The 56,834-nt window shown below is 58.3% G+C and carries 57 protein-coding genes and 1 pseudogene (2 of these 58 only partly in view); 28 read left to right on the top strand and 30 right to left on the bottom strand.

Annotation, left to right across the window (positions count from 1 at the left end):
* The 12 genes from LOY55_RS18465 to rfaH form a co-directional block, all read right to left on the bottom strand.
* Positions 1-534: the beginning of an oligosaccharide flippase family protein gene (locus LOY55_RS18465; protein WP_258666158.1), read on the bottom strand. Its footprint begins 885 nt before the window's first position; the window shows 534 of its 1,419 coding nt (coding positions 1-534); its start codon is at positions 532-534; its stop codon lies beyond the left edge, outside the window.
* Between the two features lie 13 nt (positions 535-547).
* Positions 548-1,501 carry a glycosyltransferase family 2 protein gene (locus LOY55_RS18460; RefSeq protein WP_046030298.1) on the bottom strand — a complete coding sequence of 318 codons (954 nt, stop codon included), beginning with the start codon at positions 1,499-1,501 and terminating at the stop codon, positions 548-550.
* Between the two features lie 15 nt (positions 1,502-1,516).
* A complete protein-coding gene (locus LOY55_RS18455; RefSeq protein WP_109786245.1) occupies positions 1,517-2,830 on the bottom strand; it encodes an O-antigen ligase in 1,314 nt (437 codons plus the stop codon).
* On the bottom strand, positions 2,827-3,939 hold the full coding sequence (locus LOY55_RS18450; RefSeq protein WP_046030296.1) for a glycosyltransferase: 1,113 nt from the start codon (positions 3,937-3,939) through the stop codon (positions 2,827-2,829). The genes LOY55_RS18455 and LOY55_RS18450 overlap by 4 nt, the downstream gene beginning before the upstream one ends.
* On the bottom strand, positions 3,936-5,018 hold the full coding sequence (locus LOY55_RS18445) for a glycosyltransferase (RefSeq protein WP_109786244.1): 1,083 nt from the start codon (positions 5,016-5,018) through the stop codon (positions 3,936-3,938). The genes LOY55_RS18450 and LOY55_RS18445 overlap by 4 nt, the downstream gene beginning before the upstream one ends.
* 2 nt (positions 5,019-5,020) lie before the next feature.
* The gene (locus LOY55_RS18440) at positions 5,021-5,725 is read right to left on the bottom strand and encodes a WecB/TagA/CpsF family glycosyltransferase (RefSeq protein WP_109786243.1); all 705 of its coding nucleotides are present in this window, start codon (positions 5,723-5,725) and stop codon (positions 5,021-5,023) included.
* A gap of 13 nt (positions 5,726-5,738) precedes the next feature.
* The gene (locus LOY55_RS18435) at positions 5,739-7,079 is read right to left on the bottom strand and encodes a UDP-glucose/GDP-mannose dehydrogenase family protein (protein ID WP_258666153.1); all 1,341 of its coding nucleotides are present in this window, start codon (positions 7,077-7,079) and stop codon (positions 5,739-5,741) included.
* 30 nt (positions 7,080-7,109) lie between these two features.
* On the bottom strand, positions 7,110-8,501 hold the full coding sequence (locus LOY55_RS18430) for an undecaprenyl-phosphate glucose phosphotransferase (RefSeq protein WP_046030291.1): 1,392 nt from the start codon (positions 8,499-8,501) through the stop codon (positions 7,110-7,112).
* Positions 8,502-8,682: 181 nt separating this feature from the next.
* Positions 8,683-10,995 carry a polysaccharide biosynthesis tyrosine autokinase gene (locus LOY55_RS18425; protein WP_046030289.1) on the bottom strand — a complete coding sequence of 771 codons (2,313 nt, stop codon included), beginning with the start codon at positions 10,993-10,995 and terminating at the stop codon, positions 8,683-8,685.
* Positions 10,996-10,997: 2 nt separating this feature from the next.
* Complete coding sequence (locus LOY55_RS18420; RefSeq protein ID WP_109786241.1) at positions 10,998-11,531, bottom strand: polysaccharide biosynthesis/export family protein; 534 nt, start codon at positions 11,529-11,531, stop codon at positions 10,998-11,000.
* Positions 11,532-11,543: 12 nt separating this feature from the next.
* The gene (locus tag LOY55_RS18415) at positions 11,544-12,704 is read right to left on the bottom strand and encodes an outer membrane beta-barrel protein (protein WP_258666150.1); all 1,161 of its coding nucleotides are present in this window, start codon (positions 12,702-12,704) and stop codon (positions 11,544-11,546) included.
* A 38-nt stretch (positions 12,705-12,742) separates the two neighbouring features.
* Positions 12,743-13,279, bottom strand: a complete 537-nt coding sequence (gene rfaH, locus LOY55_RS18410) for a transcription/translation regulatory transformer protein RfaH (RefSeq protein ID WP_109786239.1) — start codon at positions 13,277-13,279, stop codon at positions 12,743-12,745.
* Positions 13,280-13,887: 608 nt separating this feature from the next.
* Between rfaH and LOY55_RS18405 the strand changes: the two genes are divergently transcribed.
* A complete protein-coding gene (locus tag LOY55_RS18405; protein ID WP_046030279.1) occupies positions 13,888-14,865 on the top strand; it encodes an NAD-dependent epimerase in 978 nt (325 codons plus the stop codon).
* 2 nt (positions 14,866-14,867) lie between these two features.
* Here LOY55_RS18405 and LOY55_RS18400 read toward each other — a convergent pair whose 3' ends face one another.
* Positions 14,868-15,767 (bottom strand): bestrophin family protein, encoded by a 900-nt coding sequence (locus LOY55_RS18400; protein WP_077431962.1) that lies wholly within the window; start codon positions 15,765-15,767, stop codon positions 14,868-14,870.
* A gap of 113 nt (positions 15,768-15,880) precedes the next feature.
* The gene (locus tag LOY55_RS18395) at positions 15,881-16,669 is read right to left on the bottom strand and encodes an alpha/beta hydrolase (RefSeq protein WP_258668355.1); all 789 of its coding nucleotides are present in this window, start codon (positions 16,667-16,669) and stop codon (positions 15,881-15,883) included.
* A gap of 142 nt (positions 16,670-16,811) precedes the next feature.
* Here LOY55_RS18395 and LOY55_RS18390 point away from each other — a divergent pair, with 142 nt between their 5' ends.
* A complete protein-coding gene (locus LOY55_RS18390; RefSeq protein WP_109786237.1) occupies positions 16,812-17,756 on the top strand; it encodes an aldo/keto reductase in 945 nt (314 codons plus the stop codon).
* On the opposite strand, the gene LOY55_RS18385 is transcribed toward LOY55_RS18390, so the two are convergent.
* Positions 17,753-18,421, bottom strand: coding sequence for a glutathione S-transferase family protein (locus LOY55_RS18385; RefSeq protein WP_258666146.1), 669 nt, complete (start codon positions 18,419-18,421; stop codon positions 17,753-17,755). The genes LOY55_RS18390 and LOY55_RS18385 overlap by 4 nt on opposite strands.
* A gap of 137 nt (positions 18,422-18,558) precedes the next feature.
* Here LOY55_RS18385 and LOY55_RS18380 point away from each other — a divergent pair, with 137 nt between their 5' ends.
* Positions 18,559-18,930, top strand: coding sequence for a nuclear transport factor 2 family protein (locus LOY55_RS18380; RefSeq protein ID WP_258666144.1), 372 nt, complete (start codon positions 18,559-18,561; stop codon positions 18,928-18,930).
* A 36-nt stretch (positions 18,931-18,966) separates the two neighbouring features.
* On the opposite strand, the gene LOY55_RS18375 is transcribed toward LOY55_RS18380, so the two are convergent.
* A complete protein-coding gene (locus tag LOY55_RS18375) occupies positions 18,967-20,358 on the bottom strand; it encodes an aldehyde dehydrogenase family protein (protein WP_258666142.1) in 1,392 nt (463 codons plus the stop codon).
* Between the two features lie 100 nt (positions 20,359-20,458).
* Between LOY55_RS18375 and ptrR the strand changes: the two genes are divergently transcribed.
* Positions 20,459-21,337, top strand: coding sequence for a putrescine utilization regulator PtrR (gene ptrR / locus LOY55_RS18370; RefSeq protein ID WP_046030266.1), 879 nt, complete (start codon positions 20,459-20,461; stop codon positions 21,335-21,337).
* 22 nt (positions 21,338-21,359) lie between these two features.
* Here ptrR and LOY55_RS18365 read toward each other — a convergent pair whose 3' ends face one another.
* A complete protein-coding gene (locus tag LOY55_RS18365) occupies positions 21,360-22,271 on the bottom strand; it encodes a LysR family transcriptional regulator (protein WP_077431966.1) in 912 nt (303 codons plus the stop codon).
* Positions 22,272-22,417: 146 nt separating this feature from the next.
* On the opposite strand from LOY55_RS18365, the gene LOY55_RS18360 reads away from it, so the two are divergent.
* Positions 22,418-23,719 (top strand): FAD-binding oxidoreductase, encoded by a 1,302-nt coding sequence (locus LOY55_RS18360; protein WP_258666141.1) that lies wholly within the window; start codon positions 22,418-22,420, stop codon positions 23,717-23,719.
* A 39-nt stretch (positions 23,720-23,758) separates the two neighbouring features.
* Positions 23,759-24,847: a polyamine ABC transporter substrate-binding protein gene (locus LOY55_RS18355; RefSeq protein WP_046030261.1), complete on the top strand. Its 1,089-nt coding sequence runs from the start codon at positions 23,759-23,761 to the stop codon at positions 24,845-24,847.
* Positions 24,848-24,886: 39 nt separating this feature from the next.
* Here the strand turns inward: LOY55_RS18355 and msrA are convergent, their stop codons facing one another.
* From msrA to LOY55_RS18325, 6 genes are all read right to left on the bottom strand, one after another.
* Positions 24,887-25,396, bottom strand: coding sequence for a peptide-methionine (S)-S-oxide reductase MsrA (gene msrA, locus LOY55_RS18350; RefSeq protein WP_258666138.1), 510 nt, complete (start codon positions 25,394-25,396; stop codon positions 24,887-24,889).
* A gap of 39 nt (positions 25,397-25,435) precedes the next feature.
* Entirely contained in the window at positions 25,436-25,888 is a 453-nt protein-coding gene (locus LOY55_RS18345; protein WP_046030257.1) for an Ohr family peroxiredoxin, read from the bottom strand.
* Positions 25,889-25,972: 84 nt separating this feature from the next.
* Positions 25,973-26,425, bottom strand: coding sequence for an Ohr family peroxiredoxin (locus LOY55_RS18340; RefSeq protein WP_046030255.1), 453 nt, complete (start codon positions 26,423-26,425; stop codon positions 25,973-25,975).
* Between the two features lie 526 nt (positions 26,426-26,951).
* Positions 26,952-27,371: an organic hydroperoxide resistance protein gene (locus LOY55_RS18335; protein WP_077431970.1), complete on the bottom strand. Its 420-nt coding sequence runs from the start codon at positions 27,369-27,371 to the stop codon at positions 26,952-26,954.
* A gap of 214 nt (positions 27,372-27,585) precedes the next feature.
* Positions 27,586-27,978: a DUF6124 family protein gene (locus LOY55_RS18330; protein ID WP_223525100.1), complete on the bottom strand. Its 393-nt coding sequence runs from the start codon at positions 27,976-27,978 to the stop codon at positions 27,586-27,588.
* A 536-nt stretch (positions 27,979-28,514) separates the two neighbouring features.
* Positions 28,515-28,859 carry a hypothetical protein gene (locus LOY55_RS18325; protein WP_258666134.1) on the bottom strand — a complete coding sequence of 115 codons (345 nt, stop codon included), beginning with the start codon at positions 28,857-28,859 and terminating at the stop codon, positions 28,515-28,517.
* A gap of 325 nt (positions 28,860-29,184) precedes the next feature.
* Here LOY55_RS18325 and LOY55_RS18320 point away from each other — a divergent pair, with 325 nt between their 5' ends.
* The 6 genes from LOY55_RS18320 (at position 29,185) to LOY55_RS18295 (ending at position 34,547) form a co-directional block, all read left to right on the top strand.
* Positions 29,185-29,961 carry a transporter substrate-binding domain-containing protein gene (locus LOY55_RS18320; RefSeq protein WP_109786227.1) on the top strand — a complete coding sequence of 259 codons (777 nt, stop codon included), beginning with the start codon at positions 29,185-29,187 and terminating at the stop codon, positions 29,959-29,961.
* A gap of 64 nt (positions 29,962-30,025) precedes the next feature.
* A complete protein-coding gene (locus tag LOY55_RS18315) occupies positions 30,026-30,703 on the top strand; it encodes an amino acid ABC transporter permease (protein ID WP_027923846.1) in 678 nt (225 codons plus the stop codon).
* Entirely contained in the window at positions 30,700-31,434 is a 735-nt protein-coding gene (locus LOY55_RS18310; RefSeq protein ID WP_109786226.1) for an amino acid ABC transporter ATP-binding protein, read from the top strand. The genes LOY55_RS18315 and LOY55_RS18310 overlap by 4 nt, the downstream gene beginning before the upstream one ends.
* 20 nt (positions 31,435-31,454) lie before the next feature.
* Entirely contained in the window at positions 31,455-32,690 is a 1,236-nt protein-coding gene (locus tag LOY55_RS18305; RefSeq protein WP_109786225.1) for a cysteine desulfurase-like protein, read from the top strand.
* A gap of 36 nt (positions 32,691-32,726) precedes the next feature.
* Complete coding sequence (locus LOY55_RS18300) at positions 32,727-33,596, top strand: MurR/RpiR family transcriptional regulator (RefSeq protein WP_223525104.1); 870 nt, start codon at positions 32,727-32,729, stop codon at positions 33,594-33,596.
* Positions 33,597-33,650: 54 nt separating this feature from the next.
* Positions 33,651-34,547 (top strand): allantoinase PuuE, encoded by an 897-nt coding sequence (locus LOY55_RS18295; RefSeq protein WP_109786224.1) that lies wholly within the window; start codon positions 33,651-33,653, stop codon positions 34,545-34,547.
* Between the two features lie 39 nt (positions 34,548-34,586).
* Here the strand turns inward: LOY55_RS18295 and LOY55_RS18290 are convergent, their stop codons facing one another.
* Positions 34,587-35,603: a LysR family transcriptional regulator gene (locus tag LOY55_RS18290; RefSeq protein ID WP_223525106.1), complete on the bottom strand. Its 1,017-nt coding sequence runs from the start codon at positions 35,601-35,603 to the stop codon at positions 34,587-34,589.
* Positions 35,604-35,725: 122 nt separating this feature from the next.
* Here LOY55_RS18290 and LOY55_RS18285 point away from each other — a divergent pair, with 122 nt between their 5' ends.
* The 9 genes from LOY55_RS18285 (at position 35,726) to LOY55_RS18245 (ending at position 44,142) form a co-directional block, all read left to right on the top strand.
* Positions 35,726-36,748: an asparaginase gene (locus LOY55_RS18285; protein WP_258666128.1), complete on the top strand. Its 1,023-nt coding sequence runs from the start codon at positions 35,726-35,728 to the stop codon at positions 36,746-36,748.
* Positions 36,749-36,798: 50 nt separating this feature from the next.
* A complete protein-coding gene (locus tag LOY55_RS18280; RefSeq protein WP_109786222.1) occupies positions 36,799-37,563 on the top strand; it encodes an amino acid ABC transporter ATP-binding protein in 765 nt (254 codons plus the stop codon).
* Positions 37,564-37,602: 39 nt separating this feature from the next.
* The gene (locus tag LOY55_RS18275; protein WP_109786221.1) at positions 37,603-38,445 is read left to right on the top strand and encodes a glutamate ABC transporter substrate-binding protein; all 843 of its coding nucleotides are present in this window, start codon (positions 37,603-37,605) and stop codon (positions 38,443-38,445) included.
* 22 nt (positions 38,446-38,467) lie between these two features.
* On the top strand, positions 38,468-39,100 hold the full coding sequence (locus LOY55_RS18270; protein ID WP_223525108.1) for an amino acid ABC transporter permease: 633 nt from the start codon (positions 38,468-38,470) through the stop codon (positions 39,098-39,100).
* Entirely contained in the window at positions 39,097-39,978 is an 882-nt protein-coding gene (locus LOY55_RS18265; RefSeq protein WP_109786219.1) for an amino acid ABC transporter permease, read from the top strand. The genes LOY55_RS18270 and LOY55_RS18265 overlap by 4 nt, the downstream gene beginning before the upstream one ends.
* Positions 39,979-40,157: 179 nt before the next feature.
* On the top strand, positions 40,158-41,291 hold the full coding sequence (locus tag LOY55_RS18260) for an aminotransferase class V-fold PLP-dependent enzyme (RefSeq protein WP_258666124.1): 1,134 nt from the start codon (positions 40,158-40,160) through the stop codon (positions 41,289-41,291).
* 114 nt (positions 41,292-41,405) lie between these two features.
* Positions 41,406-42,842 carry a dihydropyrimidinase gene (gene hydA / locus LOY55_RS18255; RefSeq protein ID WP_109786217.1) on the top strand — a complete coding sequence of 479 codons (1,437 nt, stop codon included), beginning with the start codon at positions 41,406-41,408 and terminating at the stop codon, positions 42,840-42,842.
* Positions 42,839-43,585, top strand: a complete 747-nt coding sequence (locus tag LOY55_RS18250; protein ID WP_258666122.1) for a 2-keto-4-pentenoate hydratase — start codon at positions 42,839-42,841, stop codon at positions 43,583-43,585. The genes hydA and LOY55_RS18250 overlap by 4 nt, the downstream gene beginning before the upstream one ends.
* Before the next feature lie 395 nt (positions 43,586-43,980).
* Complete coding sequence (locus tag LOY55_RS18245; protein WP_258666120.1) at positions 43,981-44,142, top strand: efflux RND transporter periplasmic adaptor subunit; 162 nt, start codon at positions 43,981-43,983, stop codon at positions 44,140-44,142.
* Between the two features lie 45 nt (positions 44,143-44,187).
* Here the strand turns inward: LOY55_RS18245 and LOY55_RS18240 are convergent, their stop codons facing one another.
* The 4 genes from LOY55_RS18240 to LOY55_RS18225 are packed head-to-tail and all read right to left on the bottom strand — an operon-like array spanning position 44,188 to position 47,243.
* Complete coding sequence (locus LOY55_RS18240; RefSeq protein WP_223525118.1) at positions 44,188-44,952, bottom strand: ABC transporter ATP-binding protein; 765 nt, start codon at positions 44,950-44,952, stop codon at positions 44,188-44,190.
* Positions 44,953-44,969: 17 nt separating this feature from the next.
* Entirely contained in the window at positions 44,970-45,680 is a 711-nt protein-coding gene (locus tag LOY55_RS18235) for an ABC transporter permease (RefSeq protein WP_108231581.1), read from the bottom strand.
* Positions 45,677-46,405: an ABC transporter permease gene (locus tag LOY55_RS18230; protein WP_258666116.1), complete on the bottom strand. Its 729-nt coding sequence runs from the start codon at positions 46,403-46,405 to the stop codon at positions 45,677-45,679. Before LOY55_RS18230 ends, LOY55_RS18235 begins: the two co-directional genes overlap by 4 nt.
* 55 nt (positions 46,406-46,460) lie before the next feature.
* A complete protein-coding gene (locus tag LOY55_RS18225; protein WP_258666114.1) occupies positions 46,461-47,243 on the bottom strand; it encodes a transporter substrate-binding domain-containing protein in 783 nt (260 codons plus the stop codon).
* A gap of 978 nt (positions 47,244-48,221) precedes the next feature.
* On the opposite strand from LOY55_RS18225, the gene LOY55_RS18220 reads away from it, so the two are divergent.
* Positions 48,222-49,091, top strand: coding sequence for a GyrI-like domain-containing protein (locus tag LOY55_RS18220; protein WP_223525122.1), 870 nt, complete (start codon positions 48,222-48,224; stop codon positions 49,089-49,091).
* 282 nt (positions 49,092-49,373) lie between these two features.
* On the opposite strand, the gene LOY55_RS18215 is transcribed toward LOY55_RS18220, so the two are convergent.
* Positions 49,374-50,957: a winged helix-turn-helix domain-containing protein gene (locus LOY55_RS18215; protein ID WP_223525258.1), complete on the bottom strand. Its 1,584-nt coding sequence runs from the start codon at positions 50,955-50,957 to the stop codon at positions 49,374-49,376.
* Positions 50,958-51,213: 256 nt separating this feature from the next.
* Between LOY55_RS18215 and LOY55_RS18210 the strand changes: the two genes are divergently transcribed.
* From LOY55_RS18210 to LOY55_RS18190, 5 genes and pseudogenes are all read left to right on the top strand, one after another.
* Complete coding sequence (locus tag LOY55_RS18210; protein WP_109786196.1) at positions 51,214-51,966, top strand: SDR family oxidoreductase; 753 nt, start codon at positions 51,214-51,216, stop codon at positions 51,964-51,966.
* Between the two features lie 42 nt (positions 51,967-52,008).
* Positions 52,009-52,422, top strand: coding sequence for a cupin domain-containing protein (locus LOY55_RS18205; protein ID WP_223525124.1), 414 nt, complete (start codon positions 52,009-52,011; stop codon positions 52,420-52,422).
* Between the two features lie 136 nt (positions 52,423-52,558).
* Positions 52,559-52,867, top strand: a pseudogene (locus tag LOY55_RS18200) (MFS transporter); the annotation flags it as partial.
* Positions 52,868-53,066: 199 nt separating this feature from the next.
* Positions 53,067-54,101 carry a sensor domain-containing diguanylate cyclase gene (locus tag LOY55_RS18195; RefSeq protein WP_258666111.1) on the top strand — a complete coding sequence of 345 codons (1,035 nt, stop codon included), beginning with the start codon at positions 53,067-53,069 and terminating at the stop codon, positions 54,099-54,101.
* 121 nt (positions 54,102-54,222) lie between these two features.
* Positions 54,223-54,492, top strand: coding sequence for a hypothetical protein (locus tag LOY55_RS18190; RefSeq protein WP_258666109.1), 270 nt, complete (start codon positions 54,223-54,225; stop codon positions 54,490-54,492).
* Between the two features lie 48 nt (positions 54,493-54,540).
* On the opposite strand, the gene LOY55_RS18185 is transcribed toward LOY55_RS18190, so the two are convergent.
* Entirely contained in the window at positions 54,541-55,341 is an 801-nt protein-coding gene (locus LOY55_RS18185) for a lytic transglycosylase domain-containing protein (RefSeq protein WP_109786193.1), read from the bottom strand.
* A 299-nt stretch (positions 55,342-55,640) separates the two neighbouring features.
* Between LOY55_RS18185 and LOY55_RS18180 the strand changes: the two genes are divergently transcribed.
* On the top strand, positions 55,641-56,834 hold the 5' portion of the coding sequence (locus tag LOY55_RS18180; RefSeq protein ID WP_258666107.1) for a transposase. The gene runs 180 nt beyond the window's last position; only the first 1,194 of its 1,374 coding nucleotides appear in the window; its start codon is at positions 55,641-55,643; the stop codon falls past the right edge of the window.

Below are 56,834 nucleotides of genomic sequence, written 5' to 3'. Positions count from 1 at the left end.
GGACACGAACTCCATGATCAGTGCCTGGGTAATGACCGCCCAGGCCCCCAATCCCCAAAGCGCGACAGCGACGCCGCCGACGCCACCACACACCTTGCCCAGCAGCGTGCGCGACGCCAGCGTCTTGAAGTCGCCGCTACGGCGCATCTGCGCCACATAGACCCGCGCCATCATGGTGAACAGGATTTTCACCGAGGCCACCGCCGTCATCCATCGCAGCATCGGGTCAGGCGTGTACACAAGTACCGCGCCCGAGATGACGACGATGGACGCCAGACTGACGAGTACCGCCGCCCAGAAGGCCGTGGAGATGTGTTTGTCCTCCAACCGCTCGAGTCGTACCAGCGGGTCTTCCAGAACCGATGAATACACCAGGCCGATCAACTCGACGACGGCAATGATCACCGTGCCCACACCCAGCTCTGCGGGCGACAGCAGCCGGGCATACACGACAAAGGTAATCATCGACAGGAAGATCAGGCCGAATTTCTCGGTGAAGATCCAGATCAATGTAACCAGACGGTGATTGGCCATGGCGGATACCGGTTCAATGAGCGGTGGTTGACGCCGTTGCCTTGCGCAATGTTCGAACACAGGCATAGAGGTAGCGCAAGGTCGGTTTGCCGTTGGCGAAGATCAGCGTTTGCCAGGAATAGTCCAGCATTCGCCGGTAGACGCCGATCACGTCGGCATGCTCGCCTTTGCGGGAAAAGGCATTGAGAAAGTCAGTGTGGTTGCCCAGCACGAAATCGATCCGTTGCTGCTTGCTGAGCTGCGCGCCGTAGCGGGCGAGGTACACCTCGATGAACCTGATCTTGTTCGGGTAGTACTTCTTCGGTTGCGCGGTCATGTTGCCGGCATTGACCGTGCGCTCCAGCAGCACTTGCGGCACCGTGTGGATCTCCCAGTGTTCGGCGATCCGGGTCCACATGAAGCGGTCTTCGGAGTAACGCAGGCTGGCATCGAAGCCGCCGAGTTGCAGGATCACGTCACGCTTGACCAGCGCGGTGGATACGCCATTGAGGACGTTGGCGTGGATGAAATCGTAGAAATGCCGGCCGTTCTTGCGCAGATTGTCCATTTGCCGCCTGCCGTCGCTGTAATTGACCTGCGTGTAGCAGTCGATCAGCCCCACCGGCCGGCCTTGACGACTCAGTTCGTCATACAGGGCCAGCTGTAGCTCCAGTTTTTGCGGACGAAATTGGTCATCGGCATCGAGAAACGCCACAAACGTCTCCTCAGAGTGCCGCAGACCGTGGTTGCGGGCGCTGGCCTGGCCTTCGTTGGCCTGGTGCAACAGCGTCAGGCGAAACGGCGCCGCGAAGGCGTTGACCCGTTGTGGCCCGTCATCGGAGGAACCATCGTCGACGACGATGACGTGGTCGGGCAGTCGGGTTTGCCCGGCCAGGGACGCCAGTGTTTGCTCAATGCTGTCGGCGCCGTTGTACATCGGGATCACGACACACACTGTATGCGGTAAAGACGGGGCTTGGTCTGACACGGGTGTCTCTCCTTTTTACGCTTTGGCTGAATCGCGCGGTAATGCCCTGCCAGACGGACGCTGACGCAGGGTTGCCGGGGACAACTCGGGATAGGTCGCAGGGTGATGCCGAAAGGACAGGGCCAGGGTGCAGAACACCAGGAACTCGGCAGAGCGGTAGTTGGGAATCACGTACGCCACGTAATTGGTGACGGCGAACAGACCGATGATCACCAAGGCGCTGGCGCGAAACTGCGCAGACTGGTTCGCCGTCACGGCCCGGTACTGTTTGATCAGCGCTTCAGCGAGCAGCAGAGCCAGCGCGGTCAGTTGGATGATGCCGCCGTTGAGCAGGGTCTCCACGTAACCGCTGTGCGCGTTGCCGATGTAACCCCAACGCTTTATGAACGCGGCGGCATCGGGGCTGGACCAGAAGGCGCCGAAGCCGTAGCCCTTGAGGTATTGATCGTCGACAAACGGCCCGAGCAGCTCCCAGATCATCGTGCGGTCGGTGAGTGACGGGTCACGACCGGCCATTTCCAGCAACACCGCAAAGTTGCTGTAGAGGAACAGGCACACCAGCAGGTAGAGGAGGGTGCAGCCGAGGAACAACAGCTGCGATCGGTTCATGCGTAAACGGATCAACGTCAGGAAATACCAGTAGCTGATCGTGCCGGCAATCACCAGCACCACCCCGGTCGCCGACTGGGCAAGCAAGATGGCAATCAGCGAGAAGAACGAGCAGAACAATGCCCAGCGGTTACGCTGGCGAATCATCGGCAGCAGCAACAGGATCGCGATGGCGTTGATCCGTGCGCCGGCATTCTTCTCCATGAAAATCCCTTTGAACGCGCCTTCGCGAATACCGCCGGAAACGAACGCGGCGCTGGGCATGACCAGCGCCAGGATCAAACCGATCAACGCCGCCACGCCAATGGCGCAACCGAGCATGAAGGTGATTTTTTCGAGGCTGTAGTTGTAGGCGATGAAACCGGCGAAAAACACCACGCTGATCATCGCGACAAATCGTTTGAGGCTGAGCATCGGGTCAGAGGACCAGCCGATGGAGGCGATCACGCAGAGTAGGAACACCAGCAGAAAGAAGTTGCCGCGGTAAAAGCTTTTGCTGAGGAAGACCTTGTTGCGGATGAAGAAAAACAAAGGCACCAGCAACGTGATCAGGCCGCAGATCTGGTTGGTCACGTTGCCTTCGAGGTCTTTGTCGATGTCGTCGAAACTCGAGGCGCTGCCCAAACCGAGGACAAACGAAATCACCTGGATGTAAAACAGCACACCGAACAAGGTGAAGCCGTCACGCAGGGTGGAATAGCGGATCTCCAGTCTGTTCATGGCGAGGGACTCCCGAGCAGGGCGCTGAGGTAGGTTTTTACCGCGCTGGCATTCATGAAACGGGCGGCCGCGTCGAGGCGCGCCTGACGGTGTTCTTCTCGTGGGGTGGAGAGTTGCAGGGCAATCGCCTGCGCCAGGGCCATCGGGTCATCGACGGCCACGAGGGGGGCGACGACACCATTGATCAGGATGTCTTGCGGGCCATGCGGGCAACGGGTCGAAACCACCCGCGTCCCCGTGGACAACGCTTCGACCAGCGCATTGGGGCTGCCTTCGAAGCGCGACGACAACACGAAGCAATCGGCCGCCGCCACCTCTGCCATGGGCTCATGGGTGTAGCCCGGCAGGTCAAGCCGATGCCCCACGCCCAGCTTGCGAGCCTGTTCCAGCAATTGATCGCGCAAGACGCCTTCACCAAAAATGATCAGGCGCGCGTCGCGATTCGGCAGCGCGGCGAACGCGGTAATCAACGTATCGAAGCCTTTTTGCGGGGCTAGGCGACCTACGGCGACAATCACCGGGTTGGACGCTTCCAGCAGCCAGGGATGGCTGGGCGGTTGATGCGGTTTTTCCCGAAAGTCGTTGTCGAGCACCGGATTGTCGGCAATGGTCACGTCCTGGCGACGGGCAATGGTGGTGTCGATCAGGTCTTGGGCGACGCCGCGCGAGACGCAAATCACCGGGTTGGGAATCAGCCGATACAGCAGCGGCGCCACCGTGTAGGCGACGCGCACCATGAAGTCGGGGTTGACGTGTTTGTCGTGGGAGAACGCGTTGCGTTCGCTGACATGCAGCCGCGACAGCGTCCCCGACAACGCGGCGGCGACAATGGCGATCACGTTGACGTGAGTGAGCGCCGCCAGTTGCGCGTCGAAGCGGTTTTGTCGAAGAAAACGCACCAGTGCCGGTACGGCCCTTGAACTGCGCGGGCTGCGCAATTCGACCTTTTTTACCCGTGGGTCGAGGTACGCCGCGTTGACGCCACCGCCGGTGAGCATCAGCAGGGTCACGTCATTGCCCGCGTCCACCAGCGCCCCGGCCAGGCGCGTCATCATTTTTTCGGCCCCGCCTGCGCTGAGGTCGTGCAGGATAATCAGCAACTTTTTCATTGATTCCACACCTGGTAGTACGCTTGCGCGGCGTCCTGGCTGGTGTACTGACGTATCGCGTCGGAAATCATGCCTTCATTGACGGCGACCCGACCCTGCAAAAACAGGCTTTGCAGCATGCCTTCGGCCAGTGCCGGCGCATCGTTGACGTTGACCAGTTGGCCGAGGCGGCCGTTGTCCAGCAATTCTCTGGGCCCTGTTTCGCAGTCGCTGGCCAGCACCGGCGTACCCAGCGCCAAGGCCTCGATCAGCACCGTCGGCATGCCTTCATGCACCGAGCTGAGAATGAACAAACGTGCGTTCTTGAGCAGCGGATAGGGGTTACTCAAGAACCCGGTGAAATGCACCCGGTGCGCGATACCCAGGCGATTGGCCTGTACCGTCAGCTCACCTCGCAAGGGACCGTCGCCGGCAATCACCAGATCCGGTACCGCCTCGCTGTGCAGGGCCATGGCATAGGCATCGAGCAGCAAGTCAAAACCTTTTGGCGCCACCAGACGGCCCAGGCCCAGCCAATAATTGCGCGGAATTTCAGTGGGCAACGGCGCCTTGGCGGCGTGCAGCAGTTGATCGTTGATGACGGCGTTCGGGCAATAGCGGATGCGCTGACTTCCCCACGGCATCATTTCAGCCAGGGATTGACGCAACACCGTAGACACCGTCACCACCTTGCCGCTGCCACACAGGTACAACGCGTAGAGCAGGCGCAGGCCGGTGGGGCTGGTTTTCTGCTCCGTGCAATCGAGTGTGGCGTGGCGGCTATAGATGACCTTGCAAGGGCTGCCGAGGGTGGCGAACCATGTGCAAAGGTTCGCCTGCTCCTTGGCGGAAATGAGGTGGGTGATGCCTTCACGCTGAATCAACCGGCGCAACAGAATGATCGATTTGAGCCATCCGAGCAGACCGCGCCCGCCGCCGTCATTGAGGCTTTGAGCCCCTTGCGTGTCCGGCGTGTCGCCGTTGATGACGAAGAAACTCACGCGCTGGCCGTCCTTGAGAAACTGCTCGGACAAGCGCTGCTGGACGCGCTCGACGCCGCCACCCGACTTGAAATCCTTGAGGATGAACAGAATGTGCATGGTCATTCCCCGACACGGATGGTGACTTTGTGCCGAACGAGCATTGCCAGTAGTTGCAGGAAATTGCCGGGGTAGTCGACGAGGTAGCGTTTGATGGTGTGCGGCTCGCGGTACATCCGGTAGAACGCGCGCAAATGCAGGCGATTGATCACCTCGGGGTAGTACTGACACGTGGCCATGGCCTCCTGGCGAATGAACCCGCCACAGGTAAATGCCACACCGTGAAAGCCTGCGCGCTGCGCATCTTGTACGAACTGCTCTTGCAATCCGGCACCGAGGCCGACGATCAGGACATTCGCGTCGCTCTGGCAGATGTCGCGCCGGATGCCCTTGGCTTGCGCCACATTGAAGTAGCCATTGTGATAGCCGGCGATGATCAACTGCGGGTAGCGGGCCTTGATCTTGCTGATGAACAGCTCCAGCTCGGCCTGGTGGGCGCCGACGAAATACACCCGTTTACCCGATTGCTCGGCGCTGCCCAACACCGGGTCGGCGATGGATGTGAAATCGAAGCTGACCCGGCCGATGCTGCGCCCGGTCACCTGCGACATGAACGCCGACATCAGCATGCCGTCGCAAAAGTAGGCGACGGTGCCCGGAGTGTCTTTGAAAAAACTGCCGATGGACGCGAAGTTGATGAAGGAATACGCCTGATTGGCGTCGAGCAATTTCGGTGAGTAATGCCTGACAATTTTCAGCTTGATCATGGCCTGACTCCTTTCAGATGACAGCGCGGGTCTGTCGGCCGACGGACACGTAGGTAAAGCCGCGTTGGCTCAAACGCTGCGGATCGAACAGGTTGCGCCCGTCAAAAATCAGCGGTTGTTTGAGCTGTTGGTTGATCAGGTCGAAGTCCGGCGCACGGAACGATTGCCACTCCGTGACGATGACCAAGGCGTCGGCATTTTTCAGCGCCGCTTCTTTGGTGCCCGCCAAAGTCAGGTCATCGCGTGATCCATAGATACGCTGGGTTTCTTCCATGGCTTTGGGGTCGAATGCCTGGACGTTGGCGCCGGCGCGCCACAGCGCTTCCATCAACACCCGGCTTGGGGCTTCGCGCATGTCGTCGGTGTTGGGTTTGAAACTCAAGCCCCACACGGCAAAAGTCTTGCCGCGAAGATCGCCGTTGAAGTAATCGAAAACCTTGGTGTACAGGCTGGCTTTCTGTTCGTTGTTGCGTGACTCGACAGCCTTGAGTACTCGTGCATCGATATCGATGCTGGTGGCCGTGTGAATCAGCGCTTGCACGTCCTTGGGGAAACACGAACCACCGTAGCCCAGGCCCGGGTAGATAAACTGATAACCAATGCGCGGATCGGAGCCGATGCCGTGGCGGACCATTTCGATGTCGGCACCGAGTTTTTCCGCGATGTTGGCTATCTCGTTCATGAAACTGATCTTGGTCGCCAGCATGCAGTTGGCGGCGTACTTGGTCAGCTCGGCGCTGCGGATGTCCATGACGATGATCTTTTCGCGGTTGCGATTGAACGGTTCGTACAGCTCGCGCATGACCGCTTCGGCGTGCGGGCTATCGGTGCCGATGACGATCCGGTCCGGGCGCATGCAGTCTTCTACCGCACAGCCCTCCTTGAGAAATTCCGGATTGGAGACCACATCGAACGTCAGGTCGCTGCGACCCTTGTCGGCCAGCACCTGTTCGATGTGCGCACGCACCCGGTCGCCGGTGCCCACCGGGACCGTGGACTTGTCGACGATGATCCGGTGGCCGTCCATGTTCAGGGCAATGGTTTGCGCCACGCTCAGCACATATTGGAGGTCTGCCGAGCCGTCTTCGTCAGGCGGCGTGCCCACGGCGATCAGCAGCACCTCACCATGGCGTACGGCGCTGGCCAGGTCAGTGCTGAATTGCAGGCGGCCGCTGTGGTAATTGTCGAGCACCAGGCTCTTCAGGCCGGGTTCGTAGATCGGCAAGGTGCCGTCCTTCAAGGCCTCGACCTTGGCGGCGTCGACATCCACGCACATCACCGTGTGGCCGACTTCCGCCAGCGCAGCGCCCTGGACAAGGCCCACATAACCAATACCGAATACGCTCACATTCATGGTCAAACCTCAGAGAGTCGAAGCAGGGCGTCAGTAGATGTTTTTCGAAAACAGCGTGAAGGGCGTCTTGATCAGAATCTTGATGTCCAGCCACAGCGACCATTGGTTGATGTAGTTGAGGTCTTGGGCGACGCGCAGCTGCATCTTTTCCACGGTCTCGGTTTCGCCACGATGCCCGGTGACCTGGGCCAGCCCGGTAATGCCCGGTTTCAGACGATGGCGGGCCATGTAGGCCTGCACTTTGCCGGTGTAGTAAATGTTGTGGGTGACGGCATGCGGGCGCGGTCCGACCAGGGCCATTTGCCCGAGCAACACGTTGAACAGTTGTGGCAGCTCGTCGATGGAACTGCGGCGCAGGAAGCGTCCAACCGGGGTGACGCGGTCATCGTCACGAGTGGCCTGGCGTACCTCCTGATCGTCGTGGACGCGCATCGAACGAAACTTCCAGACCTTGATCACTTCACCGTTGCAACCGTGGCGGTTTTGCTTGAACAGCACTGGGCCAGGGGAGGTCAGCTTGATGGCGGCAGCGACCATCACCAGCAGCGGGCTGAGCAAAATGACGGCCGTCGCCGCCAGGCTGCGTTCAAACAGGTCCTTGCAAAACAGGCTGGCCGGGTGCGAGCTGATCAGGCTTTCGTTGAGGTAAATCGCCGGCATTCTCTCGATCTCGGAGATCGAGTGATTGAGCAGCACCATGCTGCCGAAATCCGGGATCCACACCACGTCGACATTCATGTCCAGCAGGTCGATGTACAACGCCTCGATAGTGGCGGCATGGGCCATGGTCAGGACGATGTAGACGCGCCGCACATGCAGGCGGGTGATGATTTCGCGAATCTCTTCGACGCGGCCCAGCAGCGGCAGGATGCTCGGCGCCGGGCCGATGTCGTCGGCGGTGGCGATAAACCCCAAGGCCAGTGCGCGGTTTGGCTGTGACAGTTTTTTCGCCAGTTCATGGGCGGTCGGGCAGGTGCCGATGATCACCGAACGGCGCTCCTTGCAGACCATGCGCGCGTGCAACCGTGCAAAGTAGTGCAGGGGCAGAAAGCTCAACGCCTGGACCAGAAAACCCAGGACCGCCCAGACCATGATGACCTGGCGCGAGTACTTCGCACTGGTCTGAGTGATGAAGGCAATGGCCCCCAGAACGGCCAGCAAGATCAGCCAGCCCGCGAGCAATCGACCGAGCCCGACCAACAGGCCGTGACGCTTGTGGTAGACCTGCATCAGGCTGTAAATCGGCACCGAACCGAGCACGGTCAGGATGATCAGAATGCGGTAATCGCTGGTCAGGCTGCCGACGCGCATCAACACGAGCAGCATCAGCAGCGAGGTGGTCAGCGTCATGGCGCACACCCACTGGGCCCAGAACGTCAGGCCGCGGCGGTGCGTCAGATGAGCGGTATAGAGCGGTGTCATGGGCTTGACCTCAAGGCAGACGTAGTGCGCAAACGCTGGACGGGCAGACACGGCGTGGCTCCCGCAGGCTTTTCCGTAGCTCGGCAGAGGTGAAGCAGCTTTTTTTGTTGTGTTTGAGGTGATGCAGCTTTTTGTTATGGCGGGGCGTTATGGTGAGGGGGGAATGCCCCCCTATCACTCATTACCGGGACGCGAAGTCGTAGTTGTAAAAGGTTCGGGAGTGGTTGTAGCCGTACTTGCGCGCCTTGCGCAGGTCGACCTGGTTGAGCACGGTGCCAAACACCGGTACGTGGCTTTGTTGCAACATGGCAATGCCCCTTTGTACCTGGCCGATTGACGTGCTGTCGGCCTTGACCACATAAATCACCGCGTCCGAATGCTGGGCCAGCAGCAGCGCATCACTGATCATCTCGGCGGGAGGGGAGTCGATGATGATGTGGCGGTAACGCAACTTGAGCGCTTCGAGCATGCGGGCCATGCGCGGCGAACTGAGCAAGTCCTGCGGTGGAGGCTGGCGCGCCGGATTGAGCGCATCGGCGGGAGACGGCAGGCGCGGCGCGGTGAACACATCCACCGAGGACGGCCCCATCTTTCCGGCCGGCAGCAAGTCCAGATTGCCGACCGACAAGATGCAGTCCTCGAGCCGGGCGGTGCCGGCAATCACGTTGGCCAGTCCGGGGCTGTCCGGCGGGAAATCAAAGTTCAGCGCCAGGGTGGGTTGGCGCATGTCGGCATCGATCAGCAGCACACGTTCAAGGGCGGTGAGCGAGCTGGCGAGGTTGTTGGCAATGGTGCTTTTGCCCTCGCCGGCGACGGTCGAGGTGACCAGCACGATCTGCGACGGCATGTCGCTGCTTTGCAGCATCAGCCAGGTGCGCAGGTTGCGAATGGTTTCGGAAAAACGCGGGTGGTCATTGTCCTCAAACAACCGAGCCAGTTGCCGGCGGCTTTTCTTCACGACCAACGGCACGACACTGAGCAATGGAATGTGGAGCATGCTCTCGATGGTTTCATCGGTCTTGAAGGTGTTGCTCAGGCTGTCGAAGAGCAGGGCCAGGGCCACGCCGATCACAGCCGCCAGCAACCCGACGATCCCCACAATCAAGGTTTTGCGCGGTTTGCTGGCTTCCACCGGCACAATCGCCGGGTCGACGATGCGCACCTTGGTCGAGTCCATGTCGGCGGTGGCGGCGGTTTCCTTCAAGCGGGTGACGAAGGTTTCATACAGCGCACGGGTGCTATCGACCTCACGCTGGAACTCGCGCAGCTGAAACTCCTTGCGAGCGATGTCCTGGATCTGCGCCTTGTTGCTGTTGAACGATTGGCGCAACGAGGCTTCGCTGGCCGAGGCGAGCTGGTACTGCCGCTCGATCCCGGCAACCACCTGCTGCACTTGCAATTGCAGGCTGGTGGTGGCGGCGCGCAATTCAGATTGCGCGGAAATCAGGCTCGGGTGTTTGGGACCATAGCGCCCCGACAGTTCATCGACTTTCGCCTGGGCCTTGGCCCGGTCCGCCTGGAACTGCTGGACCAGCGGGTTGCTCAACACCGCGGGCACACTGGAGAGCCGGCTCAAGTCACCATTGCTCAAGGCTTTGGCCTGACGGTATTCGCTCTCGGCTTCGGCGCGGGTACGGCGGGCATCGACCATTCGGCTGCCAGTCATTTCCAGTTCGTTGGCGCTGATGGTGGCGACGCCGCCGACATCGACCAGGCCTTGTTCTTCGCGATAGCCCTGGAGTTTTTTCTCGGCCACGCGCAAGTTGTTGCGCAACTCGACCAGCCGCGTGTTCATCCAGGCCGTGGTGGACTGCGAAGACTTCTCGCTGGTGTCGATCTGGCTGTCGGTAAAGCCTTGGGCCAGTGCATTGGCTGCTGCGGCGGCAAGATCCGGGTCGGGCAGTTCAACCTGGATTTCGAGCAGTTGGCTCTTGCCGACGAACTTGACCGTGGTGTGCAGCATCAGGTTTTGCGTGACCTGGTTGAAGACGTCTTCCTCGGTCGGGGTGTCCTTGACGGGCATCAAAATGGCCAGACCGGGGATCCATTGGTCGAGCTCCAGGGCCGCCAGCCACTTGCGCGGCGTGAACCAGGGCGCCGGTTGCTGGCGCGGGTCGGTGATCGGGTTGGTGGTGAGATTGAGTTTTCGCACCGCGCGTTCGGCCAGGTCCCGGGATTCGAGAAGGGCCTGCTGGGTCTGCAAGTAGTCAGTGGCGTTGGTGCTTGAGTCCTTGACTTGCTGGAAGGACATCAGCGGTGGTGTTTTTTCGTTGAACAGCAACGTGGTGCTGCCGATGTATTGCGGGGTAATGAGCGAAACCGCCACCGCCGCCAGGGCACAGCTAAACAGGATCAGCCAGCCGATTGTCCATTTTGCGCGCCAGATAACCCTCCACAGTTTGAGTAGGTCAATGGTGTCTCTGTCTTCGCTGTGCTGCTGATGCACGTGCGTTTGCAGAGGACGTTCGACGTAGGTGCTAGGGCTGTTGTCCATGATTAGAAAAAGCCTTGTGCAATGGAAATGGTGTCGCCGGGAGCAATCGTGGTGTTGCGGGTGACTTCATCGGTGAGCGTCGTACCGCCATCGCCGCGCACGATGGTCACGCGTTTGATCGAAGCGCGCTCCGTCAGGCCACCGCCCAACGCGATGGCTTTCTCCAGGGTCAGGCCGGGTATGAACGGATAGCTGCCGGGTTTTTGCACTTCGCCATTGATGTAGAACGAGCGGTACTCAATCTGGCTCAGGCTGACCTTCGGGTCGGTCAGGTAGCCCTGTTTAAGCCCGTCGACGATGATTTTTTCGACCTGGTTCGGTGTGAGCCCCTTGGCGGAAATCTCACCCAGGAACGGATAGGAAAACGTGCCGGCGTCACTGAGACGGATACGTTTGAGGCTCAATTCCGGTTCGCCAAATACCGTGATGCGCAAGACATCCCCGGCCGCCAGTTTGTACTGAGTACCGGAATCCGCTGCATGGGTCGTGGGGACAACCAGCAAAGTGAACAACAAGCCAAGAGTCTGTGAGTTCATGTCGAAACCCTCCTAAAGGCTTACGTTGAAGCTGATCGAAACAATGTTGCGGGTGAAACTTTCATTGTCGGCATCGGAATCGTTATCGCGGTAGCGATAGCCCAGTTCGATATCCAGCCAACGGCGCATGGCGTAAATCAAACCCAGGTTGTAATCCTGGAGATTGTCTGTACGGCTTTGGCCTTCGTAGACATACCGACCGTACCCGGCCTGGGCCACGGAGGTGATCCGTTCGGTCCAGCCATGACGCCAGCCGACCTGGGTGAAGGTCGACTTCACGGCATCAGCGCCATCGTCACCTTCGGCGAGGGCCTGGCGGGCGAGGAAGGTAAATGTCGAATAGGTTAGAGGTTTCCATTGCAGGTCCACTTGCCAGGTGGGGTTGTCGAGGTCTTTGGACTGGCTGCTGTCGAAGTTCTTTTTCTCATAGCCGATGCGCACTTTGCCTGTCGTGCGTGCGGTGACGTCCCACGTTGCACCGGCGAGTAGGGCATCGGATTTACTGCTGCGCGGACTGTTGGATAACAGATAATCAAAATTGGTGTGATCGTATTCCAGCAAACCGCGGGTATTACTGCCGATGCGGTGATACCAGGTAGTCGTCACGCCGGTGGTATTACGTTCTTTGTCGTCGTTGATCCCGTCGGCATTGTCGTAACGAAGTTCCGCATAACTGGCACCGAAATCGATCTGGTTATCTGCACTTTTGGCGCCGTAGGTATATAAACCGCCGACCCGTTTGTTATTGAGCTTGTCATTGACGCCTTCTACGGCCGTCGATTCTGTGCGCTCCCATTTACGGTATTCGGCTTCAAGTTTCAGACGGTGTCGATCGGTGAATTCCATGATGCTGTCCGCCCGCACGCGATGGGCCGTGTATGAGGCGTCCGACTCGTCGTGATAGATGTAGCGGGCGGGTTGCCAGATCAGGCGAGTGGCGCTGTTGCGGTCTTCGGCCTTGAGCTCGAAGGAGGGCGCCAAACGGGTGATCATGGAAGACTGCACATTGCTTTCTAACTCACGAAAGTTGTCATCGTAACTTTCAGAGACTAAAAAAGTCGGGGTGAAGTTGAAGCCGTAAACGTTTATGTATTGTGGGCGAATACTCCATGCCATCCCTGAATAAAGAGAGGCCGTGATCAGTGCAATAAGGCAGCGTGACTTCAAGGCCATGTTATAGCTCCTGAAAAAAAAGCATATAAGGCAAGCGATTAGTTATTTATTTGTAATGGCGTGCTATGACGTTCGAGATCACTTCGCGGGACGCAAATAGTTTGTTCCCGATTAAGAAACTGCAACAGGATCATGACGCGCTCGGCGCCGAGCGAGGAAATGAAGACGCCTTCAAGTGGCGACAGCGGCCCTCGAATGATCTGCAAGTGTTCGCCGGGTTTCAGGTCGTGGCTGGTGTGCGGTTCCGCTGATTCAATACAGCGCGCACGCAGATGCTCGATGACGTGCTCGGACACCGTCGCAGGACCATGATTGAATTCGACAATACGACTGACGCCGCGGGTAGAACGGATGGGCGCCCAATTGTCGCTACGGCTGAGATGGATAAACAAATACCCAGGGAAGAGCGATTCCAGCACCCGATGGCGTTTCCCGCGGATCACGCGTTCACTCACCAACTGAGGGTGGAAGATCACATAATTTTGTTGAAGCAGGTTGAGATGGGCACGTTCGTCCTGACGTGGTTTGCATTGCAGGAGGTACCAATTAGACCGTTCGGAGCTATGTGCTGGCATGCTGGTAAACTCTGTAATTAGCGAAGTTTAGGCAGGCAGTGGCTCTAGTGAGGCCTATGAAGTGAAGTTGGACGCAGATATGTTTTTTTATGTATGTATGTGCAGTAGTGTTTCAATACTGAAGCACATAGTGCTTCACGAAAGTGCAACGAATAACGTAATGCTCTAACAAGTAGCGCTTTGGGCATAAGACCGTGGCTCAACGTTGAAACAGACAAAGCTACCGCACGGTCTGCACATGGGACCCACAAAAAAATAGTTCTGAAGAGGTGGGTCTAAGGAACAACCGCCAATGCAGGCAATCTGCACTCACGCTCTGTTCAAATAGACCGGTGTAGTTATCGACCACTCTAAGCGGTCTGTCAAACGTTCCTTGTCAAAATACATGCCTTTTATCCATTGGCGATTTTGACAGTACGCAAGCAATTGTTTTTGTGGTTGATTTCCGTTTCGTCGGGTTTATTAAACTTTTGACGCTATTAATAGTCATCCCGACCGAGTGCAGTCCCCGATGTTGGGGATAGTAAGTAGTGAGCTCCCAATCTGGACCCAATGCAATAGCAACGCTATAACTAACAACTCTTGTCTGAACAACGGAGCAAGGCACTATGACCGTTCTTGTGACTGGCGCCGCAGGGTTCATTGGGTATCACACGGTCAAACGGTTGTGCCTCCAAGGTCTGGAAGTGATAGGCCTCGACAACCTCAACGACTATTACAGCGTGGCGCTCAAGCGCGCTCGGCTCGAACAATTGAGCGCGTTGCAGGGCTTCCATTTTCAGAAGATGGACATCGTCGACAAACCCGCCTTGATGGGGTTGTTCAACGAGTATCGCTTCACCGAAGTGGTGCACCTGGCGGCGCAAGCGGGCGTTCGTTACTCGCAACACAATCCGGATGCCTATGCTCAATCCAACCTGGTGGGCTTCTTGAATGTGCTGGAAGCCTGCCGGCACCATCCGCCCGCGCACTTGATCTACGCGTCAAGCAGCTCAGTGTACGGTGCCAACAGCAAACTGCCGTTCAGCGTCGATGACCGGGTCGATCATCCGGTTTCGCTGTACGCGGCGAGCAAGCGCGCCAATGAATTGCTCGCCGACAGCTACTGTCATCTCTACGGTCTGAAGGCCAGCGGCCTGCGCTTTTTTACCGTCTACGGACCGTGGGGCCGTCCCGACATGGCGTTGTTCAAGTTCACCGAAGCGATCCTCAAGGGCCAGCCCATCGATGTGTTCAACCATGGCCAGATGGCGCGCGACTTCACCTACATCGACGACATCGTCGAAGGCATCGTCCGGCTGCGTCTCAAGCCGCCACTGCCGAACCAGGCAGATGAGGGCGTCAACCGGATTTTCAACATCGGCCGTGGCATGCCGATTGCGCTGCTGGATTTTATCGAATGCCTGGAGTCGGCATTAGGGATCAAGGCGCAGCGCAATTACTTGCCGATGCAACCTGGGGATGTCATCAAGACCTGGGCCGATGTGTCGGCGTTGGCAGACTGGGTCGACTTCCGCCCGCAAGTGGCGGTTGAAGCCGGCGTGGCGCAGTTTGTGGCGTGGTATCGGCACTTTTATCAGGTGTGACGTCAGCTCAACACAAAGTCCACCGGCGCCAGCACCGGAGGCAGTTGTGTTTGCCCCATGGCGGTGAGAGTTTCGCGCTCGATGGTGCGCACGATCGCGTCGAGGGGCAGATCGTTTTCGTCGCGACCAAACGGGTCCTCCAGTTCATCGCCAATCGCGTCCAGACCGAAAAAGGTATAGCTGACAATCGCCGTGAAAATCGGGGTCATCCAGCCCAGCGGCTCGGCCATTGCGAAGGGCAGCAGGAAGCAGAAGAGGTAGCTGGTTCGGTGCAGCAACAAGGTGTAGGCAAACGGCAGCGGCGTGTGTTTGATCCGCTCGCAGGCGGCTTGCGCCTGGGTCAGGTGCGCCAGGTGGCTGGCCATGATCGTGTAGCGCCATTCGTTGATCACCCCTGACTCACTGAGTGCCGAACACTGCTGCGTGACGTTCAGCAAAATGCTCCCGCTGAAGTCGGGCGAGTGGTCATTGGGGATCGGATCGAGCCAGCGGGCACTCGCCTCCTGCTCGTTTTCCTGGCGAAGTTTTGCGTTGAGCGCGTGGGCGAACCCGCACAGCTGACTCAACAGGGCGTTGCGCGTATTGGCGTCCTTGATGATCGTGGTTTCACGAATCATCGAACGAATCGCGACCATCACATCGCCCCAGGCTTTGCGGCCTTCATACCAGCGGTCATAACAGGCGTTGTTGCGAAAACTCATGAAGATCGACAGCGACAGGCCCAGCAGGGTGAACGGCGTTGCGCTGACTTTGGAAAAGTAGCTGGGGTGCCACGTCTCGACGAGCACGATGACTGACGCCAGCAGCATCACCATCAGGCTGCGCAAGGCAATCCGTTTGGCGATGGAGCCCTTGGTGGCGCTCAGTATATTGATGAAGTTCGGTTTGGGTCTGACGATCATCGTGTTCTGCCTTCAGGTGTATCGCGTCGCGCGCAGGCTAAGAGCTTGAGGGCGGCGAGTCCAATCACTCTCTGTGACCGGGTGATCGATGCTGTCTATGAGCACGCTATTTTTCATAATCCAGCGCCCATGAGCTTCAGGTAGTCGGGGCTGTCGGAGATGGAGTTATGGCCGACGCCCGGGATCACTTTCAGCGTGGCCACGCCGGGCGCGAAATGGCGGTAGAGCCGCTCGGTACTTGTGCGAGGAATAACCTCGTCGTGCTCGGCCTCGATCATCAGCGTCGGCACCGTGATGTGGGCCGCGTATCGCCATGATTCAAATCGATCCTTGAGCAGCCACCGCACCGGAAACCAGCGAAACCGTTGTGCCGCCAGGCCTTCGAGGCTGTTGTAAGGCGTAATCAAAATCAGCCGCGAGGCCGGGCGCTGGCTGGCCAGGCGCACGGCAACGCCTGAGCCGAGGCTGCGCCCCACAATTGCGACCTGTGGATGGCTGTCGTAGACCTTGTCAAACAACGTCAGGGCATCGCGCGCGAGGGCTTCTTCGGACGGCGACCCCGTGCTGCCGCCAAACCCTCGATAGTGCATCAAGTACAGCGCGTGCTCGGGGAACGCCTGAGAAAACGCCGGCAAATTGCGTGATACATCCTCGGCATTGCCACCCAAATAGATCAACGCCTTCGGGCCGGCATGCGGGCGAACAGACACCTGAATGTGCGCGTCGTCGACGGTCAGCGTCAGTAGCGAGGCGGGCGTTTCGAGGGCGGCCGGTTGCGGGAAGTAGATCAAGGCGCGCTGAAATACGAACAATGCCGCACACAGCGCCAGGTACAACGCGGCAATGATGACGATGAGAAGCGCCAGGGTTCGAAACATTCGACTAACTTTAGTGGACGGCATGGACGGCATGGACGGCTCTGGGGCAGAAAACCGCGGACAGGTGATCGGTGTCAGAGTCTAGTCCACTGGCAGCAGGGCGCGCCGGGTCTGGCCACGCCCCGGGCGACCAGGGCAAACGGGATGGCGCCGGACGGGCAATACGATGAGCGGCACTGATGGATACACGCGTCGACAATTACTCACGCTGGCTGCCGGCGCTTCGGCGGTGTTTACCGTCGATCGAGCCTTCGCAACATCTGCACCGTCGACGGACACAGGAGGCAAGACCATGCTGACCCGCGCCATCCCCTCCAGCGCCGAGCCATTGCCCATTGTCGGGCTAGGCACCTATCGCGGCTTCGATGTCGAGCCGGCCAGCCCCGCCTATAAACAACTGCCAGAGGTGCTCAGTGCGTTGTTCAAAAAAGGCGGGACGGTCATCGACAGTTCGCCCATGTATGGCCGCGCCGAACAGACCACCGGTGAGTTGCTGTCTATTCACGAACCTCGCTCGCCGGCCTTTCTGGCCACCAAGGTGTGGACTCAGGGACGCGAAGAAGGCATCGCGCAAATGGAGCGCTCGTTCAAACTGCTGCAAACCGACCGCATCGACCTGATGCAGATCCACAACCTGCTGGACTGGCAAACCCATTTGCCGACTTTGCGTCAATGGAAGGAACAAGGGCGCATTCGCTACATCGGCATCACCCATTACACGGCGTCGGCCTATGAAGAAGTAGAAGCGCTGCTCAAGGCCGAGCCGCTGGATTTTTTGCAGATCAATTACGCACTGGATGATCGCACTGTCGAAAAACGCATCCTGCCGCTGTGCCGCGAACGAGGCGTGGCGGTGATCTGCAACCGGCCCTTCGGGGGCGGCGGTTTACTCGAGCGATTGAAGGGCAAGCCGTTACCCGGGTGGGCCGCACAAGTGGGGGTGACCAGTTGGGCGCAACTGGCATTGAAGTTCTTGTTGTCACATTCGGCGGTGACCTGTGTGATCCCCGGCACCGGTAATCCGCGTTACATGGCGGACAACGCCGGTGCCGGTTTCGGGCCGATGCTCACCGGCGCACAGCGCGAGCAATTGATCGATATCGTGGGTTAGGTGCGCTGGCGAAACCGCTGCGGGATGTCCTGCGCAAACGGAAAGAGTGAAAAGTACGGCCGCGCTTCGTCGATCACCCGTTGCACGGACGGTCTGTTCATCAGCCGATCAAAATAAGCGTTCAGGTGAGTGTGATCATCAGGGAACGGCTCAAGCGTACTGGCATAAAAAAGCGCCGGGGCCGCCGCGCAATCGGCCAGGCTGAACTCCGGGCTGGCCAGCCAGGTGCGATTCTCCAGTTGCCGGTCGAGCATGCCGTACACGGTCTGAAGTGTGGAGCGCTGTCGGGTCAGGTCACCCTCAGTTGCGAGAATGCGATCGAGAACAATCTGTTGCAGCGGTGTCTGCAGGTAGTTATCGCAGACACGGTCCCACTGGCGCACCTCCAACGCAGTGTCCCAGTCGGCGGGAATCAGCAGGTGGTGCCCAGCAAAATACCGATCCAGGTACTCGATGATAATCGTGGACTCAGCCACGTTACGCTGGCCTGCGTGGTCGCAGATGACCGGGAATTTGCCCAGTGGCCAGAGCGCCAGCAACTGTGCTTTCTCGCCGGCGTTGCCCAAATCAATGAGCCGTCCCTCGAAATCGATAGCGTGTTCATAGAGCGCGATTAGCACCTTATGGCAGTACGACGACAGCGGATGGTAATAAAGCGTCAGCATATTCGGGCTCCTGCGGGGGAGTGATCTTTACCAGCATAGTCGTCGTGCGCGGCGGTTCGAAATGCGGTGCTAGACTTTTCAGGTTGGATCGATCAATTCCACCGGCAACGCGAGGACGAGAAGGCTGGAGGTATGACATGACTGTTCAATCGCTGGATAAAGAACACATCAGCGTTGTGGTTCGCAATTATGTAGAGGGCATGGTTTTCGCCGACGAAGTACTGCTACGGCATGCGTTTCATCCCGCTTGTCGCATCATCGGTCATTACCATGGAGAGCTGGAGTGGGCATCGCTGGATGACTTTATCAGCGCGATCAAGGCTGAGGGGCCTGCGGCCAAAGGGATTGAGCCGTATTGGGACACAAAAAGCGTCGATATCACAGGGGATGCCGCCGCCGTCAAAGTGATCGATGACTACGCCGGCATGCGCTTCACGGATTATCTGTCGTTACTGAAAATCAATGAGCGCTGGATGATTGTGAACAAGCTCTATTATTTCAACGAATAAAAAAGCAGTGCCTGGGAAACCAGGCACTGCGTGCACTCAGCGGCGATCCAGCCACACCGTCTGCGCATTGCAGAACTCGCGTACGCCGAAATGCGAGAGTTCGCGGCCAAACCCGCTTTTCTTCACGCCACCGAAGGTCACGCGCGGGTCGGAAGCGCTGTAGCCATTGATAAACACACCACCAGTTTCCAGTTCGCCGGCCATCTGTTGGGCGAGCTCGACATTGCTGGTGTAGATGGTTGAAGCCAGGCCGAACTCACTGTCGTTCGCCAGTTCCAGTGCGTGTGCTGCATCGCGCGCGGTGATGATCGACGCCACCGGGCCAAACAACTCCTGTTTGAATGACGTCATCTGATCGGTGACGTTGGCGAACACCGTCGGCTCGTAGAAGTTACCCGGGCCTTCGGCCTTCTTGCCGCCCAGCAGCAATGTCGCGCCTTCTTCCAGGGTGGCGCGCACTTGTTGATCCAGTTCATCACGCAGATCAAAACGGGCCATCGGGCCGATGTAGGTGCTGGTGAGCAATGGATCGCCAACCACCAGCTTGCGCGTGGCTTCGACGAACTTGCTGGTGAACGCCTCGACAACGCCTTGCTCGACGATCAAGCGCTTGGCCGCCGCGCAGACTTGCCCGGTGTTCTGGTAGCGACCGATCACGGCGGCTTTGACCGCTTCATCGAGGTCGGCATCGTTGAGCACGATGAAGGGGTCGGAACCGCCCAGTTCCAGCACGCATTTCTTCAACGCTGCGCCTGCCTGAGCGCCGATGGCCATGCCGGCGCGCACGCTACCGGTGAGGGTCACGGCGGCGATGCGAGGATCGGCAATCGCCGTGGAAACGCCTTCTGGCGTGACGTTCAGCACTTCGAAAACACCTTCCGGGAAACCGGCAGTCTTGAAGGCTTCCAGCAGCAAGTAAGCGCTGCCCATCACGTTGGGCGCATGCTTGAGCACGTAGGTGTTGCCGGCGATCAGGGTTGGAACGGCGCCACGCAGCACCTGCCAGATCGGGAAGTTCCACGGCATCACGGCCAGAATCGGCCCGAGCGGGCGGTATTCGATGCGTGCTTTGCCGCCTTCAACCAGCGTCGTTTCGGCGTTGAGCATGGCCGGGCCGTGTTCGGCGTACCACTCGCACAGTTGTGCGCACTTTTCGATTTCACCGCGCGCCTGGGTGATTGGCTTGCCCATTTCCAGGGTAATCATGCTGGCCATTTTATCGGCGCTGTCGCGCAGGGCCTTGGCCAGGGCGATCAACAACTGCGAGCGTTGCTCAACAGCAGTTTTGCGCCAGACGCGGAACCCGCCAGCCGCCCGTGCCAGAGCCGCTTGCAGTGCCGAGTCGGATTCAAAAGGGTAGTGGCCGATCTGTTCGCCGTTGAGCGGGTTGATCGAAATGGCGTGGGTAAGGCTGGAAACTTGCGTCATGGCACCGTCCTGCTAGGTGGGAATGTGCGCAGGTTACGGTGGTGTTAAATTTCTGGAAACTGAATAATACTGAGCATAACGTTCACGTTTGGAGAATGACTTGGATCTGGTTCAGTTGGAAATTTTCAAGGCCGTTGCCGAGCACGGCAGCATCAGCGTCGCCGCGCAGCACATCCACCGAGTGCCCTCCAACCTGACGACGCGGATCAAGCAGTTGGAGCAGGACCTGGGCGTGGACCTGTTTATCCGCGAGAAAAGCCGCCTGCGTTTGTCGCCGGCCGGCTGGAGTTTTCTCGACTATGCCCGGCGCATCCTCGACCTGGTCCAGGAAGCCCGCGCCACCGTGGCAGGCGAAGAACCACAAGGTTCATTCCCCTTGGGTTCACTGGAAAGTACGGCGGCGGTACGCATTCCCGAGCTGCTGGCGGCCTATAACCAGAAACACGCCAAGGTTGAACTGGACCTGTCCACCGGCCCCTCGGGGACCATGATCGATGGGGTGCTGTCGGGCCGGCTGGCCGCCGCGTTTGTCGATGGGCCGGTGTTGCACCCGGCACTGGAAGGCGTGCCGGCGTTTGAAGAAGAGATGGTGCTGATCGCGCCGCTCCACCATTCACCGATTTATCGCGCGCAGGATGTGAACGGCGAAAACATCTACGCCTTCCGCTCCAATTGCTCGTACCGGCACCACTTCGAAAGCTGGTTCACCAAGGACGCGGCGGTGCCGGGCAAGATCTTCGAAATGGAGTCCTATCACGGCATGCTCGCGTGCGTCAGCGCCGGTGCGGGCCTGGCGCTGATGCCGCGCAGCATGCTCGAAAGCATGCCGGGTTGCACCACGGTGAGTATCTGGCCGCTGTCGGAGTCTTTCCGCTATTTGCGCACCTGGCTGGTATGGCGCCGGGGCACGGTGTCGCAGAGCCTGACCATGTTTGTGCGTTTGCTGGAAGAACGTGGGGTGGTACAGCAACAAACTTGAAACCACCCCATAACCCTGTGGGTCAGAAGGGCTTGTTGGCACTCACCAGCCCCTCGGCCTGCCCGGCAAACCACTGCATGATCAGCGCGCACGCCGGATGGGACGCCGCCGAGGGTTGCAGGCACAACGAATACAGCCCTCGGGTCTTCAACGGGGCGCCGAACGGGACGACGAGCACACCACGCTCGATCGATTCCTGGGCCAGGGTCATGTCGGTCATCGCCACGCCCAGACCCCGTGCCGCAGCATCCAGCGCCAACTCGTCGAGGTTGAAGGGAATGTGCCGATAGTCCTCCAGCGACTTGCCGCCATTGGCCGCCAGCCAATCGATCCACGCTTGTTTGTCGGCCGAACGATGCAGCAGGGCAAACCCGCTCAGGTCGTCCATCGACGCCAGCGGCCGGGTAGCGCTGGCAAGGCCGGGGGCGCACACCGGAATCAGCGCTTCTTCGAACAGGGTCAGGCACGCAGGATCGCTGGACGGCTCGGGCAGGTAGAGGATGTAGGCATCGCTGTCGCTGGCCGGCTCGACAATTTCGGTCGCCACGGTCTCGATCGACAGGGAAACGTCCGGGTGATTTCGATAGAAGTCGCTCAGTTTCGGCAACAACCAGCGTACCGCCAGTGAAACATGCATGCGGATACGGAACGGGCGTTTTTGCGGGGAGAGGCGGTCTTCGAGGGTTTTCAGTTGCTCAAGGATACTGCGCGCGCTGGTCAGCACCAGTTCGCCCTCCGGCGTCAGTCGAAGGCTGCGGCTGCTGCGCACAAACAGCGGCACGCCGAAGTGACTCTCCAGTTGCTGGATTTGTCGGCTGACGGCGCTTTGGGTCAGGCAGAGCGTGTTCGCGGCTTGCGTGAAGCTACCGGCATCAGCGACTTCCACCAGCGCCTGCAAGGCCTGCAGGTTGGGCACGTGGCGAATTTTATCCATGCGTTTTCAGAATGGCTCAATGATTTTATAACGTTGGTTGTATCACCGAAGACCTAATAGATTCTAGCCCTGACGGCTGCCATCACTTATCGCCTATGCGATTCACGCATGAGCAGGCCGGGAATAAGAGTCTAGGCAGGTGACGCATGAAAAATGAATGTGGCTGGATCGCGCAAGCTCAAAGCGCTCCAGTACGTGATCGTCTGAAAGGGCCGCAAACAGCCAATTGGCTGGTGATCGGCGGCGGCATTACCGGCTTGAGCGCCGCCCACGCCCTCGCGCAATTGCACCCTCAGGCGCGCATCGTGGTGGTCGACCGCCAGCGCGCTGCGCAAGGTGCTTCGGCGCGCAATTCCGGTTTTGTGGTGGCCCATGAACACCCGGGCACCGATGAGTTGATCGACAGCCCCGGGTTCGCCGGGTTTGAGGTGGACACCACCATTTCACGTGCGGCCAATGCCGAAGTGCACGCGATGATTCTGCGTCACGGCATCCAGTGTGAGTTTCGCGATTCGGGCTACTACTTTGCCGTCAGCGATGCCCGCAAATTGACCGACGTCGAGGCCAAGTTGCAAACGCTGCGGGCACTCGGGGCAACTGCGCAGTATCTGGAAGGTGAACAACTGGCGCAGAAACTCGGCACCGGGCATTACCGCGCCGCAATCTGGTGCGGCAAGGGCAATGCGCTGCTGCAACCGGCCAAATACGTGCAAGGCTTGCTCGATGCGCTGCCGGAACGTGTGACCGTCTACGAAAACACCGACATCACCGGTCTTGAGCGCCTGGCAAAAGGGCGTCTGCGGGCCAACGGCATCGAGGGCAGCATCGAGGCGAAGCAAGTGCTGGTGTGCCTGAACGCCTTCGTGCCTCGCGCCGGTATTCAGGGCAGCGGAACCTTTGCCATGGAACTCAGCGCCAGTCTCACACGACCATTAAGCGACGAAGAGTTTCGCAACATGGGCAGCGTGGAACCGTGGGGCGTTTTGTCGACCCGGCCGCTCGGCGCCACGGTACGGCTGACTCCTGATCGTCGAGTCATGATCCGCAACACCGCGGAATACCGTTCCCGGGATTTGTCCGCCAGCGAACTGTCGATCCGTCGCCAGCACCATGTGCTCGGCTTGCAACGGCGTTTCCCTTGGCTGGGCGAGCAAGACATCCAATACACCTGGACCGGACACCTGAGCGCCTCGCGCTCCGGGCAGCCGTATTTTTCGCAGGTGCAAGAGGGCGTGTACGCCGTGGCCGGCTGCAACGGTTCCGGCGTGGCGCGCGGCACGTTGTGGGGGCGGTTGCTCGCGGAACTGGCCTCAGGCATTGACTCGCCAATGCTCGATTCGGTGATGCAGCGCGCACAGCCGGGCTGGCTGCCGCCGCGACCGTTGCTCGACATCGGTGCCATGCTTCGGATGCGCGTAGAGGCCATTCGGGCAAAGACAGAATTCTAGAAACCCGGTTATCACAAAAGAACAAAAAGGTGATTGAACATGCGCGTTAACACGATTTCCCTGATGGTCTTGCTCTCGACGGTGTCGGCAGTCAGCTATGCCGAAGAACAGGTCAACATTTCCAACTGGAATGGCTACATTGCCGATGACACCCTGGTCAACTTCACCAAGGAAACCGGGATCAAGGCCACTTACGATATTCACGACAGCAACGAAGTCCTGGAATCGAAGTTGATGACCGGCAACACCGGTTATGACGTAGTCAGCCCGTCGAACCACTTTCTCTCCCGCTTGATCAAGGCCGGGGCGATCCAGAAGCTCGACAAGAGCCAGCTGCCCAACTGGAAGAACCTCGATCCGGCGTTGATGAAAAAACTCGAGGTCAACGACCCGGGCAATCAGTACGGCTATCCGTACATGTGGGGCACGGCGGGTATTGGCTACAACGTCGAGAAAATCAAGGCGATCTTCGGCAACACGGACATCACCCATTCCTGGAAACTGTTTTTTGATGAAGACAACATCAAAAAGTTGAGTGCGTGTGGGGTGGCGATTATCGATAACCCGACGCAAGTCCTGCCAATCACCCTCAATTACCTCGGCCTGCCACCGCACAGTCACGAGCCGGCGGACTACAAAAAAGCCGAGCAGGCGTTATTCAAAATCAGGCCCTACGTGCAGTACTTCCATGCCTCCAAGTACATCAGCGACCTGGCTAACGGCAATGTCTGCGCGGTGATCGGGTTCAATGGCGACGTTGTGCAAGCCGCCGCGAGTGCCAAGGAAGCCAACAACGGCATCGACATCGCTTACTCGATTCCCGACGAAGGTTCGACGCTGTGGTTCGACATGGTGGTCATGCCCAAGAGCGCGCCTCACGAGAAGAACGGCTACACCTACATGAACTACCTGCTGACGCCGCAAGTGATTGCCAACATCAGCAACAGCATCCATTACGCCAACCCTAACAGTGCGGCTGATGCGTACGTCGTGCCGGCCGTGAAGCAGGACCTGGCGATTTACCCGCCAAAAAGTGTGCTGGATAAACTGTTCACCGTAGAAGAACTACCGGCTGCCATTGCACGGTTGAGTACCCGGTTGTGGACCAAGTTGAAGACCAATACCTGATGAACATTGGGTCCCGTTGCCGGGACCCAAGTCATTGATTCAGAGTGCACGTTTAGGCAGTTTCCAGTTCGGCCGAATGAAATGGCAGGTGTAACCATTGGGCACTTTTTCAAGGTAATCCTGATGCTCCGGCTCGGCTTGCCAGAACGGACCAGCGGGAACGATCTCCGTCACCACTTTGCCAGGCCACAGACCTGAGGCATCGACGTCGGCCGCGGTGTCTTCGGCGACGTCGCGTTGCTCCTCACTGAGATAGAAGATCGCCGAACGGTAGCTGAGCCCAACATCGTTGCCCTGACGATTCGTCGTCGAGGGATCGTGAATCTGGAAGAAAAACTCCAGGATCTGGCGATAGCTGATCACCTGCGGATTGAAGACAATCTCGATCGCTTCCGCATGGGTGCCGTGGTTGCGGTAAGTGGCATTGGCCACATCACCGCCCGAGTAGCCCACGCGGGTAGACAGGATGCCGGGCATTTTTCTGATCAGGTCCTGCATGCCCCAGAAGCAGCCGCCGGCCAGGATGGCGGTTTCGGTTTGCGTGGTCATCGTGCTCACTCCTCAGTAGTAGCCAGTTGGATCAGGTTCTTACGCCGTCAGGACCTTGAGGTCCACATCAATGTTGCCGCGCGTTGCTTTGGAATACGGGCAGATTTGATCGGCAGTGTGCGCCAGTGTCCGTGCAATGTCGTCCGCAAGGCCAGGCACGCGCAGCGTCAATCGCGCCTGGAGGAAATAGTCCTGACCGGTCTGACCGACATCGACTTCGATGTCGACGGACAAATCCCCTGGCAGCACCACGTTCATGTCATTGGCCACCAGCCCGACAGCGGCGGTGTAGCAGGCCGACCATGCGCCGGCGAACAGTTGCTCGGCGGTCGGGTGCGGCTGGGTCGCGGCGAACACGTGTACAGGTGCGGTGTTGCCGGGCGACGAGAGCGCAATGTCGAGGCTGCCGTTATGGCCGCGCGACGTGTGGCCGGTGCTGCTGGCGGTGGTGTGGGTTTTGCCGGTGGCCAGGACTTTTTCAATTTTGCTCATGAGGATTCTCTTGAATGTGTTCGGTTTGTTTCGCATGCGTGTTGGTCGCATGCGATATATATGGGGCGTTTATAAGGCCGATCTTCAAGCCGTGAGGACGTTGATGGCCACGTCGATGTTGCCGCGAGTCGCTTTCGAATACGGGCAGATCTGGTCCGCTTCATGGGCCAGTTTGGTCGCAACAGCGTGATCCAGGCCGGGTGCGCGCAGTGTCAGGCGGGCTTGCAGGAAGTAGGCGTTACCGGTTTGACCGAGGTCGACTTCGATATCCACCGACACGTCGGACGGCAGTTCAACGTTATTTTGCTTGGCGGCGAGGCCGACGGCAGCGATGTAGCAGGCCGACCATGCACCGGCGAACAGTTGCTCGGCTTTTGGGTGCGGCTGGGTGGCTTCGAACACGTGTGCAGGCGCGGTGCTGCCTGGCGATGACAGCTGGATATCGAGGTTGCCGTTATGACCGCGCGAGGTAAAACCAACAGCGCTCAAGGTGGTGTGGGTTTTGCCGGAGGCCAGGACTTTTTCGATTTTGCTCATGGGGTGAATCCTCTACAGTTTGATTTTTGATCGTATGCGGTTATATCGTATGAGATGTAATAATAATCCTACAGACCCCAATGAGTGTCAAGGGGGAGAAGGGGGCCTCGGCGACGAGTGGTGCGCAGGTGTGGAGAGGACGGTGTTTTGTAAATGGCGGAAACGAAAAAGCCCGCACGAGGCGGGCTTGGAATTCGAGTAGGTGGCCAGTGCTGGTTTCTGGCTTACAAGGTTTATCAGGACTCTGACAGAACAGTGTTATGTACTTCTGCTTCACACGGCGTAAGGGCTGGATCTCAGCGCGGAGATCTTTCTAACCGTGTACCCTTCGGGACGTGCCCCACGTCTCCTTGCTATCCGCTTGCGCATCAGTCTGCGTCTTCACCTACATAAGTGAGCATAGCAAAGCATCTGCTGTGTAAAGGGCGCTTTTTAGACCGATTTCATCCTGGGAAAAGCGTCACAGGATGGAAAGCTAATATCGGCACAACCTGCCACCAAAGGCAGGCTGGCCGAGGGGTCGCGATCAAATCAGATTGATCTCGACATCGATGTTGCCGCGGGTTGCCTTGGAGTACGGGCAGGTCTGGTGGGCCGCGTCCACCACCGCACGAGCGACGGCTGGGTCCAGGCCTGGCAGGCTGACATTCAGACGTGCCTGGAGGAAAAACGCGTTCTCGGTTTTGCCCAGGTCGATCTCGGTATCCACGGCCACGTTGCTCGGCAGGGTCACCTTCAGCGCGACTGCCGCCTTACCCATCGCACCGATGAAACAGGCCGACCAACCCGCTGCCAGCAGTTGTTCCGGATTGGTGCCGCTGCCAGACGAACCGGGCGGGGACAGCTTAATGTCCAGGCGTCCATCCGAACTCTTGGACTGACCGTCGCGGCCGCCAATGGTATGGGTCTTGCCGGTGTAAAGCACAGTCTCGATTTGATTGATCATGGCAGGTTCCTGCTGAGGGTTTGATGGCTTCATCGTTCAGGTCGCAGGGTCATGGACCTCCTGGCGACGTGGCGACTGTTACACCCTCATGTAGTGCCTGTGTGTCGTGAACCGGCCGTTGTGTATCGCTGTGTAAGATCACGGCAGAATCTACAGATTGATACAAATCCGCGCGTGAGCGAGGAGGGCGAACCCCTCACTAATGCGCGACTGCTTACTTGGGCGGAACGAAGTTATCGAGCATTCGATTCACCGCCAATTCCCCCAGCATGATGACCTGCTGCAGCGCCAGCACGGTACTGCGGTGGGTGCCGTCTAACAACGCCGCCACGTTGCTGGCCATGACACTGGCCGATGCCAGGTTCTCGCAGGTTTGAACCAGCAGGGTTTCATGGTCGACATCCGGGGCAATCATATAAATGGTGCTGGGTTTGCGTGGGGTGTCGTTCATGAGTGCCACCGGGTTGAGGTAGAAATCGAGGGCACGCTCGGCGGCGGCGTGGAGTTTTTTGGAATCGAGGGATGAGTAGGGGGAGGCTGGGTCGGTGTCGGGTGAATCGGTGTCTAGCGATTCGGTGTCTGGTGGATTGGGCGTTACCTTGAACATAGATGAAACTCCATATGGGATTATCGGAGCCATCACCTTCGCTACCAAACGAAAGGTGGTGGCCATACGAAGGTTGGTAGACCGGCCCACATGGAAAATCCGGCGCGCCCGAGGGCGCCCTGCGCATGGCCACCATAAAAACGAATGCCTAAAAAGCATCTGTAAAAGGTGACGTTATGCGACATGTGAAAGACGGGCTACCAAACCCGATCACTGTTTTTCAGCGACCGGGAAACGATAAAACCCGAGCCATCGACGCACAAGCCGGCGGATTCTGGCTTAGCCGTAGGTAACGGCGCAAGGTTTTGTAGCCTTCGGGAAGTAACTTCGGATGTCTTTAAACAGGCGCCGTTAAACGCGTGAACGCCTTCCAGAAATCGAGGAAATGTCTGACATGCTTTTAGGGGAGGCTGGTCGAGTGGTGGTTGGACACGCGGGCTGAATCTCGGCAGTTTCTGACATGTGCAGACAGTCGCCATGTTTCATGGTTACGACCGGCAGAACGACCCAAAGCGGACATCGGCGGGACATTCCGATTAGCTGAATTGACGCTCATACAGGGTGACCTGCTTAGGAAACAGCTCGCCATAGAGAGGATGTGGAATGCCGAAAATGTTCACTTCGATGCACGGCGGCGGGAGCTCTTCGGAGTAATCCAGGATGGCCAAACCCGCACATGGAATGACCAGACCCGCTTCGGTCTGAACAGAAAGATCCAGAACGGTCTGGTCGTGATGGTTCGTGGAGCACTGGTTCTGGATAGCTGCGTACTCATCGGCAGGTTCGAATTGGCCGAAAGCAACGCCCATCGGGGGATCTCCGTAATCGAGCGCCGAGTAGCCCACCAAAACCAATCCGCTATAAATTGAGAATCGCATCATGAGACTGCCTGTTTTTTGTCATGCATTAGACCCAACCGCGGTATATCACTCGGCTAGTCCTTAAGCGAGGGTGAAGCAGTTGAGCGACCGCAATTTGCCGTTTTCTGCCTGCCGCGAAGTCTTCTGCGCGCGGCCACCTTGGTCGGTTCTGACCGTAACCAGCCCATTGGACGTGACGCTTAAGGAAAACTAAAGATGGCGGCGGAGTAAAAAATTCACTGACAAGTGGTGTTGAAATAAATAATTCATTGATTTACTCTCGGTCCCACGTTGTACGAGATCAACCGCTGTTAGCACCTAAAAAAACAAACAATCGGGAGCAAACATGAAAACGAAAGTGATGTTGGGATTGTTCATGACGGCCGCAGTTTCTCTACCAGCCTGGTCCGCTGACTGGACCGTAGGTGCTAACGTTGGCAACGTGCCCTGGGAGTTTCAGGACGCCAAAGGTGAATTTGTCGGCTTCGAAGTCGATGTTGTAAAAGAAGTGGCCAAACGCGCCGGAAAAAGCGTCGAGTTCGTCAATATTCCCTTCAACGGCCTGTTCAGTGCCGTGCAATCCAAACGTGTTGAAATCGCTATCTCATCAATCACTATCACTCCGAAACGTCTGGAGTCGGTAGCCTTTGCGCAGCCTTACTTCGACAGCGACCAGTCGCTCACCGCACTGACCACTTCCAAGGTCAAAAGCCTGGCCGACATGAACGACAAGGTGGTTGGTGTCGACACTGGCTCTACCGGCGACATGTGGATCGGCCAACACAAGGACGAGTACAAGTTCGCCGATGTCTCGCGCTATGAAGGGCTATCGCCGGCCATGCTCGATCTGGCTTCCGGACGAATCGATGGCTACGTCAGCGACATTCCTGCGGTGCTCTACTACATCAAGGACAAACCGCAATATTCCATCGTGGCGCGTATTCCCACCGGTGAACGCTACTCATTGATGCACGCCAAAGGCTGGGCAATGAGTGATCAGGTCAACGACATCATCAGCAAGATGAAAGAAGACGGCACCTTAGGGAAAATCCACAAAGAGTGGTTCGGCGCTGAAGCCGATAAAGACTCGAGCACCCTGAAAGTGACCGCCGTCCTCAAGTAAGCCCTGCTGCTGATGCATGTAAGTGGCGACGCCTGTTCGCCACTTGTATTGACCGAGGTATCCCATGGATCTTTTGCAGACATTCTTCAACTGGAACGTGCTCGTCGATTCGCTTCCGCTGATGATGCGCGGTTTGGGCGTGACCATTTTGCTTGGGGTGGTGAGCATTGCCCTGGGCCTGGTGGGCGGGCTTTTGCTGGCATTGCTGCGGTTGTACTCCTACGCACCTGTTCGAGCGCTTGCACGTATCTACATCGATATCATGCGCTCTATTCCACTGCTGGTTTTACTGGTACTCATCTATTACGCGCTGCCTTTTGTCGGCATTCGACTGTCGTCTTTTGCGGCCGCTGCCAGTGCGCTCTCGCTGGTCTCATGCGCTTACAGCGCAGAGATTTTTCGTTCGGGCATCGAAGCCATTCCCCGTGGTCAGTTCGAAGCTTCGGCTTCTCAGGGCATGAGTTTTTTCAACACCATGCGCGACGTCGTGTTGCCACAGGCCATCCGCATCGTAATGCCCCCCATGACGAGCAACTGCATCAACGTCATGAAAGACACGGCGCTCGCTTCAGTCGTCGCCATGCCTGACTTGCTGAAGCAGGCAACCCAGGCGCAGGCACTGGCTGCTAACCCGACACCGCTGGTAGGGGCTGCCTTGCTGTATCTGTTGCTGCTGTTGCCGCTGGTACAAATGGTCAGCTGGGTTGAGCGTCGTAACGCCTCTGGAGGAAAAACCGCATGAGCACGTTGATCGACATCGAAAATCTCGACAAGTACTACGGCAGCTTCAAGGCGTTAAGCAATATCAATTTGCAGGTTGAAGAGGGTGAAGTGGTGGTCATTCTTGGCCCGTCCGGTTCGGGAAAATCGACCTTGATTCGCTGCATCAATCTGCTTGAAGACTACCAGCAGGGCGATATTCGCGTGGGGGGCGAGCGGGTTGAAAACGGTCCGCGACTGAGCGCCATCCGTAGTGAAGTAGGTATGGTGTTTCAGAGCTTCAACCTCTATCCGCACCTCACTGTTCTCGACAATGTGTCGTTGGCGCCGATCCGGGTGCGCGGCCTGAGTCGGCGTGATGCGCATGCCAGAGCCAAGGAACTATTAGTGAAGGTCGGCATGGGCGATCACGCCCACAAATACCCGAGCCAATTGTCCGGCGGCCAGCAACAACGGGTTGCCATCGCCCGCACCATGGCCATGGAACCTCGCGCGATTCTGTTCGACGAACCGACTTCCGCGCTGGATCCGGAAATGGTTGGCGAGGTACTCGATGTCATGCAAAACCTCGCTCGGTCCGGCGTCACGATGGTCGTGGTCACTCATGAAATGGGCTTTGCCCGTCGGGTCGCCGATCGGGTGATCTTCATGGAAAGCGGACGCATTGTTGAGCAGAACATCCCGGAACCCTTTTTTACCGCACCTCAGGAACCCCGCACGCAAGCGTTCCTGCAGGCCATCTTGCACCACTGAATCAGGCTGGAGAAAGAAGAGTGAATCCTCTCGATATCGATTACGTTCGCAAGCAATTTCCAGGTCTGGCCGGTGGATACGCCTACATGGATAACGCCGGTGGTTCGATGGTGCTGAGTGCCGTCGCTGACCGGGTCACTGATTACCTGCTCAACAGCAGCGTGCAACTGGGCGCTTCCTATCAACCTTCCGTCGACGCTGGCGAGCGAGTGATGCAGGCACGTCACTCCGTCATGCAGTTGATCAACGCCGAGCATCCCGAAGAAGTCATCATGGGCGGCTCGACCACCCACTTGCTGCAAATACTGTGTCGCGCCATCGCACCGTCAATTGTCCAGGGCGATGAAATCATCGTCACCAATTGCGATCACGAGGCCAACATCGGCCCATGGGTCAAGCTTTGCGAAGACCGTGGTGCGACCTTGCGCGTATGGCAGGTCAACCGCGACAGCTGTGAGCTGGAGCTGGATGACCTGCAGGTCTTGCTCAATGGCAAAACCCGTTATGTGGCCATGACCCACACCTCGAATATTCTCGGCTCGGTCAATCCAGTCGCCGAGGTTGCGCGGCGTGTCCATGCGGTGGGCGCCAAGCTGTGCGTGGACGCCGTCGCTTATGCACCACACCGTCTGGTGGATGTTCAGGCCAGCGGCGCCGATTTCTACGTCTATAGCTTCTATAAAACGTTCGGCCCGCACTTTGCCGTACTCTGGGGACGCCGCTATCTGTTGCTGGAATTGCCGAGTCTTAACCACTTCTTTATCGGTCAGGATGTGGTGCCTTACAAATTGCAACCGGGCAACGTCAACTACGAGTTGTCATTCGGTTGCATCGGCATTACCGACTATTTGCTCGACATCAGCACCCGGCTTGGCGCGCAAGGTAGCGAGCGCAAGTGCATGCAGGCTGCGTTCGATGCCTTCGAGGTGCAGGAGGATTTGCTCGCCGAGCGTCTGCTGGCATTTTTGCGCCAGCGCGAGGGCGTTCGGATCATTGGCAAAGCGAATACCAGCAATCGAGTGCCAACGATCAGTTTCGTGGTTGAGGGCGTTCAGTCAGAGGCTGTTGTGCGTAGGGTCGATGAGCATCGGATCGGCATTCGTTTTGGTGACTTCTATGCACGGCGACTTATCGAAGCCCTTGGGCTTGACCAGTTTGGCGGGGTAGTGCGGGTGTCGTTGGCGCATTACAACACGCTGGAAGAAGTCGACCGCCTCATCACTGCGCTGGATCAAGCAATCAATGCGTTGCGTTGACGGGCGTACACACCTCTAATTTTACGAGCTTTCATTATGGCCTTACCTGAAACCCTTGCAGAGCTGCGTGACTGTATAGCGGCCCAGCACGAACAACTGACCGGTCGTCTGCGCGATGCTGCCCGATTCCTGATCGACAACCCGCATGAAATCGCACTCAATACGGTAGCCGAACTGGGTAAGCGCTCTAGCATCGCGCCTTCCGCTTATATTCGGCTGGCTCAGGCGCTTGGCTTTGCAGGTTTCAAGGATTTGCAGCGGCTTTTCCGCGCACCGTTGCAACAGGCTGCCGACACCCACAGCGAGCGTATTCGGCACTACGGCGGTGAGACGTTGCTGGAGGACCCGAGTGACGTCGGCGGAATTCTGCGTGAGTTCAGCCAGGCCAATATCGTTTCTTTGGAACACCTGGCCGAAGGCGGCGAGCAGGCCAATATCGAAGCCGCCATCGCCCATCTGCAAGTCGCGCGCACTACCTTCGTTATCGGCATGCGCCGTGCCTTTCCGGTGGCGGCGTATCTGAGCTACGCGTTGAGTCGTGTGGGCCGGCGAACCGTGCACATCAGCGGTGCTGGCGGCACGTTGCCGGAGCAGGTCAGCGCCATTGCCGATGATGATTTGCTGATAGCCGTCAGCTTTCCACCGTACGCCCATGACACCGTTGAGGCGTGTCGTCAGGCGCGGGAAGCAGGCGTGACGCTGGTAGCGATCACTGACAGTGTTCTGAGCCCTATCGGGCAGATGGCCGATACGGTGATTGAGGTCAATGACGCCGAATTACTGGGATTTCGCTCGCTCACCGCTTCGTTCTGTATTGCGCAAACCCTGGCCATGGGGCTGGCCTTCAGCGAGTGGCAATCGGACACCACCTTTAGCCACGACCGGCTGAAAGATATCGACTGCTAAGTCGCGACTTTCACCACGTACTTATTTAACCAGTCACTTCAGGAGAATATCCCGATGGTTTCACCTGCACGCGATTTAGTGGGTTACGGAAGACAACGCCCGCAAGGCACCTGGCCGAATGGCGCACGTTTGGCCATCAGCCTGGTGATCAACTACGAAGAAGGTTCCGAACGCTCGCTCGCCATGGGCGACCCGGACCAGGAATCCATGACCGAATGGGGCAGCTATTCAATACCCGACGGCACACGCAATCTGGCGATGGAGTCGATGTACGAGTACGGCTCGCGTGTCGGGATCTGGCGAATCCTGGATATTCTCGATCAGCAATCGGTTCGTGCGACTTTTCATGCTTGCGCAGTGGCCTTTGAGCAGAACCCTGATGTGGCTCGCGCCGCCGTCGCGGGTGGCCATGAGATTTGCAGTCACGGTTATCGCTGGGAGGAAGTGTTTCGCCTGACTGAAGAGCAGGAGCGTGAACACATGCGCCTGGCCATCGAGTCATTCGAACGCACCTGTGGCAAGCGTCCCGTTGGCTGGTATTGCCGGTATGGCGCCAGCGTCAACACCCGTCGACTGGTCGCTGAGGAGGGCGGTTTTCTCTACGATTCCGATGCCTACAACGACGATGTTCCCTACTTTGTCGACGTCGAGGGCAAGCGTCACCTCGTGGTGCCTTACACCGCCGACGTGAACGATTTCCGCTACTGGAACTCGCCGGGGCTTTCGCAGGCATCGGACTTTTTCGAGTACATGAAAGAAAGCTTCGAAGTACTTTATGAAGAGTCGGCTGAAGGGCCTCGCATGATGTCGGTCGGGCTGCATCCACGGATGGTGGGCCGTCCAGGGCGGGTCAGGGCGATCAAGCAATTCATCGAGTACGCGAATCAGCACAGCGGTGTCTGGTTTGCTACGCGCGAAGAAATCGCCCGTGCCTGGCTTGAACGAACTTGATTGCATGGCAATCACGCCGGATTAAAAAATTGAGACGCGCTATTCCTCATTGTGTTGAAAGAGTTCAGGGGGAAGTTCACCAATGCCTTTGAGCCGGGTTTCGAGAAAATCGCGTAATACTCGAACTTTTGTGGAATAGCGTCTGTTGGGAAGATAAGCCATATAAATCTGTCTCCCTGTCAGCGAGTTAACAAAACGATAGTGCGCAAGAACAATTTGTAATTCGCCACTCAAGAGGAGGTCTCGCACCAGCCAGATTTCAAACTCGGCAATGCCCAGTCCACCACAAACCGCTTCGAGCAGTAATTCCGAATTGTCCGACTGAAGATTGCCTTTTGGGAAAATCGAATGTTTCACGTCATCTTTGGTGAAGTACCAATGCGGGTCGCTGTCGGGGTGCAGGTAGATGAGGCAATTGTGCTGGCTGAGTTCGGCAGGTGTTTGGGGATGACCGCAGCGCGCAAGATAATCTGGCGTTGCGCACAGTAGCGAATCGTTGCGGGATATAGGATAGGCGATCAAGTTCTCAAGATGATTCTCGCCCTCATGAATATCCAGGTCAAAGCCTCCTAAGATCATATCGTTGTGGTTGTCGGTCAGACGCAAATCCATCTGGATACCGGGGTACATCTGTAAAAAAGGCGCGATCAGCGGTGCAAGGAAGCGCCTGCCGAAAGCCACGGGCGAAGTCAGTTTCAGCGGGCCGCTTGGTGCAAGATTGAGGTCACTGACGACACGTAACGTGTCGTCAAGATCCGCAATCATCGACAGCGCGCGGGCGTGATAAATCTGCCCAGCCTCGGTGAGGGCGACGATGTGTGTTGTGCGATGAAGAAGGATTGTGTTCAGCGACTTTTCCAGCGTTGTAATCATTCGGGTCAATGTCGAAGGGGAGACATGCAGTTCTCGGGCTGCCGCGGAGAAGGTGCCCAACTCCACTACTTTGACCAGTGCCCTCATTACAGCTAAGTGATCAATACGTGCAATTTCATTAATCATTTTCAGAGTTGCCTTTGCGCTGGTTGCAAAACCGAATTCTATCGGACGATGTTCCATCCATTTTCGCCAGTATATAGACTCATTTCGATTGAAGTGCGCACACCGTTCATAACTTCCGGCAACGTATTCACACGAGAGAATCGTTCATCTCCGGAGCTCATTGGAGTATCGAGATCATTATGGATTTTCCTGCACATGTTCCATTGGCTGTTGCTACTCGAAACCAGCATGTGGAGCGGATTCACTGGGGATCAGTAGCTGTTGTTGATACCGAAGGGGCTTTGTTGGCCTATGCGGGCGATCCGGGAGCGATGATGTTTTCCCGTTCAACGCTCAAACCGTTCCAGGCCGTTCCTTTCGTGCGTGATGGCGGTGTCGAACACTTTGGGTTCTCCGATGATCAAGTCGCCGTCATGTGTGCCAGTCACTCCGGGGAAGCATCGCACGTGAATGCCGTGAGCAGCATGTTGGCGAAAATCCGGCACGAAGTGACTGACCTGGGGTGCGGCTGCCATTTACCGGACTTCTATAGCGCGGGCAATCTGCCGCCGGCTGGCTTCCACTTCGATCAACGCCACCACAACTGCTCCGGGAAGCACACCGGGTTTCTTGCCTATTGCCGCCTTCACGGGTTAGCCAGTGATTCCTACCTGGCACCGGACCATCCCTTGCAACGTGACATCCAGCGTGTCGTCGCATCGCTGAGCGGTGTTCCGGAAAATCAGTTTTGGGCGGGCACTGATGGCTGTAACGCGCCAAACCTCGGGATGCCTCTGTCACGACTTGCGTTGCTGTGGGCGCGACTGGCCAGCGGTGATGCCGGTTCCGACGCCAGCCTCAGCGCGGTATTGCAACGTCTGTTTGACGCCATGCGGCGCAATCCGCAAATGGTCTCCGGTACCGGCCGATCCGATCTGGGGATCACGCTTGCATCAAATGGCGACTGGGTCGCGAAAACCGGTGCCGATGGTGTGCAGACGGTAGGTATCCGTAGTCGAGGGTTGGGTGTGGCGGTGAAAGTCAGCGATGGCGATTTCCCTGCCGTGTTCGCCATCACCATTGCCGTACTCAAGCAACTGGGAGTGCTGGAGCAGGAAAGCGAAAGCCCGTTGTTGGCGCCCTGGGCAGATCCGGCATTGAACAATTGCAACGGCGCGCCGGTAGGCCAGTTGAAGGCTACGGTGCAATTGAAGTTTGTCTAGTACGGGTGCCTGCAGGGCATACATCAGACCTCCAACGCAGATCAGAAACCATGCTATCGACTCACGCGCAAAACCAGCAAACCCCGGCCATCTCACTACGCGCGGTCAATAAGTTCTTTGCCAGTCAGCAAGTACTGTTTGATGTTGATCTTGAGGTTCAGCCAGGTGAAGTGGTCGTGATTATCGGTCCTTCGGGCTCTGGTAAATCGACCTTGTGTCGCTGCATCAATCGCCTGGAAACCATCACCAGTGGTGAGATTTTTTTGCACGGCGAACGCCTGCCTGAAGAGGGCGGGGCACTGGCGAAAATGCGTGCCAAGGTCGGCATGGTTTTCCAGAGTTTCAATCTGTTTGCACATCGGAGCGCGCTGCAGAATGTTGCCATGGGCCCCCGAAAGGTCCTTGGAATGAAACGTCAGGACGCCGACGCGTGGGCAATGCAACAGCTCGAACAAGTCGGTCTGGCACACAAGGGGAAGGCTTATCCCGCGGAGCTGTCGGGTGGCCAACAACAACGCGTTGCGCTGGCTCGATCGCTGGCGATGAAGCCCAGCGTGATGTTGTTCGATGAACCGACCTCGGCACTTGATCCGGAAATGGTCAACGAGGTTCTGAAGGTCATGGTCGATTTGGCCCGCACAGGCATGACCATGGTAGTAGTCACCCATGAAATGGGGTTCGCTCGCTCCGCTGCCGACAGGATTATTTTCATGGACGCCGGCCGGATTGTTGAGAGTGCTCCACCGGAAACCTTCTTCAGCGCCCCCCGCTCAGAGCGTGCCCGGGAGTTTCTTTCCAAGATTCTGGCTCATTAATCAACTCATCTGAAAACACAATAAAAAGAGAGATCAACCATGCGCTCAAACCGGTTCGTTTCATTCAGCGTCTCCCTTCTGGCTTCCTGCATGTTCGCCACGTTAGCGTCGGCGACCACAGTCGATCAGTTCCCCGCAGATTCGACGATGGCGAAAATTCACCAGCGCGGAAAGCTGGTTGTTGGCACCTCATTGAATACGCTGATGTTCTCGTCCCGAAATCCCATGACTGGAGACGTTGAAGGCTTCGAGGCTGATCTGGCCAGGATGCTGGCTAAACAGCTTACAGGCTCCGAAGACAACATCGAGTGGGTCAGCACCACACCGGAAAACCGCATTCCTCTGGTCGAGAACAAACGCGTCGACTTGGTCATCGCCACCATGACAGTGACCGACGAACGCAAGCAGGTCATAGGCTTTGCGGGCCCGTATTACCTCGCCGGACAGGACTCTCTGGTAAGAATCGACGATCATTCGATCAACAAAACCGCTGACCTCGACAACAAGACTGTCTGCGTACTAAGCGGGACGACCGTAGAGCGCAATCTCAAACCATTGGCGCCTAGTGCCAAGATCGTGACTTTCAGCGATGCCTCCGCTTGTGTAGAGGGTCTGATAGACAAACGTTTCGACGCCTATGTCGACGATGGCGCCACGTTGGTCGGTGAGTCACTTCGCCAGCCCGGCAAGCTGCGGGTGGTTGGCACTCCGTTCACTGAAGAGCCCTACGGCATCGCCGTGGCCAAGGAAGACAAGGTTTGGCGTAGCTGGATCAGCAATCAGTTGGGGGCGGCTATCCAGAGTGGCAAGTGGCAAGAAATGTACGGCAAGGATCTTGAAGCCGGGCTGGGCGCACCGCAGGTGCCAGTGATCGAACAGTAAGAGCTCCGCAGAGGCGAACCTGATGTCTTATATCGAACGCTTTCTGGGGGGCATCGCGGTCAGCGTCGAGCTGACCCTGCTGTCCTTCGCCATTGCGATCGTTCTCGGGCTGCTTCTGGCAATCATGAGGGTGAGCCCATGGCCACCCTTTCGCTGGTTTGCCAGCAGTTACGTAGAACTCATGCGGATGATGCCGCTTCTGGCGCTGTTGCTGCTGTTCACCTTTGGACTGCCGAAGCTGGGCTTCATCTATTCGCTGTTCACTTCCACGGTCCTGGTCCTGGGACTGTATAGCGCGGCCTGGATCTGTGAAGTCGTGCGGGCGGGTATCAACACTGTGTCGATTGGCCAGATTGAAGCCGCACGCAGCATCGGGATGCGCTTCGACCAGATCCTGGGCGAAGTGGTGTTGCCACAAGCCGTGCAGTCGGTCGTTGGACCTTTGGGCAATCTGTTCATCATTCAAATCAAGGCGTCGGCCATTGGGGCTGCGATTGGTGTCGCGGACATCACCTATACCGCGCAGAAGATCAACTTCGACACAGCCCTGGCCGTGCCGACCTTCCTCGGCGCCATGGGTGCCTATTTTCTGCTGACCCTGCCAGCCGGTTGGTTCTTTCGCTTTCTGGAGCAAAAAATGGCGGTGTTGCGATGAGCGCTGACAACTTGCTTTACGAACCGCCTGGTCCGATTGCCAGAAGGCGTAACCGGCTGATTTCGGTAATCGGCGTGTTACTGCTGTTGGGTTGCCTGATGGCGGTGGGTCATCGGCTCGATGCCAGTGGTCAGTTCGATGCCAAGCGATGGGAAATCTTCCTGCATCCGGGAACACTGCGCTTTCTGTTTGACGGCCTGGTGGCAACTTTGCTGGCCGCAGTGATCAGCATGGTATTGGCCTTCAGTCTGGCGTTGCCTCTGGCGCTTGCGCGGTTATCGTCCAGGCTCTGGTTGCGCACCTTGGCTGCCAGCTATATCGGTTGTTTTCGCGCGGTACCGCTGCTTTTGTTGATTCTGTTTACCGTCATCCTGTTGCCCTCGATCGGGTTGAACTGGTCAGCCCTGGGTTATCTGATTTTCGGCATGGTGCTGCACCACAGTGCGATGGCGGCAGAGATTGTACGTGCCGGTATCCTTTCTTTGGGGCGCGGGCAGAACGAAGCGGCGTTATCGATCGGCATGCGCGAACACCAGGCGATGATGTGGATTGTATTGCCACAGGCGCTGAAACTCATGTTGCCAGCATTGATCAGTGGCGTTCTGGCGATTGTCCAGGATACGTCCCTGGGGTACATCATTCCCTATGAAGAGCTGTTGCGCCGGTCCCAGCAAATATCCAGCTTCGCCCCACAATCACTGCTGCAATCGGCGTTTATTGTCACGGTCATGTATGGTTTTGTCAGCGCTTTGCTTCTGGCTCTGCGGCGCTGGATCGAACGACGGCAGGCCTACACCTCTCGAGCACTAATCCCTGAGGAAGGGGAGTTGTCTAAACTGAACACGCTGGTGTCGGCGAAATCGCCGGCATCAACGTGATGAGCGCCCGTGCGGTTCTGATACAGGAAGCTGTTGGCCGTTTAGGGTGAGCGCGCAGCCGGCTGGCATCCACTTTGATGCTGCTGGCGTCCACAGTAAAGCCATCACCATTGACCCAGCCTGCGTCCATGTTTTCGGTCCTTGCTACCCACTGACATCTCTGCCAAAGGAGTCACCCCATGTCAAAGCTATATCCCAGTATCGATCCCGAGGGGCTGGTCGAGTACTCAGTGGTCTACACCGACCGCTCGCTCAACCACATGTCGCAGTCATTTCAAGGCGTGATGAAGAACATTTCCAAGACCCTGAAACAGGTCTACAACGCCCAGGCTGTCGCGGTGGTCCCGGGCAGCGGCACATTCGGCATGGAAGCGGTGGCGCGACAATTTGCCACCGATCAGCAATGCCTGGTGATACGCAACGGCTGGTTCAGTTATCGCTGGAGCCAGATCCTTGAGATGGGCAACATCCCGGCGGCCACCACGGTGCTCAAAGCCCGACCGGTCGACGCGGGTCGCCAGGCGGCCTACGCCCCGCCGCCTCTGGACGAAGTGCTGGCCGCCATTGCGGCGCAGAAGCCACAGATTGTCTTCGCTCCCCACGTTGAAACCTCATCAGGGATTATCCTGCCCGACGACTACCTGCGGGCCGTCGGCGACGCCGTGCATGCGGTGGGTGGCCTGTTCGTGCTGGACTGCATCGCCTCAGGCACGCTGTGGGTGGATATGCACAAATGCGCAGTCGACCTGCTGATCAGCGCACCGCAGAAAGGCTGGAGTGCTTCCCCTTGCTGCGCCCTGGTGATGCTCAGTGCATTGGCCCTCGAGCGCATCGAGCAGACGCAAAGCAGCAGCTTCGCCTGCGACCTGAAAAAGTGGCTTCAGATCATGCAGGCCTACGAACAGGGCGGACATGCCTACCATGCGACCATGCCCAGCGATTCCCTCGCGCGGTTTAACGAAGTGATGAAAGAGACGCAAGCCTACGGTTTCGACAAGGTCCGCGACGAACAACAGGCGCTGGGCGATCGGGTGCGCGCAATGTTGACCGGCAAAGGCATCAAAAGCGTGGCCGCAGCCGGTTTTCAGGCCCCCGGCGTAGTGGTGAGCTACACCGATGATGCCGACATCAAGAACGGCAAGAAATTTGCCGACCAAGGCCTGCAGATCGCCGCCGGAGTGCCGTTGCAATGCGACGAGCCGGCCGACTTCCAGACCTTCCGCATCGGTCTGTTCGGACTCGAAAAGCTGCGCAATATCGAGCGCACTGTCAGCACTCTCGAGCAGGCACTGGACGAGGTGATGGTTAACTAAACCGGTATTCGACACCGTTACCACAGTGGTCTGGGACATGTTGAAAACCAAGGGCGTAGACACGCGCCGCCTGATCGGCTGGGGCCGGTTACTTCTGGAAGAGGCCTGATTGATATGCAACCTTTTGATACGGTGATTCGCAACGCCCGCGTGGTAACCGCCGCGGACACGTTCACCAGCGATATCGGTATTCGTGACGGGCGCATCGTCTCCCTTGGCCTGGACCTGCCGCAAGGTCACCAGGAAATCGACGCGGCAGGCCGGCATGTCACCCCCGGTGGCATCGACAGCCACGTGCACCTCGACCAGCCGACTGGCGACGGCTCGGTGATGGCCGATGACTTCTTCAGCGGCACGGTCTCGGCGGCCTGCGGCGGCACCACCACCGTCATCCCGTTCGCCTGCCAGCAGAAGGGCGAAAGCTTGCGCTCTGCCGTCGATGACTACCATCGTCGGGCGGGTAACAAGCCGGTGATCGATTATGCCTTTCACCTGATCGTCACCGACCCCACCCCGCAGGTGCTGTGTGAAGAACTGCCGGCCTTGATTGCTGAAGGCTATACATCGTTCAAGATCTACATGACCTACGATGCGCTGAAGCTGGGCGACCGGGAGATTCTCGAGACCTTGTCGGTGGCGCGCCGTGAGGGCGCCATGGTGATGCTCCACGCCGAGAACAGCGATTGCATCGCCTGGCTTACCGAGCGACTACTGGCGGCCGGGCTGACTGCGCCGCGCTACCACGCCGCGTCGCGGCCGATGCTGGTGGAGCGCGAAGCGACCCATCGTGCCATCGCCCTTGCCGAGCTGGTGGACGTGCCGATCCTGATCGTGCACGTGTCGGGTCGCGAGGCCGTGGAGCAGATTCGCTGGGCCCAGAGCCAGGGGTTGAAGGTGTACGCCGAAACCTGCCCGCAGTACCTGTTCCTGACCGCCGACTCGCTGGGGTGTGACGACAGCTTCGAAGGTGCCAAGTGCATCTGCAGCCCGCCGCCGCGCGATGCAGCAAACCAGCAGGTGATCTGGGATGGCCTGGAGAACGGCTCGTTCGAGATTTTCTCGTCAGACCACGCACCCTTTCGCTTCGATGGCCCGGATGGCAAGAAGGCCCACGGTGAAGAGGTGTCGTTCGACCAGATCGCCAACGGCATTCCCGGTGTCGAAACCCGCATGGCACTGCTCTGGTCCGAAGGCGTGCGCAGTGGGCGCATCACCCCGCAAACCTTTGTTGCGCTGACCTCCACTAATGCCGCCAAGATGTATGGGCTGTATCCGCGCAAGGGCAGCATCGCTATTGGTGCTGATGCCGATCTGGTGATCTGGAACGAAGGTGAGTCGGTGCACCTGTGCAACGAAATGCTGCACCACAACGTCGATTACACGCCTTACGCCGGCATGACGCTGAGCGCCTGGCCGGCCATGACCTTGTCTCGCGGTGAGGTGGTCTGGGACGGCGAGCCGCGCGGTGAGGCGGGTCGCGGCCGGTTTCTGCCGTGCGAGCGCCCGGCGCCCGCGCAACTGCGCCGACGTAAGACTGAGTTGGCATTGTGAGTGCGGTCGCGCAGGTGGCTGCCACCCTGATTCGTGCTTGGCGTGAGGGGCGCCAACAACCGTTGCCAACCCTGGAACTGGCTAGCGAAGCCGAAGCCTATGCCGTGCAGCACCAGGTAGCGGATGCCCTCGGCTGGTTCGCCTCCGGGCCGCCAGCGGCCTGGAAACTGGGCGGCGCTCCGGGAGGGCTGATCAGCGCCGCCGGGGTACCGGCAATGGCGGTACACCCGTCGGGTTGGCAGGTTCCGCCGGGCGATGCCTTCGGTTTCGGGATCGAGGGAGAACTGATCGTGCGCCTGTCGCGCGACCTCGACCAGCACACTGATCTGGCCATGGCCTGTGCGGCGGTCGATGTGTGGATGCCGGGCATCGAACTGTGTGGCACGCGCTGGCTGCAGGGCGATCAGGCCGCGCCACTGCTTCGGCTGGCTGACCAGCAGCTCAACCGCGCGCTGGTACTCGGTGCACCGAAAACGCTGGGGGAAATGCCGGATTGGTCAAGACAACAGGTGGCGTTGCGGGTGGCCGGGGAACCTGAATTCGTCGGCGTTGGCAGCCATCCATTCGGTGAACCGCTGAGTTCGCTGCCGTGGCTGGCGCGTCACGCTGCAGCACTGGGCAGCCCCTTGCGAGCCGGTGACCTGGTGGCTAGTGGTAGCTGGACCGGTATCTACTGGGCGTCGGCCGGGGTGCAAGTGGAAGTTGAGTTTGCCGGGATAGGACGGGTTGCCTTGTCGACGTGATGCGTTTCAAAGGCTTGCTGATTTCCAGTTAACGGAGCCAGTCGGCGCATTGCTCCTGCTTAAAACGCGTGGGCTTTTGAGGCTTGCCTCTGGGTATTCCCTCAGGCCCCTCTCCCTACGTTGGCTTGCGAGTTGGAAGCGCTCTGCAAGACACCGCACTGTTAGAGATACGCCAGCGGCCATTCCAATCAATCAGATCCTCGTTCGCCGTCATAGCCAACCTCTCAGTTCTTTAGTTTTAGAAGCGGTTGGTTGCCCCGCGCAGCAGAGGTTCAGCTATGCGCTCCACTTTACCTTTCGTAGCTTCTCTCGCTACCGGCCAATTCCTATCTGCCACGTCAGACTGAAATCGCCCCGAGTCGCTGACCACGGATTGAGAAAGCAATGCGGCGTTGGTGGATACCTTGGTTCCAGAGTGGGTGGCTGCTCAGACAGAGTTCCTTGTTTTGAAGCGAAGCGGTCTGGTCTGTTGGCCGCGGCTCGTCAGCGGCTACGGCATCACAGGGATGCCGGCAACACTGATTGCTCAGGTTGAACGTGGGCGTTTTGAGGGTTGAGCCAGCGCCTTCGAGCGTCCCTGCCGTCGCTCGAAGGCGCTCCGGTTACTTCAGGCTGCCGCTGAGGAATTGCTGCAGGCGCTCGCTTTTGGGGTTGCCCAATACGTCCTCGGGCGCACCTTGCTCTTCGACCCGCCCCTGGTGCAGGAACAGCACCTGGTTCGACACTTTGCGCGCAAAGCTCATTTCGTGGGTCACCATGATCATGGTGCGGCCTTCTTCGGCCAGCCCCTGGATCACCTTGAGCACTTCGCCCACCAGTTCCGGGTCCAGGGCCGAAGTCGGCTCATCGAACAGCATGATCTCCGGTTCCATGCTCAGGGCACGGGCAATGGCGACCCGTTGCTGCTGACCACCCGAGAGAAACGCCGGGTATTGATCTGCAACCCGTGCCGGCAAACCGACCTTGTCCAGGTAGCGCCGGGCGCGATCCTCCGCGTCCTTCTTGCTGACGCCCAGCACCCGGCGTGGGGCCATGGTGATGTTTTCCAGTACGGTCATGTGGCTCCACAGGTTGAAGTGCTGGAACACCATCGCCAGGCGAGTGCGGATGCGTTGCAGTTCATTGGCGTCGGCCACGCGCATTCCGTGGCGATCATGGACCATTTGAATCGGCTGGTTATCCAGGCTCATGGCGCCGTCGTTGGGCGTTTCCAGGAAGTTGATGCAACGCAGAAAGGTGCTCTTGCCCGAACCACTGGCGCCGATCAGGCTGATCACATCGCCGGTCTTGGCGTTTAGCGAAACGCCCTTGAGGACTTCATGGTTGCCATAACTTTTGTGCAGGTTTTCAACGGTCAGTTTGTACATGAACAAGCATCCTGAATTTAGTGAGCCGGGCCGAGGAAAGACAACCAACGGCGTTCAGCCAGGCGGAACAGGCCGACCAGGGAGAAAGTGACTGCCAGGTAGATCAACGCGGCGAGGCCGAACGACTGGAAGGTCAGGAAGGTCGCCGAGTTGGCGTCTCGCGCGACTTTCAGAATGTCCGGAATGGTCGCGGTGAAGGCCACGGTGGTCGAGTGCAGCATCAGAATCACTTCGTTGCTGTAGTAAGGCAGCGAGCGACGCAGGGCGGACGGCATGATCACGTAGGTGTACAGCTTCCAGCCGGTCAGTCCGTAGGCTTTGGCCGCTTCGACTTCACCGTGGTTCATGCTGCGAATGGCCCCAGCGAAGATCTCCGTGGTGTAGGCGCAGGTGTTCAGGGCGAAGGCCAGGATGGTGCAGTTCATCGCATCGCGGAAGAACGCATCCAGTACCGGCTGAGCACGCACCGCGGCCAGGCTGTAAATACCGGTGTAACAAATCAGCAGCTGAATATAGAGAGGCGTACCCCGAAACAGATAGGTGTAGAACTGCACCGGCCAGCGCACCCAGACATTGGTCGAGACCCGGGCGATCGACAGCGGGATCGACATCACGAAGCCGAAGAAGATCGAAGCACTGAGCAGCCAGAGGGTCATGGCCAGCCCGGTGATGTGATTGCCGTCCTGGAACAGGAAAGGTTTCCAGTACTCCTGCAGTAGCTCGATCATCGCACGGCCTCCCGGGTGCCTGCGGCGTAGAAGATTTCCATCCGGCGCAAGACGTAGTTCGAAACGGTGGTTATCACCAGATAGATCAAGGCGGCCAGCATCAGGAAGAAGAACAGCTGATAGGAGCTCTTGCCCGCGTCCTGGGCCACTTTGACCAGATCGGCCAGGCCAATGATCGACACCAGCGCGGTGGCCTTGAGGATCACCATCCAGTTATTACCGATGCCCGGCAGGGCAAAACGCATCATTTGCGGGAACACCACGATGCGAAAGCGCTGAGCGCGGGTCAGGCCGTAGGCGGTAGCCGCTTCCATCTGCCCTCGCGGTACGGCAAGGATGGCGCCACGGAAGGTTTCGGTGAAATACGCCCCGTAGATGAAGCCCAGGGTAATGACCCCGGCACTGAACGGGTTGATCTCGATGTATTCCCATTCCATGAAATCGGTAAACGAGGTTAGCCAGGTTTGCAGGCTGTAGAAGATCAACAGCATCAGCACCAGGTCCGGCACGCCGCGAATCAGCGTGGTGTAGGCCTGCGCAGGGATGCGCAGCAGTGCTGATTTCGAAAGCTTGGCGCTGGCGCCGATCAGTCCCAGGCCAACGCTCACCAGCAAGCACAGAAAGGATAATTTGACAGTCATCCACGAGCCTTGCAGCAACAGCGGGCCGAAACCCTTAAGGCTAAAGCCTGACAGCCCAAGAATCTGCAATAGGTTTTCTAGCATTGAGCAGCCCTACCTCAATCAATAAAGTGCCCATCCGGAAATGGGCGCAGGGTGATTATTTGCCGCTGTAGAGATTCAGATCGCCAAAGTGCTTCTGCTGGACGGCCGCATAGGTGCCATTGTCGTGCAGCGCCTTGATACCTTTGTTCAGCAAGGCCTGGAGCTCGGCGTTGCCTTTGGTGAGACCCACGGCGGTTTTGGCTGGCAGTAGCGGGCTTTCGACCGGCTCGCTGACTTGGAAGTCGGCGCCTGGTGGCGACTTCAGGAAGCCCAGTTCGGCTTGCAGCATGTCCTGGATCCCAGCGTCGAGACGACCGGAGATCAGGTCAGCGTACACCTGGTCCTGGTTGGCGTAGGCCTGGGTCTCTACCCCGGCCTTGTCCAGTACGGCCTTGGCATAGGCTTCCTGAATGGTGCCTTGCTCGTAGCCGACTTTCTTGCCCTTGAGGGAGGCCGGATCGGTGCCGATGGCCGCGCCTTTCTTGAAGACCAGCGCGGTCGGGCCAGAGAACAGCTCGTTTGAGAAGTCGATAACTTTCTCACGCGCTGGCGTGGCGGTCATCGAAGAGATCACGCCGTCGAACTTGTTGGCCTTGAGGCCGGGAATCATGCCGTCGAAGTCATTTTCGACCCATTTGCACTTGACCTTCAGCTCAGCGCAGATCGCGTTGCCCAAGTCGATATCGAAGCCCACCAGGCTGCCATCGGCAGCCTTGGATTCGAATGGCGCATAAGAGGGGTCGACGCCAAAACGCAACTCCTTGTACTCCTTGGCCAGCGCAGAACCGGCAGCCACACACAAAGCTAATGCAGAAAGGGTGAGAAATACTTTTTTCATTATTTTATTCCCTGGGACCATCGAAAGCGCTTGTGACGCAAGAGCACGTGTACTGCTTGGCACAATGTCTTATGCACACGCAGATACTTGTACAGACAAGCATATGCAATCACCCGGCCAATTCGCGGATTGGACGTTTGAGAAAGCGCGTACAGCGCTCTGGTAAGGGCTTGGCAGGCAGGTGAGCGCAGGGAGTGAGGCAGCCTGCGAGGCTGTTACCAAAGCAGGTTTTTACACCCGGATGGGGTATGCGGTAACAAAGTGTGAAATTACGCGGCGTGCGCTCCAGCGGTTTACCCGAATTTTCGTTTCTACCGTCCTTCAACCCGTGAATCACGGCAAACCCCTTGCCGTCCGAATGCCTGCCCTCGGCTCGTAAGGGCGTTTACTTCGCGGGAGACCGAACGTGTTGCGACGTCGCAACGGGATGCGGTTTTTGCACCCCACCAAAGGTTGTTTTCGTCGTTGTGGGGAGGCTTGCCTGGTCGCTAAATACGGTCCGGTTGCTGTTTTCAAACCTCGGCGTCAACACATGTCGGAATTGACTCGCAGACCACGCCGTTCGTGACTTGCGGTCTGTTTTGCGGATCTTGAGATCTAACGCCTGTCCACCTGAGCCGCGACCAAATTGAACCCGTATCTAACGGTGCCAGCAGATACCTTTCGAGTTTCCTTGGCGCTTCAGGGAGCGAAGCGGTCATCATCCAGCGTCCGTTATTGGCCCAAGCTATGTGAAAACTCGAAAGGGAGACGTATCTGACAGGCAATTACGTTGCAGAGTCCACTTTTGGCTGTCGGGCGTACAGAATTTAACAATCGGAGGCTCAGATGAACTGCCCGCTTGCCTTCAAGACGGTGCATCCAAGGCGGCCATGTCGAACAGGCCATTCAATCGCGACCTGAGCAAACACGGCTAGGCGCGGGCACGCCGGTATAGTCGACTCTATTGCCTACCGTATTTCCCGGAGCCTCCATCCAGTGCCTGACTTGCCGAGCAACGCCGCCTACACAAAACGCTTCGACCTGGTACTCGCCTACATCGACGCCAATCTCGAAGGTGACTTGTCCGTGAAGACGTTGAGCGAAGTCGCGAACTTTTCGGCGTTTCACTTCCATCGCCAATTCACCGCGTTCGTGGGCGTGCCAGTTTCACGTTATGTACAACTGATGCGACTACGACGCGCGGCGCATTGCTTGTCTTCTCTGGCGAATTACTCGGTGCTGGACGCCGCTTTCGGTGCGGGTTTCGAAAGCCCCGAAGCATTTTCCAGGGCGTTCAGGCGGGCGTTCGGTATGACGCCGAGTGCATTCAGGAAGCAACCCAATTGGCAGGTCTGGAGTGCGGTGTTTACCATCCCTCATTTTTCCAGGAACATCATCATGCAGATACGAATTGTGGAGTTTCACGAAGTCAGGGTTGCAGCACTCGAGCATTGCGGAGCGCCCGGGTCCATTAATGAGAGCGTGCGTAAATTTATCGAGTGGCGCATGCAGAGCGGACAGTCGCCGGTGGCATCCAGTCGCAGCTTTGGTATTCCTTCCGGCAACCCCGATACGACTCCGGCCGAAGAGTTCCGGTTTGCAATCTGTGGCGAGATTCACGAGGCAGTAGCAGCGAATGATTTCGGCGTAATCGAGAGAGTTATCCCTGGCGGGCGCTGCGTCGTGGTGCGTCACGTGGGCTCGACGGATCACATCGGCGAATCGATTTATCCGATCTATCGCGACTGGCTCCCTACCAGCGGCGAGGAGCTTCGAGACCAGCCGTTGTTCTTCGATTATCTAAGCATTTCCCTCGAGACACCGCAGGATCAATGGCAGACCGATATATATGTACCTTTGCAATAGCGGAGCGGACATGTTGCTTCTGGTTTGGAACGATCGTCGTTGAGTTCATGAAAAAATGGGGACAGATTTTTACGTCCCCTTTTGAATGGAAAAATAAATCAGTCACTTTTTTCATTTTTTTTCATGCTGGCCTATTTCTGCCTGTTGCCACCCTAGGAAGCAATCTGCAGCGCTCTACCGATCATGGTTATCGTGGGTTTGGCAGTTCTGATTAACACGCGAACCGCTTTTCTGCCTGAATCGATAAAACATCCAATATTCCTACAGTCAGCCATCCCAAGCTCACTCTGCCAACCCAGCCCGCCGCAATCCATCCGCAAACCGTGCAAGATCCTCCGCACGCTGGATAGGCAGCCAATCCCTAAGGTTAGAAACCCGCAACAACGGATCCAGCTCTTGCAGGTGCTGCATTGCCTGCTTCGCTTTGTCCATTCGTCCGCTGAGCGCATAGCTGGCTGCCACCAGAGCCGCCGGGGCCAGCAGACTGGGCAGGTTGCCCAAGGCTTTTTCCGCCCATTGCGCAGCGAGATCGAAGCGGCCGGCGAAGAAGTGCGCGAGCGACATTCCGATTTGCATCCTGAACATTTCGGGGTCCACCGGGCTCAAGCGAACGGCATGGGTCAAGTCCTTGATGGCGCCTTCTGTTTCACCGCGCAGTGCACGCAAGATACCGCCCAGGAACCAGGCGGGGGCGAGGTTGGGATTGAGCAGGCGCGCCCTGTCGAGCAGCGCAATGCCGCCATCGACATCACCGGCCAGATGAGCGAGCGCATGCCCGCCGCGGGTCAACGCGACGGCATCATCGCGTCCGAGTGTCACCGCCAGGCGCGCGAGCCGTGTGCCTTCGGCAATTTCTGCCGGCCGGTCGGTCATCCAGCCGTTGAGCTTGCGCCAGAAGTGGCACCAGGCGGCCATGCCATAGGCCGAAGCGAATTCCGGATCGAGTTCGATGGCCGTGTAGAACATCGGCAGCGCCTCCGCGATGGCTTCACGGGTGCCGCTGTGCAGTTTTGCCATGCCTCTCAGGTAATAGTCGTAGGCGTCGAGGCTTTCAGTGGGTTTGCGTTTGGCGCGTTCGATTTCTGCCCGTTCCAGTTGCGGCGCGATGGCACCGACGACGCTTTCGGCGATTTGATCCTGCAGCTCGAAGATGTCGTCGAGCAGGCCTTCGAAGCGTTCCGCCCAGATATGCGTACCACTTGTCGCGTCGATGAGTTGCCCGGTGATGCGCACCTTGTTCCCGCACTTGCGCACGCTGCCTTCGAGCACGTAGCGAACGCCCAGCGTCTGACCGATGCCTTGGATGTCCACCGCCTGACCCTTGTAGGTGAAGCTCGAATTGCGCGCGATGACGAACAGCCAGCGGATCCGCGAGAGGGCGGCGATGATGTCCTCTACCACGCCGTCGGCGAAGTATTCCTGCTCTGGGTCGCCGCTCAGATTCTGGAAGGGCAGGACGGTAATGGAGGGCTTGTCCGGAAGGGTGAGCACGGCAGGGGGGAGTTCATTGGGGGTGAAGGGCGTGTGTTCGCCGATGCCTGGTTCGCCAGGCGCTCGCGCTTGTTCTACCTCGCCGACAAAACGGTAACCCTTGCGGGCAACCGTGCGGACAAGGCGCTGCTCTTCGCCCGTATCGCCGATGGCCTTGCGCACCGCATTGATGTGGCTGGTGATCGTCGATTCCGAGACGATCCGGCCGCTCCACACGGCCTTGAGCAGGTCGTCCTTGCTGACAACGCAATCGCGGTTGTTCACCAGATACTGCAATAGATCGAAGGTCTGTGGCCCGACGGCCACGGCTTGCCCACGCAAGGTCAATTCCCGGCGCTCTTGATCGAGCACGAAATCTTCAAACGCGAATTGCAAAGTGGGCTTCCCCTGGCAAAGCGCCTTCAACTCCGTGTCCCAGGCCGCTGGCGATATTTTAGTTGAGATTGATAATACGTCAGCTCGAAACCCCCTGCATGGTCCACGGTGAGGATGGACGAATAACCGCTTCTCTGGACGCAAATCCAAGCGTTCACGAAGGTAAATCCAAGCTTGCTGCAAGGACTTGCCGTGCACGCGCGCGCAACCTCTCTACACCGACGCAATGATTGCAGTCGACAAGTGGAGAAAAGCCATGAAGATCGTAGTTATCGGAGGCTCCGGCCTCATCGGATCGAAACTTGTGAACATCCTTCGCGAGCGCGGCCATGACGTGGTCGCCGCCAGCCCCAGCACGGGCGTGAACAGCATCACCCGCGAAGGCCTGGCCGCAGCGATGGATGGTACTGACATCGTTGTCGACGTGGCGAACGCGCCGTCGTGGGAGGACCAGGCCGTACTCGATTTCTTCGAAACATCGACACGTAACCTGCTGGCTGCCGAAGCGGCCGCCGGGGTTCGTCATCACGTAGCGCTGTCGATCGTCGGCAGCGAACGGCTTCCCGACAGCGGTTATTTCCGGGCCAAGGTCGCGCAGGAAAACTTGATCAAGGCGTCCGGCATTCCTTACTCCCTCCTGCGTGCCACGCAGTTCTTCGAGTTTGTCGAAGGCATCGTCCAGTCGTTCGCCGTCGGCGAGGAATATTGTGTTTCGCCGGCGCTGATCCAGCCGATAGCGTCCGACGACGTGGTGGCGGCGCTGGTCGATGTGGTGCTGGCAGCACCGGTCAATGGCACGGTTGAAGTCGGCGGCCCGGAAGCCATGCCGATCGACGAACTGGCCCGGCGTTTTCTGCGGGCGACCCGGGACAACCGCAAGGTCTTGCCGGACGTGCACGCACGTTACTTCGGTGCCGTGCTCAACGATCAATCGCTGGTGCCTGGCAAGAACCCACGCCTGGGCGCGATCCGCTTCGAAGACTGGATCGCTCGGTCGGCGAGCCGGTGACGGCTCGCACCCTCACATCCCTATCCACGAAGGAGCAATCCCATGGTTACCCGAATCCTGATGGCCGCCGTCTTCGCCGCGCTCTCGATCAGCGCAGCGTCCGCCGCTGAGCCGCCCCACGGCAAGGTGACGGTCGTATTCGACCGTCCCATTCCCAATCTTCCCGGCAAGAGCATGAAAGGCGTGGTCGTCGAGTATGGGCCGGGCGCCGCGTCGCCATCCCACACCCATCCGAAAACGGCCTTCATCTATGCAACCGTCCTGGAAGGCTCATTTCGCATCCACGTCAAAGGCCAGCCGGAAAAGATCTACACCGTCGGCGAAAACTTCGTAGAGGAGCCGGGCTCCGTGCACCTGGTCAGCGCCAACGCCAGCGACACCCAGCCTGCACGCCTGCTGGCAGTGTTCGTCCTCGACACCAACGAAAAGGAACTCGTCACACCGATCAAAAAGTGAGCCGGTCAACGCACTCATGAAAGTTCGACAGCCGGGCGGCAGGCTTCTGCCGCCCTTGCCGCTGACTCGGGCCCCGCAACCCCTGCCGTCGTGGCGCGGCGAAACAAGCGCAAGACCCTCGGCAAACTGCTGTGCGTCGCTGATCGAACATCATGTCGTCATCAATGGCACGGTCCTCGGCGCCAACGTCACCCCTGGGGGAAACGCGCTCATCGAACGGCTGACCACCACGGGGGTGATGCTGGCGGGGAAGGGCGTGGATCAAGTCGCCGCCGGGCGGGCAGCGACGAGTCTGCTGGGCAAAGTTGTGTCAGGTCAGGCGACGGTGATTGCTTTCGAAACGGCGTTTTTTGCCGTTGCGCTGCTGTTTGTCGTTGCCGCGCCTGTGCTGGTGGGCATCAAGATTGGGCTCTCGAAATACGCGAAGGTGCGTGCGATGCGGGCCTTAGCTGAAGTCGGAAGGGGGGTAGCCACCAACAAAATCCCTATATTGGGTCGGTTTCAGCCGGTCGTGACAGGCAGCAATCGGCCAGAAGCGATTGCTCCATGGTTCTAGCCGTCTTATTCAGGTGAAGCCTTGCGCTGTTCAGTAATCCGCCGATTAGTCGATAATTGAAATACCCCTTTGCTATCGGCACGCCCAAATGGATCAGATTCTTTCTCTTCTCTCCGATACCATTCCCAAAGCCCAAACCCTGGAGCAGCTCACGCGTCCCTTGCTGACCCTGCTCAGTAAGATAACCGGTATGGAGTCGACCTACCTGACGACCATTGATACCGACGAGGGTGTCCAGCGTGTCGAGTTCGCACGTAACGTCGGTGACATGGTCATTCCTGAAGGGCTGGTCGTGCCTTGGGCAGATACTCTGTGCAAGCGGGCGCTGGATGAGAATCGCATGTACTCGGACAATGTTGCCGAATGTTGGGGTGATTCGGAGGCCGCCGCGGCCTTGGGCATCAGAACCTACGTGAGTGCGCCAATCAGATCCCAGGATGGGCAAGTGCTGGGAACGGTATGTGCTGCCAGCTCGGATCAAGTGGCCCGCTCTGCTGACGTGGAACCCTTGCTGATGCTGCTGTCAGGGTTGCTGGGGTATTCCCTTGAACGTGGGCTGCTTGTTGAGCGACTCCAGGCTGCCAACGCCGAGTTGACCAAACTGGCCCTGACAGATCCACTCACCGGCCTGTCTAACCGGCGTGCCATCCTAAACGATGCTGCGCGCCTGTTCGCCCTGGCCCAGCGGGAGAGCAAGTACATACTCATGGGTGTCATCGATCTGGATGGGTTCAAGTTCATCAACGATACCCGCGGCCACCTGGCAGGAGACCAGCTACTGCGCGGCGTGGCCGCAAAACTGCAGCATGACCTTAGAACCAGCGACATCATCGGGCGTACTGGCGGTGATGAGTTCATCGTGATCGCCTTGGGCACACCCTCCGAACACACCGACCCGGCGAACGACATGCGACATGCCGCCGAACTGCTTCAGGATCGCCTGTCCAAAGCGACGATAGGGCGATATGAGCTGGGCCACGGTCTTGGTGATATTCAATATACCGGCGCGAGTGTTGGGGTAGTGGCAGTGATACCGGGCAGCATGACTGTGGACGAGGCCACAAAGCTGGCAGACCGCGAGATGTATAAGGTGAAACAGCAGAGAAACCGTCAACGGTTGTAGGAAAGCCGAAGGTCAGCTGTGGGGCGGATAGCGACCAGAAGCGGGCATTCAATTACGCTATTCATACATTCCCCGAGCGTGCGAAATTACCAGCCCTTCAATTTCTCTCAAAGGCAGACTCATGACCTGCACCCTGGCAGTCTCGAATATTTTAGGTCCATGGAGTGGGGATGACCACACAGGGCTAATGCAGCGCTGCAGGGAGGCATGGGACACACCTCTAGAGAGTTTGAATGATCTTATGGTCGCCACTTTTTTGAATCAGAACATCGCGACCAAACACCTGCTCATCGAGGCAAAGCGCCGCATGGAAGAAGAGGAACGAGATGGAACCGAGTACTTCGACGGCCAGCTTCTCGAAGCTATAGAGCGTCTGCAATCCGGGGAGTAATTCATCCCGACGAGTTATTGTGTTCGACACGGCATGCGCGCTGCGGTACTAGCGATGGTTGCGATAGCGTTCGGTCAAGGACTGCACGAGGATGACGTAGGATTGCGTCTCGGCGTAGGGAGGCACCCCGTTGTACTCGACCACGGATGCTTCGCCGGCGTTGTAACCTGCCAACGCCAGCACCTGGTTGCCATTGAAGCGCTTGAGCAGCCAGGCCAGGTAGCGCACGCCGCCACGAATGTTCTGTCGTGCGTCGAACGGATTGTCCACGGCGAAGCGCTCGGCGGTGGCGGGCATCAACTGCATCAGCCCCTGGGCGCCGGCTTCGGAAATGGCGTTGGGGCGAAACGCCGATTCGGCATGTATCACTGCGCGGATTAGCGCCCTGTCGACACCATAATGATCCGAAGCGGCTTCGATCTCCCGCTGGTAGGAATGGGGGTCCAGGCGCAGTGAGGCGACCTTGAAATCCTTCGGCACCCTGCACAGATAGCAGCCCTTGATGACATAGAGCTCAAGGACATCGACCCGTGCGGAGATCCCGACGGGGCGCCGGCTCACATATTGACGAATACCCCTGTGGATGAAGGTAAACACCCGAATCCGCACCGCGCCTGAGTTGTCGTCCTGCACAAGCCGTGGCAGGGCCATTGGCTTGGCGCCGACACCCGCCATACCATTCAGGCGAGTGCAGCGGGCGCTGGCGATGGCTTGGTTGGTGTAGCTGATGGCTCCGTCGTTGGCTTGGCATTTGAACATGGCGCTGGCGCACAGTGGCGCGACCAGCAAGGCCAGCTCGATACAGCCAAGAAGGCTCTTGCGAGCCCATCGCCATGCTCTGGAACTCATCACATCGCTCCGCGCCGCAGACGCCGATCAGGCCTGGGGCGCCTGGCCCGGGCGCTGCCTTGGGAGGGCCTATTCTGGGTGATCCGCCTTTTGTTCTGATAGTTATACCCCTTGTATCCGGCCTTGGAACGTGTTTCTTCACCACGCCGTCCGCATCGGTCAGGCGCACGGTGCCTTCGAGGATGTGGCACATCCCGACGCAAACGAATGTCTCCTTCTGGCCGATTCTGTTGAAAAAGTAGCTCCCCTGTCTGGCCTGCGGCAAAATTGCTTCATTGGCCGGCGGGGGATCACACAGCATGATGGGACAGTTATCGAGTGGGCAGGAGCGACTGTTTTACTCGTTCAACCTTGAAGATCACATCCCAGCCAATCACCTTCTGCGCAGCATTGATCGGTGTCTCGATCTGAGCGATTTGCGCCATCACCTCGCCGACTTCTACAGCCCGATTGGGCGCCCGTCGATTGATCCTGAATTGATGATCCGCATGCTGATCGTGGGTTATTGCTACGGCATTCGCTCAGAGCGCCGGTTGTGCGAAGAGGCCCATTTGAACCTGGCGTATCGCTGGTTCTGCCGGTTGAGCCTTGAAGATGAAGTCCCCAATCACTCGACCTTTTCCAAAAATCGACACGGCCGTTTTCGGGACAGCGATCTGTTTCGCTGGCTGTTCAACGAGGTGCTGCGTCGTTGCATGGACGCTGGGTTGGTCAAGGGCGAAGGCTTTGCCGTGGACGCCAGCATCATCAAGGCGGATGCCAGCCGGCAACGCGGCGTACCGGGCGATGAGCCGATCAACTGGAGCGATCCGGCCTTTAGCACCCGCGCTGTACGTGAGTATCTTGAGGCGCTCGATGAAGAGGCTTTGGCCGAAACGCTGCCGAAGCGCCTATCGCTGACTGATCCTCAAGCCCGCTGGACCGCAGCTCCAGGCGGCCCAGCGTTCTACGCTTACTCTACGAATTATCTGATCGATACCGAGCACGGCGTCATCATGGATGTGGAACCCACACCGGCTCATCGCACGGCTGAGGTCGAGAGTACAAAGACCATGATCGACCGGGTCGAAGCGCAGTTCGACATCAAGCCGGATCGCCTCATCGGCGATACCGCTTACGGTACAGCGCCGATGTTGGCCTGGATGGTGGAGGAAAAAGACATCGAGCCGCATGTGCCGGTATGGGACAAAACCGAGCGCAAGAACGACAGTTTTTCGAGTAACGATTTCCACTGGAATGAAGAGGCCGAGGAATACCGCTGCCCAGCTGGCAACGTATTACGCAGTGAATGGCGAGCCTTCAAGAACGAGCGTTCGCACGTCACCAAAGCCAACACCATCATCTTCCGCTCCAGACAGACCGACTGCGCGACGTGTCCGATGAAAGCCAAGTGCTGCCCGAACACGTCGTTTCGCAAGATCGCTCGCAGCGTTCATGAAGCCGCTCGTGATGTCGCTCGACGCATCGCAGCGACGCCGGAGTACGTGCGCTCT

This window comes from Pseudomonas sp. B21-040 (assembly GCF_024748695.1).
In the GTDB taxonomy this organism is placed as follows: domain Bacteria; phylum Pseudomonadota; class Gammaproteobacteria; order Pseudomonadales; family Pseudomonadaceae; genus Aquipseudomonas.
Note: the sequence above shows the minus strand (reverse complement) of the source record. Positions and strands in the feature narration are given on the sequence as shown.

Coding starts and splice junctions, on each gene's coding strand:
- LOY55_RS18395 (WP_258668355.1), bottom strand. CDS start 16,669: ATGCCGTCCACTAAAGTTAGTCGAATGTTTCGAACCCTGGCGCTTCTC.
- LOY55_RS18430 (WP_046030291.1), bottom strand. CDS start 8,501: ATGACACCGCTCTATACCGCTCATCTGACGCACCGCCGCGGCCTGACG.
- LOY55_RS18315 (WP_027923846.1), top strand. CDS start 30,026: ATGGATCTTTTGCAGACATTCTTCAACTGGAACGTGCTCGTCGATTCG.
- LOY55_RS18295 (WP_109786224.1), top strand. CDS start 33,651: ATGGTTTCACCTGCACGCGATTTAGTGGGTTACGGAAGACAACGCCCG.
- LOY55_RS18205 (WP_223525124.1), top strand. CDS start 52,009: ATGGTTACCCGAATCCTGATGGCCGCCGTCTTCGCCGCGCTCTCGATC.
- LOY55_RS18185 (WP_109786193.1), bottom strand. CDS start 55,341: ATGAGTTCCAGAGCATGGCGATGGGCTCGCAAGAGCCTTCTTGGCTGT.
- LOY55_RS18355 (WP_046030261.1), top strand. CDS start 23,759: ATGCGCGTTAACACGATTTCCCTGATGGTCTTGCTCTCGACGGTGTCG.
- rfaH (WP_109786239.1), bottom strand. CDS start 13,279: ATGCCAGCACATAGCTCCGAACGGTCTAATTGGTACCTCCTGCAATGC.
- LOY55_RS18360 (WP_258666141.1), top strand. CDS start 22,418: ATGAAAAATGAATGTGGCTGGATCGCGCAAGCTCAAAGCGCTCCAGTA.
- LOY55_RS18450 (WP_046030296.1), bottom strand. CDS start 3,939: ATGAAAAAGTTGCTGATTATCCTGCACGACCTCAGCGCAGGCGGGGCC.
- LOY55_RS18330 (WP_223525100.1), bottom strand. CDS start 27,978: ATGTTCAAGGTAACGCCCAATCCACCAGACACCGAATCGCTAGACACC.
- LOY55_RS18435 (WP_258666153.1), bottom strand. CDS start 7,079: ATGAATGTGAGCGTATTCGGTATTGGTTATGTGGGCCTTGTCCAGGGC.
- LOY55_RS18320 (WP_109786227.1), top strand. CDS start 29,185: ATGAAAACGAAAGTGATGTTGGGATTGTTCATGACGGCCGCAGTTTCT.
- LOY55_RS18260 (WP_258666124.1), top strand. CDS start 40,158: ATGTCAAAGCTATATCCCAGTATCGATCCCGAGGGGCTGGTCGAGTAC.
- LOY55_RS18275 (WP_109786221.1), top strand. CDS start 37,603: ATGCGCTCAAACCGGTTCGTTTCATTCAGCGTCTCCCTTCTGGCTTCC.
- LOY55_RS18445 (WP_109786244.1), bottom strand. CDS start 5,018: ATGCACATTCTGTTCATCCTCAAGGATTTCAAGTCGGGTGGCGGCGTC.
- LOY55_RS18270 (WP_223525108.1), top strand. CDS start 38,468: ATGTCTTATATCGAACGCTTTCTGGGGGGCATCGCGGTCAGCGTCGAG.
- LOY55_RS18290 (WP_223525106.1), bottom strand. CDS start 35,603: ATGGAACATCGTCCGATAGAATTCGGTTTTGCAACCAGCGCAAAGGCA.
- LOY55_RS18195 (WP_258666111.1), top strand. CDS start 53,067: ATGGATCAGATTCTTTCTCTTCTCTCCGATACCATTCCCAAAGCCCAA.
- LOY55_RS18380 (WP_258666144.1), top strand. CDS start 18,559: ATGACTGTTCAATCGCTGGATAAAGAACACATCAGCGTTGTGGTTCGC.
- LOY55_RS18345 (WP_046030257.1), bottom strand. CDS start 25,888: ATGAGCAAAATTGAAAAAGTCCTGGCCACCGGCAAAACCCACACCACC.
- LOY55_RS18235 (WP_108231581.1), bottom strand. CDS start 45,680: ATGATCGAGCTACTGCAGGAGTACTGGAAACCTTTCCTGTTCCAGGAC.
- LOY55_RS18230 (WP_258666116.1), bottom strand. CDS start 46,405: ATGCTAGAAAACCTATTGCAGATTCTTGGGCTGTCAGGCTTTAGCCTT.
- LOY55_RS18225 (WP_258666114.1), bottom strand. CDS start 47,243: ATGAAAAAAGTATTTCTCACCCTTTCTGCATTAGCTTTGTGTGTGGCT.
- LOY55_RS18375 (WP_258666142.1), bottom strand. CDS start 20,358: ATGACGCAAGTTTCCAGCCTTACCCACGCCATTTCGATCAACCCGCTC.
- LOY55_RS18265 (WP_109786219.1), top strand. CDS start 39,097: ATGAGCGCTGACAACTTGCTTTACGAACCGCCTGGTCCGATTGCCAGA.
- LOY55_RS18455 (WP_109786245.1), bottom strand. CDS start 2,830: ATGAACAGACTGGAGATCCGCTATTCCACCCTGCGTGACGGCTTCACC.
- LOY55_RS18415 (WP_258666150.1), bottom strand. CDS start 12,704: ATGGCCTTGAAGTCACGCTGCCTTATTGCACTGATCACGGCCTCTCTT.
- LOY55_RS18335 (WP_077431970.1), bottom strand. CDS start 27,371: ATGATCAATCAAATCGAGACTGTGCTTTACACCGGCAAGACCCATACC.
- LOY55_RS18285 (WP_258666128.1), top strand. CDS start 35,726: ATGGATTTTCCTGCACATGTTCCATTGGCTGTTGCTACTCGAAACCAG.
- LOY55_RS18425 (WP_046030289.1), bottom strand. CDS start 10,995: ATGGACAACAGCCCTAGCACCTACGTCGAACGTCCTCTGCAAACGCAC.
- LOY55_RS18280 (WP_109786222.1), top strand. CDS start 36,799: ATGCTATCGACTCACGCGCAAAACCAGCAAACCCCGGCCATCTCACTA.
- LOY55_RS18440 (WP_109786243.1), bottom strand. CDS start 5,725: ATGATCAAGCTGAAAATTGTCAGGCATTACTCACCGAAATTGCTCGAC.
- LOY55_RS18400 (WP_077431962.1), bottom strand. CDS start 15,767: ATGATCGTCAGACCCAAACCGAACTTCATCAATATACTGAGCGCCACC.
- LOY55_RS18420 (WP_109786241.1), bottom strand. CDS start 11,531: ATGAACTCACAGACTCTTGGCTTGTTGTTCACTTTGCTGGTTGTCCCC.
- LOY55_RS18240 (WP_223525118.1), bottom strand. CDS start 44,952: ATGTACAAACTGACCGTTGAAAACCTGCACAAAAGTTATGGCAACCAT.
- LOY55_RS18390 (WP_109786237.1), top strand. CDS start 16,812: ATGAGCGGCACTGATGGATACACGCGTCGACAATTACTCACGCTGGCT.
- LOY55_RS18340 (WP_046030255.1), bottom strand. CDS start 26,425: ATGAGCAAAATCGAAAAAGTCCTGGCCTCCGGCAAAACCCACACCACC.
- LOY55_RS18325 (WP_258666134.1), bottom strand. CDS start 28,859: ATGATGCGATTCTCAATTTATAGCGGATTGGTTTTGGTGGGCTACTCG.
- LOY55_RS18385 (WP_258666146.1), bottom strand. CDS start 18,421: ATGCTGACGCTTTATTACCATCCGCTGTCGTCGTACTGCCATAAGGTG.
- LOY55_RS18310 (WP_109786226.1), top strand. CDS start 30,700: ATGAGCACGTTGATCGACATCGAAAATCTCGACAAGTACTACGGCAGC.
- hydA (WP_109786217.1), top strand. CDS start 41,406: ATGCAACCTTTTGATACGGTGATTCGCAACGCCCGCGTGGTAACCGCC.
- LOY55_RS18300 (WP_223525104.1), top strand. CDS start 32,727: ATGGCCTTACCTGAAACCCTTGCAGAGCTGCGTGACTGTATAGCGGCC.
- LOY55_RS18190 (WP_258666109.1), top strand. CDS start 54,223: ATGACCTGCACCCTGGCAGTCTCGAATATTTTAGGTCCATGGAGTGGG.
- LOY55_RS18405 (WP_046030279.1), top strand. CDS start 13,888: ATGACCGTTCTTGTGACTGGCGCCGCAGGGTTCATTGGGTATCACACG.
- msrA (WP_258666138.1), bottom strand. CDS start 25,396: ATGACCACGCAAACCGAAACCGCCATCCTGGCCGGCGGCTGCTTCTGG.
- LOY55_RS18210 (WP_109786196.1), top strand. CDS start 51,214: ATGAAGATCGTAGTTATCGGAGGCTCCGGCCTCATCGGATCGAAACTT.
- LOY55_RS18365 (WP_077431966.1), bottom strand. CDS start 22,271: ATGGATAAAATTCGCCACGTGCCCAACCTGCAGGCCTTGCAGGCGCTG.